This window comes from Acinetobacter sp. CS-2 (assembly GCF_016599715.1).
Lineage (GTDB): Bacteria > Pseudomonadota > Gammaproteobacteria > Pseudomonadales > Moraxellaceae > Acinetobacter.
Genome location: NZ_CP067021.1, coordinates 57672 through 115048, shown reverse-complemented (window position 1 = coordinate 115048; position 57377 = coordinate 57672). Strand labels below are relative to the sequence as shown.

Below are 57377 nucleotides of genomic sequence, written 5' to 3'. Positions count from 1 at the left end.
TCAGTCTGATAATGAAAAAATCAACGATTAAGAATCGAAAGCCATTATCAGCCTGATAATGAAAAAACCACGCTTAGGAATCTAAAGCTGATACCAGTCTGATAATGAAAAAATCAACGATTAGGAATCGAAAGCTGTTATCAGACTGATAATGAAAAAAACCACGCTAAGGAATCTAAAGCTGTTATCAGCCTGATAATGAAAAAAACCACGCTAAGGAATCTAAAGCTGTTATCAGCCTGATAATGAAAAAAACCACGCTAAGGAATCTAAAGCTGTTATCAGTCTGATAATGAAAAAAACCACGCTAAGGAATCTAAAGCTGTTATCAGTCTGATAATGAAAAAATCAACGATTAAGAATCGAAAGCCGTTATCAGTCTGATAATGAAAAAACCACGCTAAGGAATCTAAAGCTGTTATCAGCCTGATAATGAAAAAAACCACGCTTAGGAATCTAAAGCTGTTATCAGTCTGATAATGAAAAAAACCACGCTTAGGAATCTAAAGCTGTTATCAGTCTGATAATGAAAAACACATAAGATATGGACACATGTTAGGCATATAGATTGAAAAAGTTAAAATATATTAAAAATAAAGTGAAAAAGTATTTTAAATATTTTTCAAATATTGTATTGTTTGACTTTACTTGAAAGGTGATTGAAAAATGCAAAAGAACTCAGGAAAAACTTATATTTGTACAAGCATCCATTTTAAAGGTGGTGTGGGCAAAACAACATCTACAGTGAATTGTGCTGCTAAGCTTGGAAAATTAGGTTATACGGTTTTAGTAATCGACTTAGATAGCCAACGTAATGCAACAAAACATATTTCAAATGTTCCAGATATTGACGATATAGATGGCACTCTAAAAGATATTTTTGAAAACTATAAAACAATTAACATCCACGATGTTATACAAGGTCCAGATAAAACCAACTTTGAAAATGTATCTTTGATTCCTTGTGCTAAAAACATTCGTGATGTTGAGATCAATATTCAACGTTCTAGTCCAGTTCCTAATGAAATTATTAGAAGTGTATTAAGAAAGATAAAAGGGGATTTCGACTTTATTTTGTTAGATTGTCCACCGCGAATGGAAACTTTAACTTTTAATGCTTTGTTAGCATCAAACAGTTTATTAATTCCATTACAGGGTGAATACAGTATTCAGGGTTTGGAAGATATACTTAACTCTATGGATGATTTAGAGACAAGCAATCCAGATTTAAAAATTCTATCGCCAGTACTAAACTTTTATAACAAGCGTAATACAGTGGATCTTACCTTGGCTGAAGATATTCGCAATGAATATGCTCAACCAAAATTACAAGAAAAACTGGTAAATAAGGAATTAATCTGTATTCCAAATGCTACGGTTTTTAGTCAAGCATCATATGTTAAGTGTTCCGTATTTGATCTGGATGCTGGAAAAGAAACACCAGCAAAACAAGCAATTAATCAACTTGTAGATCTAATGGTTTCTGAATACAAAAAATTATAAGGTGCTGATATGAACTTTAAAGACAAAGTAAAAAGCATGAAAAAAACACCTGTTGCTAATGCAACAGGGAGTGACGCTCAAGTTACTGATGTAAAAGAAAATACAGCGACTCCAGCCATAGAAGAGGGGAGTCTTAACCCACTAGCTAAGCGAGAAACAAAAAATATTGTTAGCGGATCTCATTTAGAATCAATCGACATTGATTTAATTGATCCATCACCTTATCAACCACGTATCATGAATAAACGTGTATATGAGAAGTTGCCAATTTTGGCTGCTGATATAGAAATTAATGGACAAATTAACCCAATTACTGTTCGACAGAAGGGTAATCGTTACGAGTTAATTGCTGGTGAGAGACGTTTTAGAGCAATTAAAGAGATTTTAAAGCTAAAGAGAATTACTGCTTTAGTTAAAACATCTATGAATGATGATAAAGCTGCTATAACAGCTTTATTGGATAATACTGCTAGACATAATCTTACAGATTTTGAAAGCATATTAAAAATCAAGCAATTATGTGAAGAGTTCGGTTATCCTTTTGAAAGTTATGAATTTGTTACTGAAAAATTTGCGATTGATAAGTCGAAGTATTTCCGTCTCAAATATATTCTAGACTTACCTGAGTTCATTTTGGACTCTTTGAACGAAGATCCTGAGCTAATTTCTGGATATATTGCTCAAGAAGTGAATACCGCAATAAATAAAGCTTTAGAAACTAAAACCGAAAAAGCAATTTTCGACTTGTTAAGACCAGAATGGGATAAATACGTTGAAGAATTTAAATCCACGGGCAAGCGTCATAAAGGATTTATAGCTATTTTGAGTGAAGAAGAAAAAGCAAATAAGGCGACTAAGCCTGAAAAAACTGAAGAAGCTACTACTGAAGAACAATCGAGTAAGAATAAATTCGATTTTAAAACAGATAAGGGCGTTAAATTTGGTTCTATGAGTTCTGAATGTGGTACCAAAGGTAAGAGTGTACTTAAGTTGCGAGTAGCCTTGGATGCCGATATTACAGAAGAGAAAGCTAGAAAAATTGAAGAGTTTTTTAAGAGCTTGAATGATTGAAGTTTCAAAACTTTGAATGAAAAAAACCGGCATTGCCGGTTTTTTTATAATAGATCTGGATTAAAAGTCTTGTTAAGCCAATCCGAATTACTTGGATTGGTTACTGGTTTTGATTCAGATACGTTTTGACTTGGTTTAGCATTGTTAATTTCGGATGTTTCGGTATTTTGAGATGTTTCAACGGTAGGGGAGTGGTCCTGAATGTTTTTATGTTCAGTATGTTTAGCTTCCTTTATCTTAACTGCTTTTTGAACAGGAACCTCCTTGCTCTTGATAGAATCAGTTACGGGCTTTTTAGGTGATTGTTCACTTTTCTCCTTACTACTTTCTGGTATTTGTATGGTGATATGATCAAGATACTTTTTTTCAAGATATTCAATATCATACACATAGTAAGCAGTATTAAACTTGGAGTATGTTTCAACACAAGTACTTAAACCAAACCTTAATAGGAAAGAATTGACAGAATATAGGCTTGCCATATCCTCATTAACTTCATACAACTTATAAAGGTATGAAAGCTCAATTAGAACCGCTATACCAGCATGTAAAACAGCAGTTATGTAATTTCTACGAAGCTTTCCTTGAGGATGTTTTTTAATTGAATTAAATAGTTTTTGATTTGCATTTTTATCTATTTTCATTCGTACAGGCTGTGCAAACATCTCGTCTATTTCATTTTGCACTGGCGCATTTAGAAAAATCTTCTGCTTGTCAGTACAAAAGATAAATCCCAAATACAGCAGACTTAAACTAAAAGCGTTTAAGTCTAGACCTGGTAGATTTCTATTAACACTACTAATCACATCAAGATCTTCTCTTGTTAAGTGAATTAATTGATAGGATAGTTGTATGTAGTTTGAATCTGTCATTTGATTTCTGCGTACATTTTATACATGTATTTAGCTAACTTATATAAACCTTTAGCATTGGCGTACTCTGGTGATTCTGCGATTCTTACGTTCGGTAAGTCGTACTTTTCTTTAATCTCTTTTTCAAGAAAAGCTGCACCGCCTCCACAAAATAATACTAATGCTAAATCATCTCCTCCACCGATCTGTTTAGAGATAAAGTTATTTAATTCGATCATGAATTCGTTTTTAGCTTGCTGAATTAAACCTCTAATATCTTTGGCTTGAGATCCTATACCATAATTTCCAGATTTTAGTGCGAAATCTAGCCAGTTAGCGTTAACCGTTTTATAGCCAGATTCAAGAATTAAGCTAGTGATTCGTTCATAGATGGTAAGAATACCAAGGTTACGTGATGTAGAACGATGGCCATCAAGCATGTTTCCTCCATCTAATGTGACTACAATATCAGTGGTTTTACCGCCAATATCGATTACAGCACATTCAGAACTTATTAAAAGATCACTATCTTCTGACCCGTTTCCGTGTACATCAATAATCTCATTAAAATAAGCTGTTTGAGCTTCACATTTAACAATATGTCTTTTAATGATATTAAGCGGTTTACCAGCTTTATGATCTTTTAAGTTGTAGCAAACATCACCATTGAGTAGAAAATTAGTTTTCATATCAATAAGTGGCATGTTTTTGGTTTTTTCAGGTGTGTAATAGCGACTAACAGGAAGTGAAGTAGCGATTGCAAACGCTCTACCATCATATGTTCCGATATGGTCAATATAGGCCTTAATTGCCTGGTGTATTAGTGCCTTGTTATATTCAGATGTCGGGTATTCATCTGTTCTGGTATCTAGAGGAACACTACTATTGATCTTCTTACCAACTGTATAAAGGTTTTCATTAACTTTAACCACATAATAGTCAGTAGATTCCTCTTCGCCAGTGAGGACTTTTCCTGAATAAGCAATACTAGGAATAGTCAGTTTGATTTCATTTCCATCTGGATCTAGACCAGCATAAAGCTTTGTACCGCCATGTCCATCATCAATACCTAGAACAATATAACGTTCTTCAATCGCTGGTTTTTCATTTTGAGTATTTTTCATAAGTTTACCTTTCAATTTTTCAAGATTTACAACGAGTAACGTCTTCTACCGCGTCTAGTGTATTTATTGCCCCCAAAAACTAAGCGTCTAAGAGCAGAGGGGATATAGCTGTATTTGTATTTAAATACTTTTTCAATAACCAATGTTGCTACTATCAAGCCGATGAAAAGCATAAGTTTGAATAAGGAAAACTTAATAACAACAGCTAGAAAAGGTATAAACAAATATCCGTTTAAACCGCCCCATAGGATTAGATTTAATCTAAATTGCGACCAGTGTGCATATTGATCATCCATATTCGCCTCTTAATAAATCAGTTTGTAATAGTAGTCTTCATGCAAACGACCAGCTTTGAGTAGATCGTCAGCTTGTTTCCTGAAACTCTTACTGATGTTTGGATCTGAACCATCAGAATTAATCATTAACTCTCGAATAAACTTCTGTTGAGCATGAATATCATCAATTAAAAGCAATTGTTCTTTAAGTTGAGGTGATAAAATTAAGTGTTCCCTTACAGCAAATACCTTGCCGTTCACATCTTTAACAAGACGTTGAGCAATCAATGTATAAACTGAACCAATAATGTCAGCTGCAGCCTGAAGATGTTCTTCATGCTTAAAGCGCTTCAACATACGTGGAATAATTTTGTCTACTGTGGTTGCGTGAACCGTTGCAAAAACAGGGTGGCCAGTTAAAGAAAGTTCTAGAGCTGCAGAAATTGTTTCTTTATCTCGCAATTCACCGATTTCAACTGCAGCAGGACGTCTACGCATCGCCTCTCTATTTGCATCCGCAAAAGTCTCGAAGTTATTGGGGATTTCACTTTGACTAACAATACTGTGTGTGCTTTCAATTGCGTCATACTCGTATTCGATAGGCTCATTGTGAGTTAAAATATTTCCACGAATATGAGTATTATTTTCCAACACATAGCGAATATTTGAAGCTAGTGTTGTACTTTTACCAGAACCAGTGATACCGCCGATGATGTAGCAACCATTGTGAGGTAGCGATCTATTGATGAAATCTTCATCTAAACCCACTTTTGAAAAGTGAGGGGGGATGCCAGAAATTGTACGTAACGTTATCTGAAAAGAATCTCCAGATCCACGATACGAAGTTCGAGATACGTTCACACGAAAGTTATAACGAGTTTCCTTACCTGAAGCGTCTTTCTGCAGAATACGATATGCCTTATTAATAAACTTATTATTAATAAGGACTAAGTAGGCATTTTCATCAGCAATCGTTCTTAGGATGTGTAAAGCTTCATCACGATTGATAATACGGTGTGTTAACGAATATAAGTCCAAGTCTTTCATCATTGTGATGGGGCGATCTGGACTAATGAAAATATCTGAAGCACCATGAGCTAATGCTTCATATAGAAGACTTTCAAATTCATCGCGACTTTTAAACCCTTGTTTCGGATCTTTGTATGTCGTTATGGCTGTTAATGTAGCCAAACCAAAACCACGACTAGAATCGTAGTCTTTGCGAATGTCTTTGGTAGCTGTCAGAATCTTATTTTCAGATCCTTTAATCTTGTTAACATCAAATAATGCAGATTTTGCTTTTAATGTCGAAACCTTCATTTGCATTTAAAACTTCCAATTGAGTTAGCGAACTTAAGGTTCGCTAACAAGGTTAATTTTTGGAATTTGATAGCTAGGTGCAATTTGTTCAGGTTGGAGAATTGGTTTCCAAGTTTCAATATTTGAATTGAACTGCGGTAATTGTTGGATTTGAAGCAATTTCATATCAAGAGCAATAGTGTCTTGTGTAGAAGTAACAGCCAGTGATTGACTGCTAATTGCTGGCATTGATAACTTGCCCTCTAAAACAAACTTATGGAAAGTAACCATCCCCAAATAATCTCGTTTAAGACGATCTACTGCATCTTCAACAATATTTCGGCCCTCAACTAAACCCATTTCATAAGACTTAGCAGCAGTCTCTTTCCATATTTTTCGTTCTTGTTCGTTAGCTGGTAACATTTCTTTCGGAATGAAAGTCACGTAATCAACATTGCTATCAAGTGTAGGGAAAACAAGGTACTGACGCCAATCAGGTGCACGAGTACTGAAACGAGCTTGTTTCAAGATTTTATAAGTCTGCTTAGTCGTCTTGTACGACATGGCATTAGGTGTCTCAGTTACATCTTTTGATTCAATAATAACCGGGGGAACAACAACACCTTTGATCATGTAAGGTTTAAAGTTAAAGATTGTATCAAGGTTACGCTCTTGGCTTTTGATGACCTCACGAGAGTTGCTTAAATACGTATTGATCCCTAACTTAATACCTTTTTGCTTAACCAATTCAAGCATGGCTTCATAACGAGCTTGCTGTTCAACATTACTAACATGAACTTCTAAAGAAGACTGGTTAGATGGGTTTAGTAGCTCTTGTAATGAAGCATTATTAGAGTAGTCCATAAAAACTCCAGATATTTATAAAAGGATTTAAAGGGTGTTAGTTATAAGTCAATAAAATACTTTTATTTTGATGATCTAGAGTTATCGAAGCAGTATTTAAATATGCAGAAATATTGCGTAAAGCTTCTACACCCGTAACACGCTTTTTATTAAAATTAACAATTGGAAGCTCATGGGTAGGACCAGCTTCTACAAAACGGTATCCGTATTGGCTAGAAATACTTTTAATTAAAGGTATTGGATCGCCTATGTAGTCGATATTTAAAAGGTCATGGTTGATGCTACCTTGTTTCTTCTGAGCAGTTTGCATTTGAATTGCAGTAGAGTTCTTTAAATTCTGTTGTGCAATTAAAGCCTCTTGAGATGCTTCAGATATAATAGATAAAGGGCTTGCTACGTTTAATTGCGTTACATCACGACTAGCACATCCAGACATCATTAAACCAATTGCAAGAACGCTTAAAAGCTTTTTATTGTGCTTCATTTTTACTCCGGATTAAGTGGGTATAAAGACAAAATGATTTTAGTCTAAAAACTTTTAAAATGCACTTTATTAATTATAAAAAACCCCTTAAAAGGTATAAAGCCGACTTTTAGACACTCGCTTAAACCTAATTTATAAGCTTTAACGTATATCTAAGGCCGTTCTTTAGGCAGTCGTACCTGGCCTAAACAAGACAAATCTGTAAAAAATACTCTTTTTAGGTGCATTGTCTGTCCAAAACAATGCTTTTTTTTAGTAGTACTTATCTGAAATAGAAATACAACGTACTTTTTTCAATCAATTGTAGAGAGTAAATGAGCTCTTATAGTTTGCTAGACGTCTTTTATAATCCTTTATAGTCTTATTCTTTCTTTTTATTATCTTTATTGTTCTTTTTTTAGAATAAATTTTATACAGAAAATAACAAACTAGATTTAGTTTATTTTTTACTTAAAATATTGTTAATACTGTAATTTATATTTTACAATATAGAAGTACATTAATAAAGATGTTTATATACTTTTTTAATTAACAATAAAAATATTAATGTGGATAATGCAATTTATTTATAAGTCAGCTTCTTTAATATTAAATAAATTGATAAAAACTGTTTGAAGAAAAAATGCATCTTGGTATATACCATTACTAATTTAAAACTTTAAAGACATTACAACTGCTACTTATAAAAACCTACCCTATGGTTTAGTGCTGTGCATCTTAAATATAAAGTTTTACACCTTAAACACCAATTAAACTGCAATAATGATGTGCTTAGAGTCGTATTTATCCCTAAAAATTTAAGGCATCAGCACTGGCAAAAGACTATTGAAACTACGCATATCAAGCACTTCACTGTAAAAAAGGCCCACTGTGTTTTTATGATTTCTCAACTTCATTTTTTTGATTTTTCCACTGTACTAACAAGAGAGGAGTCAAAAAAGACATTTGCATTTATTGGGCTTAAAAGTGAAAAACATTTTGCTTAAAGTGAAAAACGTTTTAACGAGTACTTTTAGAAAGGTGTTTAACGTTGTAGTATGTGCTCATGTTTTGCATGTGGATTAAGGGTGGTAGTGGTGAGCAGTTTTGAGAATCCTAATAGCTATCCAAAGACATTAAAAGAATATACAAGTCGTATAGAAGATTTTCCGTATTCTACTAAGACTAAATATGATATTGAGCTTAAGCAAAAGATTGATAAACATTTAGATAGTTCAGAGCTAGATTTAAAAATGTTATATGAAAACATATATTCTGAATTTAAAACTAAATCTGAAAATGGATATTATGCGGAATCTACATTTAGAACTTATCGTGCATATTTAGTATATGGAATCGGTCTAAAGCTTAATGAGCTAAATAATGGCTCTATTAATGATGAAGATATAGATGCTGGTTTTGATGAATATTTTTTAGAAGAACTATATTTAAGAATCATTAACACAAAATATACAGCTAACAAGGACAAACCTAAGCGTACTTCTGAGCTGAAAACAAAGTACTTTGAACGCACGTTTTACAACTACTTGGTAAGAGAATTCGAACATAAGAACGAGAGTAACACTAGGGTTAGTGAGTTTGATCGGATGATGGTTGCTTTTGTTGATGCCAATCTTGTTGTTGGATTGCGTCCTGTTGAGTGGTTTTCCGTTTCATTCTGTTGTGCAGTAAAAGGACCAAAACTGATCATGATTGTGGAAAATGGCAAGGCTACACATGGTCGGGCTAATGGACTTAAAAGGTATTTAATACTTGATGACCTTAAACATGAAGATCAAGAAAAGATATACCTTTACTGGAACTTGCTAAATAGGTATGTGAGAAAGGTAACTAGTTTAAATAAAAGTAGTGGCTATACCTTTGGATGGGATGAAAAACAGACTTTTATTAAAATACTGCAAGAGCGTTTACGTTTAAGTTATATCAATTACTTTAAACTTAGAGGCAAGGTTTTAACTAATGAAGATCAACGACCTACTTTATACAGTACAAGGCATCAATGTATTGCAAATGCTAAGGTAAAGGGTATTGATAAGTTTGTGATAGCTGGTGCTTTTGGACATGCTGGTAAAGATACTGCTTCTAACTTTTATGGGCGAAAGTGGAGAGGCCATAGTGGTTTTAGTATAAAGCCTACTTTAGATTCTATTGAAAACGTTAATGGTAGCCATGAATTTGTTAAAACACTTTTAGCTAATAACCTAGATACCTTTTATTATTTTGATCTTAATATAGCAAATGAGTTTAATACCGACTATTATAAGGACGAATTAAAGTCGGGTTTAGTGATTGACTAAATGGATAACTCTAAAACTAATTTGACTACTTCAACATGGGGCTCTCCTTACGCTGAAGTATCAATAATAGGTAAAAGAAAATACGCAAGGCTTTTAAGAGTGTTGGTTGGTACGTTTGCCTCATTGTGCATTTTAACCGTTTTAACAACGCTTAGTTTTGTGGCTTTTAAACTCACCACAACAGATTTCGAATCTATGGTTTTTGATGACGGCACACCAGTTAAGTGTGTGCTTAGCTCTAAATCAGATCGTCCAATTCCATCTGTTATATATCAGCCAGCGAAATAGGAGTGCTGTTGTGTCTAAAGACAAATCTAATGAAAACGCTGAAATAGGTTCTTGTGATCCTAGTCTTTGGCTAAGAAAACAGGTGGATGAAAAAGATAAGGAGATTGCAAAGTTAAGACGATGGCTTGTTTTCGTGTTTTTCGCTTTTATCGTGAGTGCTGTTCTTGCGATGATTATTTTTGCTGCCTTTAATGCATACCCTAAAGTTAAAGCTGTTCAAACAGTAGATAACTCGGTTATCTGTCCAATCGAAGCATCAAAAAACCCTCGCGTTACTGACGTTGTTATTTCTGAATTCGGTAAGAGTGCAATACTTTCTGTCTACAACTTTGATTTCTTGAACTGGCGTGACGTTATTAACAATGCTGGTTCAATGTATTTCACTGAGGGCGGTAAAGATTCATTGATGAAGCAAATCGCTCAATCACAAACAGTTGGCACAATCGTACAAAACAACCTAACGATGCGAACTACTGCTACTGATGTTCCACAAATCGAAAACCGTGATTTACATGCTGCAGAACCTAGTTGGACTGTTCGTGTTCCTATCACTACTCAATTCTTTTTAGGTGACAAACAACCTAAAGAGACTCACCGCTTCATTGCGACAGTTACTATTGTTGAGCATCCACGTTCTTATCTGAACTACAACGGTATTGCTGTTAAGACAATTACGTTAACTCCAGCGCGTTAATTGGATGAAACTTATGAAATTGAAAAAATTATCTTTGGCTCTTTTTGCTTCTACTGCATTAACTACAATAGTTAATGCTGCTGATATGCCCCCGAATACTTTTGCGGATGCTCAATCTCCTTTGGTTGCACCTGAGGTAGTTGATACAGCATCGGAAATTGACAGACAGGTTCACAACCTTGTTGGTTTGCAGTTCACACCTGAGCAAACAAAAATAGTTAAAGGACTTTTGTTGCAACAAAAACGAAGCCTTTCTAGTCCTTATGTAAATACGCCACAAGCGAAAACCCGTAGTTTGGGTATTTCATTAAACCCTGGTGAGGAACCGCCAGTAATTCGTTTAAGCGCTGGCATGCTATCTACTATTGTCTTTACCGATTCTTCAGGCAATCCATGGAACATTGAAAAGATTTCTTTGGACCGTGGACGTTTCTCAGATGGTTTGGGTGAGCAAAACGAAAAAGAGCCAGACGAAATCCCTGAAACTAACATCCTTTCAATCGAACCATTAGATCCAGCTGCTTTCGGAAACGTAACGGTCACATTAAAGGGATTGGGTGCTCCAGTAATTTTGATGTTAGCTACTGGCCAACGTGATTTAGATGTTCGTGTAGACGCACGTATACCTGGTCGAAGCCCAACAGCCAAAGCTATGTATTCAACAGGCAATCAAACATCGATTATTCCAGATGGTGTGAGTTTGCAATTTATGGATGGCTTGGCGCCTGAAGGTGCTGTCGAAATGCGAACCGATACTCCTAATGTCCGTGCTTGGAAGTTTGGTGGCTATATATATGTGCGTAGTAACTTTGGTGTTATTCAACCAGCCTTTTTGAGTTCTTTCCGCGCTAACAACGGTATGAAGATTTTCCGTTATGAAGATTCTGAAGATCTGAAATACATCACATTTTCAACGACTGGCGGTACACCTAAAACTGTTTACCTCGAAGACGCATTTTAAGTCATTAAGTGAGAAGTAAAAATGGATTCAACGAACCAACAAAATAACCCGAATGACATTGAAGAGAATTCTAGTCGTAGCACTGAAGTAGGTACTACCGATGAAACTATTATTTCTGCAAACCAAGTTCATTCAGAAGAAGACCAACCTAAAAAACTGAAAAATACAAGTATTAAAACTGCTAACAAAAAACGTGTTTTTGCAGATACGCGCTTTCGCGTTGTTGCAATTATTGGTTTGGTAGTAGTTGGTGGTTTAGGCTTTTTTATGTTTAACCCAATGGGGAAAAGTGACCAACTAGCTTTAGATAATCAGGTTGCTATTGCTACACCAGGAATCCAAGGACAGGGTACAAATGTTATCCCTCCTGAATACGTAGAATATGAACGTCAAAAACAAGCTGAAGAAGCTGCTCAAGCTGGCAAAAATGGTGAAAGCTATTTACCCGAATTTAAAACAGTTGCAACACAAGATCCAAACGGCGATCTGAACGATCAGAATTTTATTACAGGTCCAAATGGGCAACCTGTAAACGGTTCTGCAAAAGGTGGTACACCAAACATTACGCTTGAACTTGACCAGATGGCCAGAGCTAATATGGCAAATCAAGGTGGTGCTTATGGTGGCGCATTACCTCAACCAACTAGCGGTGGTCTACCACAACAACCACAAGCACAAAACGGTGCTAATCAAAACGCACCGATTTATCAAACTAACTACGCGCAACAATATGAACATGCTTCATCTGCTGCTAATGATGTTGCTAATGTATATGGCCAACAAGCAGCTGCTAATGCAGAACGTAATGTTGCAACGCGTGAATTAAGTCAAACTGCTTTTGTTGATCAACTTGCTGCGTTTTCTAATACAAAGAACAAGGTCAACGGATATTCAACATATAAATATTCACACAACACTAAAGCATCGGAAGGGCAACAAAACCTTGGAAGCTTGAACGTTGCGAAAACGACTAGCGAATCTACTAAAGGACTAGCAATCATTAAAGCTGGTACAACAATGAAAGCGCGTTTAGATACAGGTGTGAATACTGATAAAGGTAAAAACCTATTTGCTACTGTTATTGGCGGTAAATTTAACGGCGCAAAACTTATTGGTACTGTTGGTCTGAATACTGCGGATATTGAATTTAACTTTACCCGTATGTTGTTTAAGGGCGAAGAGTATGCAATCCAAGTACGAGCTTTAACTCTTGGAACAAAACAATCGGGTATGGCTGATAAAGTCCAAAAACACACTTTGCAAAAGCTTGGCGGTATGGTTACTGCTGGAATCTTTGAGGGGTACGGACAAGCCTATCAAAACATGGGTACAACCCAAATCACAAATACTGGCAATGTTGTAAGCACGAAGGAAGAGCCAAACGATAAAGAAATTGCCGGGAACATCATTGGTAACGTTGGTACGGAAATGGCGAACATGGCACGTACATCAACAGTTCGACCAACTACGTATATCGTTAACAGCGGAAAAGTATTTGAAGTCTTTTTTGATGCTGACGTAACAACACCGAAAAGTAAGGGGTAAGCGATATGTCTGATAATCAAATGACTGCTGAACAGGCAAAGAAAAATTTAAAAGATGCTGAAGGCAAACCCCAAAAAGGCGAAGGTGGTGCGAAGGGTGGTATTCCTCCAAAACTTCTTATTGTTATTGGTGTTATTGCCTTAATTATGATTGGTACTTTTTTTTGGATACAAATGAGTAAACCAAAAGACGTCAGCACGGCAGTTGCTCCAGAACAAACACCGGAATCCATTGATACTGTTGGTCAAGGCATTCAACAAACACAAGCAACATACAACCAAAATCAACAACCTTTACAGGACAATAGTATTGCTGATGATACGGCGTTCATTGTTGATGAAAATATTGTGTTTAAAGATCCTACCACTGGTCAATACATGATTATGTACAAATCCATGTCGTATCCGATTGATTCTGATCTAGGAAAAGAGGCAATTAGCTTCTATCAAAGTCAGGGTACGAATGCACTTGTTTTATTACAACGTTTGCAAGAAAAAGAGCAAGCGCAAGGGCAAGTACAAAACGGCGAACAAACTGCAGTTGCTCAATCAGAAACCAAAATCAAAAATGAACAACTGAAAGCTGAAAATGACGATCTTAAAAACCTTGTTGAATTGCAAGAACAGGCAATTAAGGAGTTAAAGACTAGTTTAATAACAATAGCTAAAGACCAGGCCAAGCAAAAGGCTTTAAGTACATCGGGATCTAAAACCTTATCAATTCCAAAAGGTGCAAAACGTTTGGATGCTTTTGCGGTTGTAGGCGATCGTGCTTGGATGACAGATTCTCAAAACCATACATATACAGTCTATGTAGGTCAGAAGATGCCAGACAATCGCACGGTCTATGCTGTTGACGAAAACGAACAAGCCATTTGGGTGAAATAAGGAAAATAGCGTGGATGCATTAGATATAGTTAAAGCGATATTAAACATATACGGTCCACTACTAAGCTTTATACGCATTTGCTTTGTTGTAACGGGGTTGGTGATTACTGGCACGGCGCTTTTTGACTTAGTGCAAGCATCATCACCTCAACAAAAGTTCTTTGGTCATGGAATGAAAGAGCCTACCACTGGTGGGGCATTGTTGAAGATTCTTATCGGTGGTGCTTTTGCATCACTTGGATATGACGGATATATCATTGGTGCACTAGGTTCTTCATTGTTTGGTGGTAATGGCATAGAACTTGTAACGGTACAAAGTTACTTGCCTGATGCTGGTGCTAATGATTTAGGTGCATATATCGTTACGGCGGTTGTAGGTTTTACGCAACTGGTAGGGATTATAGCGGTAGCTCGTGGCTTATATGGTTTTGTAGAGAAAATTGATGCTCAAGGCAATGCGACATACCGCAAAGCATGGGTTTTAATTATAACAGGTGTATTATGCGTATACGTTCAGGACGTACACAATGTCTTTGTTAATACCTTTGGAACACAAATAGGAGGAACCTTTTTTACAATATTTTAAACAATCTTCTTAAAATAGGGTGAGAGTTTCTTAAAAACATTGTATAAGATATTGAAGATATTTAACGAGAAGTTTAAAATTAAGCAACTTAAAGCAATAGGGTTTTAAGAATGTTTAATTACAGTGCGGAGATTAGCTCCCGTATATTAAATAAAAGGAAAATGCCAATGGTATCATTAGTAAAACACTCAGTTCGCACTGTAAAAGCGACTGCATTCCGCGCAAAAGTAATGTTTTTAGCCTTTGTTTCTGCATTAATGGGTCAAGTTGCATATGCAAACACTGGCACATGGAACCCAGGTAGTACAACTTATGGTAAACACAATGCTGGTTCTGATGCGAATGAAATCTTAGGTCGTGGTGAAACATTAGGTCAAAACGTTTATAAATTCTTAATCGTAGTGTTCATGGTGCTTGGTTTAGGCTTAGTTGGTACTGGTTTGTATATGATGTATACATCAGAAGAAGATCAACAAAAGAAAAAGAAAACTGCTTGGATCTGTATTGGTGTAGGTGGTGCGTTATCAATCGTAGGCTTCATCATGTTCTCTGCTGCGAACACTATTACGGGTAGTAAGTAATATAATAATAAATAAGTTTAAAAGCGTGGCTTAGGCTGCGCTTTTTTTATTTTAAAAATAGTATATACATGTTTTAATTAGACCTTACTTAATAGTATTAAGGGGTTTAAGTGAAACATATAAACCGTAAGTTTGGTATTTTAAGACCTATTAACGGCGTAAACGACAAGCAAGAGATACGTCAAGATAAAACTATCCATGATGGTTTTAAAACCAATGAGACAATAAAGCAAATAATGTCTTCACAACCAGCTAAATGCTATTTTTGTGATTTCTATGACGAATACTTTTTAGAGCCACATCACTTAGACGGCGATCATAGCAATCATACGGCTGAGAACATTGTAGCGGTCTGTACGCTATGCCATGCACAAAACCACATCTTTGCACTATCACTGGAAAAGAAAGCTGAAATATGCGTATTGAGTACGAACATACCTCAAGAGATCTTTAATCAATATCAACGTTCATTACTGGTGTTATCGCATAAGTCTGACAACCAAGATCCTGAGCTTGCTAAGTTCGCACGGCGACATCGCCAAAGCTTGCTTGTAGAGCCGTTAAAGCGCCATCAACGCCCTAATCCTACAAAGATGTCTGAAGCAGAATACGCACGTAATATGTTTGAGGATATACAGGCGTTTAATGCGATTAAGACACGAGCCCAAAGCATTGATACCCAACTGTACTTCACGGACATTAAGTTCAACACAATGGCTGAATATGAAGAAGCCAAGCAAGAAGATATGTTGGTAGCGAACGTTGATTACGTAGACCAGCTCCGCAAGTACAAAGAGTGGTATTTGAATGCCATCAAAGAGAACAAAAACTTTTCTTTGTATCAACTCGCAAAAGCTTTGGAAAAGGTATCAGACGAAGCATACGAGAGCTTTAATCTGCCAAACCACTACATAGTATTTTCCCCGAATATCTTTACTGACGAGCAGTATGAGTACTACCAAACACTAGATGTATTTAAGGGTTTGGGTGATAAGTGAGCTCACAAAAATGACAGAATGCTTAGCAGATACCGAATACATAGATATGAGCTTAGAAGAGGTTATATCGGGCATAGTGTTACAGCCATTTAAGCCTGACATAGTGAATGATATAGCGGTATTGGATAGCGTATTTGAGACGGACATATTGAATGATGATGAATACTCATTTATTGGTCCATACATCTACAAACATTGGGAACTTGGGATAGATGCACTACCAAAGGAAACGCACGATCAGCTATCGATATTTCGCTTATGCGTTATAGGTACTGAGGCTTTCAACTTCCTGAACGATTTGTATATACCAACGACACGGGACACTGGCCATACATCTAACACGCTATTGCTACTCCATGTTGTACATATAGCGATAGGGAATCAGACAACAACTGGTGAAGACACAACGGGGCATTTTCAAGATCCACTGATTAAAGCGCTATTGTTGATGAATATCCCCGTTAACAGCGATTGTTTGCTGTTGGATGACACTTTGGTACACCTAAACAAAATAACGGCGCTGAGTGGCTTAGACGTTGAAATACAGGTTAAGCAAAGTGTGAGTGTGAAGCATAAGAAATTACTGAGCACCAACTTTGGATTTGACAATCCATTATCAATTATAAGCGTTTTGGAACAAAAGAAACTGTCTGAAGAACTGACACGCTACTTTCCGATGATACACCTACCAACGTCCGTAGAAGATGCGACAAACCAGATAGATACGGGCAACTTAAAAATGAGTTCGCTGCAAACTTATTGTATATACCAAAACTTAAAGCTATCGGTGTCTAAAGTTTTCCACGAACAGGGCTTATACCAGAACAAAGAGATCTACATAGAGCTTGATAAGGTTCACTTCCAACTTAAAAATACAGGTTCCTTAAACTTCAAGGTGGGTACTTTAGGGGAAAGCCAAGAGGTTTTAGAAACGGTGTTTTGGCAACTGCTTAATAAGGGTTTAGTGTTTGACCTAAATAGTTTTAAGAAGTATGTCGAATTAAAAGAGGACGAAACCGTTAAAACTGATGTATTTACTAATTCAAAAAATGATAATATCCATTTTAACAGTACCTACTATGAACTTTTATTAAGGTTGGTTTTAGATACAAGCTTAAAACCCTCTGTTAAAAGTCTTGAAGACGCAATTCAAAATAAGGATTTCGACAGTGCGATTAACGTTTTAAGAGAATTACCGTTTTTTAGTGCTTAATGCTTAAAGGCATGTCTAATCAAAGATAGACGTAGAAAGGTGAATTAATAAAGGTGTTTAAATGAGTAAGAAGAAAGCTGAGAAGTCTGGTTATAATAAGACTGGTTACTCCAAGATTGAAATTATATTGATGTTATTCCTACAAAGCATGAAAGCTGACGTAGAGGATTATTGCGATTTAGAAACAGTATCGGACGAACATACGTTTGTCACAAAAACTGGTGCAATGATTACGATCATCGAATATAAGGGGATTAAGAGTTTAATTAGTGGTGATGCATTCAGCCGTCAAATTGGTTTGATGACGAGCAACATGCGTAACTACTTCAAAGACCGTGGACATACGATTCATCTAGCGTTCAAAGTAGACCATGAGACGCCATACGCGATTCATGACTTGAACACCATGCAAAAGGCGACCACGGCGCGTTGTGCGATGAATCTAGACATCATCATTGATGAAATGACAGAAACCATTTCAGGCGGTGTATTTAACGAAAGCTGTTATATCGCTTTAATCTCTGAGCCAACCTTACTATCGCCAATCGATAAAGCTCAAGACTCAAAAAACCGTAAAAAGCTACTGTCGCAAATTACAATGCCAAGTACGGTCAATGCTCAAGACATGCTTAAATCATCGGACAGCTTATACGTACACCATGAGTCTTTTGTCTCACAATTCTTAAACTCACTCTCAACTGAAGAATTTCCAGCAATCTATGAAGTATTGAATGTTGTTGAAGCTGGTCTAACGATTAAAAAACAAATTGCCTCACATTCAACTTCAGATGACTTCACCTTGTCTGTGCCGATGTTGAATACACGCTTACCGATGCGTTGGAAAGAAATACCATCAGAACATGATGCGTCACACGTTTTGTATCAACCGATCTCAGAACAACTCATGACGAATGCGATCTTACCTGGTACAAGTCAAGGTTCATTCTATCCAGTGGGAAGTGTTATCACTGACGGCGTAGTATATGCGCCATTGATGGTAGATATATATCCAGCTAAGACGAATACGTTTGAAACGCTATTCCGCTTACTACACCAGGCCAAAACGCACGACACTAACGGTAACATCCGTTCTATCCCATATGCGGTGAGTTACTGTATTACTGGTGATGGTATGGCTGGAACCATGATGAAACGCACGTTATCAAGCGTTATTCACTTTATGACGGCACAAAACAAAGCCATTCGTAATGCTGGTAACATTTTGATGGCCACTAAAAATGACCTAGATCAAGTAGACACTGTTGCTGGTCTGCAAATGACCATGATGACATGGGCACCGAATACCGAAGATGGTGTAAACATTCTTGTAGGACGGCGCCAAAAGCTTTGGAAGAGTTTTGAAGCGTGGGGCGGTGCAAAAGTCATGGAACAGGCTGGCGATCCTATTTTGACTTGGGCATCACATATACCGGGCTTGATGGTACGTAATCACGCACCTATTTCACCAGCACCGTTGTTTGATGTGTTCTACATGTTACCGCTGACACGTATTAACTCACCATTCCATAAAGGGCATCAGCTCAACAAAACCTTAGACGGTAAACTGATTATTCTTGATTCGTTCTCAAATGAAGTGACTGTATGGACGACTATTAACATTGGTAAACCGGGTACGGGTAAATCGGTCACAATGAACAAAGGCATGCTTGAGGACATCATGATGCCTGGTAACGAACGTATCCCGTTGACCTATATTGTCGATGTGGGTGAGTCAAGCCGTGGGTTAGTAGAAACAGTGCAAGATTCATTGCCTGAAGAGCTACGTCACTATGCCATCTATAAGCGTATTAAAAACTCAAAAGAAGAAGCGATTAATCCGCTTGAATTCAGTATGGGCTTACGCTACCCGTTGAACTACGAAATGCGTCAAATGACAGCGTTTTTAAGTTCATTGGTAACACCGCCTGAATTGAAAGGGCAACCAGCCAAAAACACTTCTGACGTTATTGGTGCGGTCCTACGCCGTACATTCTATTTTGCTGATGATACGAATGCTGATCATAAAGCACGTAAGTACATGCGCTTTGCAGATCCAGAACTAGATCGCATCATGGAAAAACACGGACTGATTGAGCCACATTCTGAACAAGGTAAGGATATTTCTTATTACGCTCTACGTGATCTTTTCCATTCAATGAATGAGATCCGTGGACGCACGTTGGCTCACCGTTACGCAATGCCGACTATTGGCGATATGATTGAAACACTTTCTGATTCATCAATTTTAGATGTTTGGAGTGATGTTCATATTGATAATGAACGAGCACTGGACTTTTTGGCGCATCAGATTATGGCTGCACAAAATACCTATCCAGCATTCTTCTATCACACCAACTTTGACATTGGTAACGCTCGTGTAGCTTCTATCGACTTAAACGAAGTTGCGACATCATCAGATCCTAAAACTACATCGCTATTCTTCCAGATTGTACGGATGTTCATTAAACGTAAGTTCGCCGTGAGCCGTGACGATATTCCAAAATTCCCACAAGCTTATCGTGAATATGCAACCCAACTGATTAATGAGCTTCTTGAAGACCGCAAAATTATGTCTTATGACGAATTGCACGTTGCGAAAGGCGATCCAATCCTATTAGAAGAATTGGCTGAAGACGCACGTACATTGCGTAAATGGGGTGCTCGTCTTAACTTGGCATCTCACAAAGTAGAAGACTTTAAAGACTTGGTGGGCTTTGCTACGGCGTATGTGATTGTCGATCCTGGTACACGCGAATCTCGTGAAGCTATTCGTGACAGCATCGGTCTAACTCAACTAGAAATGGATGCGCTTGGTTCAGGTAACGTAGGTTTCTCAGATCAAGGCTTAACGTACTTCAGTAAAATTAAACTCGAAAAAATGGAATGTTCGGGCTTATATACCGTTTCACTTGGTCCAATCCTTTTATGGTCACTCAGTACACATCCCGATGAACGTGCGCTCCGTAACTACACGTATGACCTTATCGGTGAACGTGGTAAGGCGTTGAAGGTCCTTGCACAATTCTATCCAAAAGGTGCGAAGAACCAGATTAAGACACGGCGTACCATGATTGAGAAAAATGCCAAAAATAAAGGCACGGACTTTGACGAAAACAAAGCAACTGCTTCAGTGATTTCTACCATGGCACAAGAGATGGTTGTTGAATATCAACGCTATGAACTTGAGCAAAACATGAAGAAAAAATTACTGAACCAACGTAAGTCTGAAGTTGTTTCTTCTTAACTCCAATCAGCTATATAGATTTGCGTTAATTGGTATATACATTGAAGTGCTTGGATATGGGTAAGGTCGTTAAACAACGACTTTGCCTATTATCCTGAAGATAAAAGAGTAGGTCGCAAAGTATGGCTTCTACACAAAAATACGGCACACAAACAAAGTTCAGACCTAGTTCGCTTAAGCGTGATACACGATCAGGCTTAGAGAAAATCCATTTAAAACTTACAGCGCCAGACGGCGCTAATTATTTGGTTGGCGTTCTTGGTGCTATTGCAGTTATTTTGTTTGTTGTTCCGTTTGGCGGTGAGATATTTATAGGGATCGCGTATTACCTATTAAAACGCTACACACATCCGAATGATTACTTTTTTGAGTGGCCATTCCGTGCGCCGTTGCATTCAAACTCACTGGATGCGTCAACTGACATTACATCACGCGTAAAAGATGACGTACTGGACAATCCAAAAGCCTTTTTGGAATACGCACGTACCAATCGCGATAAGCTACAAGGTGAGGGTGTGACTTACCTTGGTCGTTGCCGTGAAACTGGTCTACCTGTTTATGCATCCAACTCCGATGACCGTACACATCAAATTGTGTTAGGTACTACGGGTTCGGGTAAAACAGAATACATGCTAGGTAACTGTGCCAACCAGTACGTACAAAACTCAGGTTATATCTTTGTAGACGCAAAAGGTGATACCAAGGCTCAACAAGACCACTATCGTTTATGTAACCGCTTTGGGCGTAATGAGGATCTATTAACGATCAACTTCATTACCTCAGGTCGTAACATGCTACGTGCACAAACCGACAAGATGACCAACTCAATGAACCAAATGAGCAACACCAGCTCAGGGATGTTGATTGAATTCTTGATCAACTTGCTTGATGACTCAGGCGGTGGCGGTGGTGACATGTGGAAAGGTCGTGCGATGGCCTTTATCGCTGCACTTACACGAGTTTTGGTCTATCTACGTGACAATGGCTTCATTCAGCTTTCACCAAAAGTATTCACGCAATACATGGAACTTGAAGCACTTGAAGAATTGGTATTTTGTCATAACGATAAATACGGGATTGACTTTGAACGTGTGGCTGAACAGCTTCAAGGCTACCTCGTTTCATTACCTGGTTATTCAAGCAACCCTAAAAAGTTAAAGAAACAAGAAACCAAAACCCGTGAGCAACACGGTTATATCACCATGCAGTTAACCAAGGCGATTAACGACTTGACGTTTAACTATGGTCACATCTTTGGTGTAGAGCATGGCGGTGATATTGATATTTTTGACGTTGTACTTAACCGCCGTATCTTAACTGTGCCATTACCAGCTCTTGAGCGTTCACCAGACTCACTCAAAATGCTCGGAAAATTAATCATTGGCTCAATTAAACAAATGATGGCTGGTTCCCTTGGTAACAAAATGGAAGGTTTACGCCGTGCCATTATTGACGCACGACCAACCAACGCCTCTACTTCATTTAAGCTATTTTTGGACGAATGGGGCTACATCGTTATTGTCGGTGCTTCGGTTTTACCAGCTCAGGCACGTTCGCTTAACTTCTCTATTACGTTCGGTGCTCAAACATTTGAAGATATTGAACGTGGATCTAAAGAGGAAGCAGCTGCTACATGGGGTAACACGACCGTTAAAGCCATTGGACGTACTACTTCGGGTGCTGAAAGTACAACATACAAATTGGTTGATGGTTTTGCTGGTGAAGAGTGGCAAGGTAAAGTTAACTCAATCAATATGTATCAAGGTCTAGTATTCAACCGTTCGGTACCACAAACAGAAGTCCAGTTCGCCAAAGAAAAACGTGTGACAATTGAACAAATTGCCGGACAGCACAACGGCGAATTTACCTTGCTCATATCAACTAAAGGGGAAGGTGGTAAAACTTCAGACGTTAAAATCGTATCAATGTTGGCGTTCTATGTGGCTGGTGATCAACCCAAGTACTTACGCTTAAATGACCTTTGCCCAATCTTCAATATCCAAAAATCTGAAATCTACGATCCTACTTTAAAAATTGAAGACTTCATTCATGAGATTGAGGAAAAACACACGCTACTGACAGACAACAATTCATCTGCCAATGTCACGGCGCTTGGTGATTTTGAGATCTGCAGAAAGCTCAATAACACCTTGTACGAAAACAACAACACGGTAAAAGACTTTACTCAAGATTTTGTACATCAGATTCTTGAAGCAAGACGTCTTGAATCCATCACACCTGAAGGGATGGCACCTGGTCAAAGAACAGTAATGTCTTCGTCCACGGCGAAAGGTGAAATCTCCAAAGAACAAAAACACCGTGAAAGTATTGTTTCAGCACAAAAAGAAGCAAGTGATAAAGACCAGACTATTGAGAACCGAAAACAGTTGCAGTACTTCGGTAGGGGTTCTGATATTTCACCTCAAGTAGAAGCTGGTGCTTACAACAATGCGGATCTTGATGCTGAATTTAATATCTATGGTGAACGTATAAGCGAACCTGAACAGGCTCAACAGGAAAGTGATGCTGAAACTGTGACTCGCGCCGTTATCACACCAATGAACTTGGACAGCTACTATGATGAATTGAAAGAGATCCTAATGGGATATGAGGATTTAACAGTAGCTCCAATTACTGAATATCAGCTTGTTCAGATACCACGCCATGTAAAACCTGAAGATCAGACACAATACATTGCGGAAAACAAAGCCAGTCTTGATCAAGCCATCTCACATAGCACTCAAAATGAAATGGAATTCGTAGAACAACAGTATGCAGCTAAGTTTGAAAAAGCTTTGATGAAAAACCCGTTCTCGCACGAATGCGTTACTTTTGAAAAATTGTTGGTGATACTTGGTTCAAAAGGTTCTTCAGCTTCATTACGATCAGGCATTACAATCAAAAAAAAGGATGACTAAACGCATCCATGTAGAAGACATAAGGCTGGTTATCCAGCCTTTAGTTTTTTTTGGTGAGCTGTTTGTACTTAATACGCCTTAATTCATCACTCGGCATGTATTGGGCTATTTCATATTCGCTCTTATACGGCGTTTCATTGAATATGGCCAATAACAACAATTGCGACAGCGGAATGGCTTCAGGCACCATCATTTCGATTAAGCGAAACTTTTCAGACGCATTCACATCAAATGCAACCAATAGCGCCGTATATGGAATGTGGCGATCTGCAAGTGATAAATCGGGGTAAATAGGTTGGTCCTAGTGCTAACGTTTGAAAGTCATACATATTCAAGCAAGAGATAGCTTTAGGTACATTGGATAGGTTCACGGCGTAAGATTCAATGTTTGAACACATATTGGCATCCAGTTTGGTTTTAACCCTAGTTTAGATGCATTTTAATATAATAACTTAGTTTTAACGTGCGTATTCTTAAACATAACTAAACCACTTCTTAAAACCTTGTTTTGTTTTAGGCTTAATCGGTATATACCATTTCATAAAAAGTTTAATGAACTGTGTTTTACCCTTTACAATTCTTAATACATCAATTAAATTGCCCTTAAATCACATCCAATATACAGGATATAGGCAATGACTAAAGAACAGCTAGACGACTTACAAACACTTGGAATGACTGACTATAAAACACGTTTACACGTTAAAGGTGTGCGAATTGTTGAAGTGCAACAGTACTCAAAGTCTGTCGATAACAACGCCGTACAACCACTTGCAACTAATACCACTCAACCGCAATTCTTAAATTAATTTTCCAAAAAAATACTTATAAGCACTTTCTGTATTAATATATCTTTATTAGTTTTAATAAAGCATTAATCAATGGAGTGCTTAAAATGTTAGACACTTTACTTTCGGTATTTTCACCAAAACATAAGCTTTATAAGAATCTCAAGCTAAAACCCTTTATTGATACCCGTTTAGTCAATTCTGACAGCATCGCCACGACCGATGTTTTCCCTTTTCATCAAATCAAAGATTCTCTTTGTATGACTGGTATATCTCCTACTAATTTTGTACCAGGCAAAAACATTGTTTTGAATCCACATGCCAAAGATAACGATTCCATCAGCTACCTTGGTCAAGATACGCAAAATCATAAGCCGATTTACATCTCTCCCTTTGCTGAAGAATTGGCTGAAGTATTTAACCCGATTTTTTCAGAAACCATTCATCTTGAAACACCATGCTTACTTGACCTATCTGAAATTGGGGGCTTCTCAAATTCCAAGTCGGATTTAAGCCAGTACCGTAGCATTGATGATTTTGTAAAAAACGCATGCCCTGATTACATTAGTGATGTGAGTATGGAAAATTTAGAACGAATGTTGTTATGGCCAGAAATCCGTTTATTGAACTCTCCAGATACAACCACTGATCATTTTTTTATCTATGGCTGGAGTCCTAAGATTTTTGTTCAAAATTCTGGTGGATCACATCACATGGCTGCTGCACATTACTTGGCTAAGAAACTGAGCCAATGTGTGCCGATTCAAGGCAAAGTAAGTTTGAATCTAATCTCAAATAAAGCACTTCAAAACTTTGATTCAAAATACGCTGCGTTCGCCGTGCCAGATGATGCATTGATTGATATGGGGAATGATTTATCAGAATCAGGGCTTGAATATCAGCTGGTGTTTTTCCGTGAACGTGAAGTTAATTTTATCTTCTTCAAAAAGAATGATCAGAATGCCCGTGTTATTTCGCTATTCAACAATCTGCATGCTTCATTGAATGGTGCATTAAAGACGGCGGTTCAAGCGCAATTCAAAAATGAAGCACTACTCACCATCATGAGTGCTAACCTCTCTGATACATCAAAAGATCAATTTTTTAGCACACGCCCTCACTTGGCTGAGATCTACAATCACGTTCAAAACGAAATTTGTTTGAGTGGTCCTAAACCGACTAGCCCGACAATCTAAGGGGTAGGGAATATGGATCACCAATCATCAACTACACCACATGCACTCATTCTCGGTCTGACACTTGAACAGGCCATTTCTGTTTTAGCAAAGAAACCCGTTGATGCTACCCACTACAACTATCTTGAAGATGACGAGTACAACACCTACGTCATGATGAAACCTGAGTGGACTAGTCTCAACAAACATGCCTACCTACATGTAGATGGCTTAACCCATGAGCGTAAATGGATGTTTATGCCGAATGCTTCAGGTGAGTACAACTTGCTAGAGGGCTGTATTGACCTATTTGAACTTAACCAGGCCATCGAACAGCAATATCTTGTGTTTGAACAATTCCTGAATAGCCACGGCGCACCGTTCCGCAAAGTTGGTGAGAAGTTTTCTTTTGTCACTCAACTTCTCTTTGATGCATGGGTGATAGATCCAGAACGTGCGATTCAAAAACTTCATGAGATGAAGGAAACAAAAATCTCATTACAAGTGCCTTGGCTTCATGGGGATAGTCAGCATGATTGATACGCAAAATACTAATGAAAACATTGCTTCAGAAATTGAAGCTCGTAGCGCTTTTGAAAATAGATACGGCGTGGTCGGTAGTCTGTTGGCCAGTGGCAACTATTCTTCTTGGGTGCATCAGGCGAAATGGGAAGCTTTTCGTGATGGTTGGATGCAAAGTGAAGTAGAAACTAAAAAATCTATCTATCAAATGCAAACACCAGCCATCAGCGATGACCAATTGGAAGTGGAAAAATTACTGCAGTTGCTCGATGACTTTTGGAATAAGAAATGGGGCGATTGGAAATCATCTGCAGATATGGTGGCGCAAGGGGAGGCAAATGCCTATGAACATGCGAGAGGATTGCTTGAAACGGCGATAAAACAAGATGAAGCCACATGCCAGTGGTTACGCAATCAATTGGCAACGATTCAAACTGAATTGGATGCTTTTATCACATTCGTTAATGAACACCTTGTTTACCATGAAAGTGATGGTCCAGATTTAATGTCGAAGATCCAGAAGCTCAAACATTTGATAAAGGTTAAACCATGATTACGGTTCAAATAGAGATGTGTGGCTTTGGGATTAAACGGCGTTGGGAGTTTGGAGATCCGCGCCGTGCGCCAATTACAGTTTTAGAAATGGGCTTCATTAAGGTTTGTAAAATGCGTGGTGATAGCAAACTGGTTGAGTTCATGAGGGGTTATGCAGACGACAAAGAATTCAACTGGCATCCCAAAGTTCGCATTGCACGTAGAAAAGCAGAACGTAAAGCCTATTCGTACTATGACAACCACTACAAACAGCAGATTAGAGAACTTTTCGATCGCCAAAATGTAGACCGCCAAAAACAATATGAATTGGAACGCCAAAACAAAGCGTTATTGGCTGTTATTGAACTTAAAAAAGAACAATCGTAGGTATATACCATGACGGGAATTGAATATTTTCAGAAGTATGGCTGGAGTCACGCCGTCCAGTCCGTTAGTCGAATTCCAAGTGAATACAACGAATATTCACCAGATCTCAAAACTGTTGTTGTAAACGGCAACTTTCGTTATGCGATGGCTGCGGAAATCAGCAAAAAGAAAACTGAAGTCTATGTTACTGAGCTCAAACAAATCATTGAGAGTGAAAAGCTACTAGAAGACTTCTTTAACTTGAATCTGGTTGGTATAGAAAAAGGCTTAAGTAATGCTAAGCGTGAAATGCAAGACATGGAAGAACAGGGGATTGTTGAATTCAACCATCGTTTTGATGACGACCTGACTTGCACCACGGAACGCATGAAACTTACCATCGCTCAAATAGACCATCTTTATCAAAACAACATTACAAAAAGTGAGTAATGCCCATGTTAGAAATGTTCCAAAATCAAACCATGCGATATATCTCTATTGCCATTGGCGTGATTAGTATCTTTATATTCCTATACCTACTTAAACTCGGTGAGGGGCTTGTCATTAGCCTTATGGTTGCTGTGTTCATATGTGGTTTGAGTTTATTCAAACTGAAAAACTACTATGAAAAAAATAACCCATACATCAATGCAGAACACCTTGCTTGGCTGTATGGTGAATTGCAAGAATATGACCAGGATCTATTCACAACTGTCAGCAATCTGACCAAGAGTACTGGACGTTTAGAATTGAGCCAGCTTAAATCAATCCGTAACCGCTATGCTTCTTCCATGAACGAAACTCAACTACAAGCATTGGCCAGTGAACATACTGAAGAAAGCAAATATCGCTTAGACCAGTACAACTACTCAATTTATGTGATGGATGAAATCATTAATCAATATTAATGGCTGTAATCTAATGGTGAGAAATATGAGTCAGCAAAAACAAATTAAGCAAAAAGTGAAGCTTTTAGATATATCCCCTCTATCCGCTTTTTTTGGATTTTAATGTCTGAACTCTCAGTCGTTTATGCGTTTTATTCGCCCTTATATGATGAATTATCGGGTGCCAACCTGATCATCATTCTTCATGCAATCTCTATTAACATCGCCGTGTTATATATCTGCTATACGCGGTATCAAATGTATAAAGAGCTACAAAACTATTGAAAGGTTTATAAAATGAACACAACTCTACCTATTCTTATTCATAGCGTTATTGGTGGTATTGGTGAACATCCAGATGCTAAAAAACGAAGCTTAGGATACGGCGCTATCATGCTGTATATACCGATTGAACATATGGTCGGTTCAGGTGTACTTAAGCTGATGATTGATGTGAATACACTGTCGATCTATGCGTCTGAAAATCCTAATTACCTAAAACAACCACATACCATCAATGAAGCTTCTCACTTGTGGAATGCATTGCGCTTTGACAGTGCTTCTAAAGCCAGTCGGAAGGTCATTCATGATAATGGGTATGTTGAGTGTTTGTTTTCCATTCCTATGAAGGTTCTTGAGCCATTTATGGATGCTGAATTGATTCAAAACGAATTAGGACTTCCATACATGGCCATCGATCAAACTGACAAGTCGAAATGCATGCCGATTTGGTATGATGATGTCAGTAAATCTACCAATCAATTTATTGATGGCAACTACAACGATTATCCTGGTGTGCAGGCATCTTAAATTTTTAAGAAAAGTTTTTAGCTTTGATGGTTTATTAATATATTTATATCGACCACATTGGCGATGATGAAGAGAACAGACTCAATATGGCCCGTTTAATGGGCCACATTTATTTTTATAGATTAGGGATGCCAACGGCGTGAAAACAAAAATCATTTTAAACATCATTTTGTGGACCTTAACCGTCCTAACTTGTTTTGCGTGGATTGCCTTTACGTTTATTCAACCAGTTGGCTACACCATGACTTTTCTTGTTATTTTAATCTTGATGACAGTAGTGCTCAGCTGGTGCTTGGCAACACCTTATATTAAGACCAAAGACCGAACCAAGCGACTAGACGAAAACTTTATGCTACTTATGCTCTCTGTTGCTGTTGTTCCATTCCTAATGTTTCTACTGTCATATGGTTTTATATGGTGTTTCAAAACGCTAGAAAAGAAACAGTTCAACCATGACCATATTGCTGCGATGCTACCGGGTAGCAACTTCAATCAACTACAAAAGTTTGCCAAGGAAAACTACAACGCGCCACTTGTGTTAGGTGACTTTAACGAAAGTTGGGCTTTAACTTCCTTGGATATACCGCAAGCTTCTCCAGCTTCATTAAGATCTAGTACAGGATATTGCCTGGTGAATATGTCTAAAACCAGCATGAACACCATGTATAAAGCAGCAAAAACCGATGTAAGCTACAACGATTGGGAAATGCTGATATTAGCGCACGAGTTATCTCACTGTTTAGATCGTGCGACCGATGTGCCTGGTGAACTTGGCCAGCCACTTAAAGCATTAAATTCAATTGCGCCGTCTGATCGGTCCAAAGTAAAGATGGATGATGTATCTACCTTTGTAACGGCTGAAAGTAGCGGTAAAACTCAACTATGGCGAGAATCTTATGCGGATCTGTTTGCGGTAGGTTTTATGTCACTTGATCCAAAATACGATACTGCAGCGTTAAGAGAAAGCCTGATTAAATTACGTGAAAAACGTAAGGCACAAGATCCAACCCATAATTCGGTGTGTTGGTTGCAGTATTCTAAGAGTCAGCCTTTCCCACAAAAAGGTTCGGATGTTTTTTCTTGGGCAAATAACATCAGAATTAAAGCGCCGTGCGAGTTGAAATAACTTGTCTTCAGACAAATTAAAAGCCCGAATTTCGGGCTACTTTTATACCAGCTAATTAACAATAAAAGCCAGGGCTTATAGTTGGTGCAGACATATCATCATAGATGCAATCTATACTGACTGCAGGTTTATCAATGTGGCTAAATAAGCTTGGATTGACCAATTGATTTGTTAGCTTAGATTTTTCTATACTAAAGCCAACCAGTTCAACTTCACAATCACACACGTAATGGAATTTTGCCTTACCGTGCAACACAAATACATTAGGTGACTTCTCATACATCTTGAAGTACTCGGCTTGAGTTTGTGACAATGGAACCTCCAGCACCACAAAGCCATTTGGTACGACAAAAACTGCAGATCCATCATTTACTGAGTAAACGATGGCTTGAACATCAGAAGCACGTTCAAAACCCACACTTTTTTTTATCATTTAGATTACCTTTTTATATTGTAGCGAATGAACGTTGTAAAACAGATTGTAGATCTGCTTCATTTGTAATATTCGCCTCGAGCGCAGCGTTTCGTACATCAGCTAGGTTTAACCAATGGCGGTGCTCAGCTTTAGTTTTTTCAATTTTGTGTGGTGTTCTTGGGTATTCCCAACTCCAGTAATGCTTTTTATAAATCTCCTTATCTTTCACAAGATACGCCTGTATAGATTGACTATCCTCATTAGTTGCATAGCCAACGCCAAAGTAAATATCTAAACCTTGCTTTAGTGCAGTTTGATAATCGGCTTCAAATTGAATAACAAGGGATTCAATCCTAGCTTCATGAGAAAAGATACTAGATAGTTTTAACATCACACGGCTCCAAGTTTAAGGCAATATGCCTCGAGATAAAACCATTATAACGGTCAAAATCCACTAAATTAGTTTATTTAAAAAAAACTTCATTAAAGTTAAACCCTTGAAGATTAAAACATACGGCGAAAAACTTAGGTTTATTATTCAATATTAATCAGACTTACTCAAATTTAGTCTAGATGAACTGATATTTTTAAAATTAAGGCTGCTTCGCGTTCCCATTTGTGAACAGATTCTCATTTTTGAGAATGAATTATATTTCATTTTTTGACTGACACTGGAACAATTAGCCATAGACGAGTAGGGGGTGGGTAAAGCCATATACCACATTTAAGAAATAACGCCGTAGTGGTGTTAATTCATTGTTAATTGAATATGGTTTGAATTAAGGCTTGATGGAAATGCATTAGTAGAATTATGGGTGCTGAATTATCAAAATTAAGTTTTGGATTATTTTAATCAACTAAAAAAACATCGTTTGCGTTTATAAAGCCAGCAGTTGATCAATTAGCTGATCAACGCAAGGGTATTAACCTTTTTTATGGTTTAAATACTTTTGAGTACGTTCTAATAATTTCGGGATGGTTTTTTCTGCTTCTTCTTGGGTGAGATGCAAACCATAAAATTTATTAGTTGTTCCGTAGCTTTCATTAAGTGCTGAATAGGGAATATATAAGGTGTACATGTCTTGTTCTACTGAGTACAACGTGATGAAGTCAGTCGTATATGAAAACTTGCCATTTTCGCTCTCTAGCTTGATTTGTTGGTGTTTAACGAGCTTGAGTGGTGAAATGCAGTCACCGCCATAGATCGCAACTGTGCCACGCTCTTTGTACAGCTTAATGAGTTTTTTGGCGCACTTTAACGGCTTGCCGTGTTTGTCCAATTTTGGTTGGTTGCGAACAAAGATGTTATAGCGAAGATTCGAGTCACCAAGCATTCCTCTTGTTGTTTCACTGATGGTCAATTGGCGTTTAGACTTCTTATAAAACTCTAATAAACGTTGCTGTAAATTGAACCGTGAAACACCACTTTCGATGTCAAAATTTAGACCTTTAAAAACGTTTTTATTACTGTTGTTTCCAAAGTAACAAACTGCATCGTTAAACATTTGCGTTAAGTTTGCAAAAATTAAGAGAAAGTCGTTTTGTGGGTACGGACGTTTTTGATACATGCACCCAAACTCACTGTCTGACAACTTATAAAAATAGGTGCGAACGCCAGTATAACTGCAAAGTGAATCATAAATGCGTGTGCCTTTAATTTGAATCTGAGTAACATAGCTAGATGAAAATTCAGGGGTAGCCCAAAGCATAGGGCTGAACAGGATGTCCTTCACTAATCCATTGTCGTATGCACGGTCGCCAACGCGACTTTTTTGGTTAATGCGGTCGTTTTGGGTGTAAACATGGATGTTCTTCAGCTCCAACGTTTCACGTTTGAACACGGTCTTTTCAGCGGTAGCAGTAGCGGTCGTCATGGTGAAGTTCCTTATCGGCTTAAATACGTGTGTGCAAAAATTGCTTGCATGGTTTTAAAAATTTGGTCTGTTTCAAAGTAGTCAGAAATTTGCTCTTGGAATGGGCTTTGATGGTTGCGAACCAACGTGCGAATCGCAGAACTATTTAAGGTGTCTGAGTTGGTAAAACCATTTTTTAGTACTTTGATCTCAAAATATGGGCTAGTGGATGCAATCACACTGACAATAATGTTGCCGTCTTGGTCTGTCTTAACTGACAAATCAGCAATTGGGCTTAGCTCATGGCGTAAAAAATACATATTGTCGGGGTTATAGATTGCTTTAAATCTGATTCCGTCTTGGCATATAGCGCAAAACAGTTCATTCACCGACTCAGCAGTAAAGATCGCCCCAAACGTCACAACAACAGGCCCGACATTTTTTTGCTGTTTTTCATCATGTTTGATGGTTAGCTCGCAATGCGCTGTAATTAGGTTTTGCATGGTTTATATCCTCAAATGTGATTCAGTGGCATACGCACGTTATCCGTGCGTATGGGTGAATTGAATTAAGAAAGTTCGCGTGACCAACAATCTTCTATACGGTCGTATGCGTAGCCGTTTTGAGCCATTAACGTGCAAATGTCTTCAAGGTTTTTGCCAAAGATATTTACTGAGGTAACTTGGTCGAGTACTGATGTATGACCAAAGTTTTCTTTTAATGTTGCAACATAGATTTCAACGTCCATGAAGAAGAAATTTGTTTTATCAGCCAATGTCGGCATGTGCTGTTGAAATTGAAGTTGAGCATAGTCACTATCCGCTTGAAGATCCGCAAGGGTTAAATCACAGTTGTTGTCGATGTAATCTGAGATTTCATCAAACAATGTTTCCATGTGAGCACCGCTAAAAGTTTTAGGGAAACCGATGTATAAAGTGCCTTGTAACTGTACTGATTGAGCGTTTAAATTTGACATGCTGTTCACTCCAAGTTTTAAGCTTTCTGCTTTTGATAGTTTCATTTTATGGGAAAACACAACCTGGCAAACCTTTCTCGAAAAATAAGATTTTCAATCTTTTTTTAATCAATTAAAAAACATCGCTTGCGTACTAATATGATTTTTCTATTAGCCGTATCGCCGTAATGCATTAAGAATAATTTAACGAGCAATTAGTTAATTAATTAAGTTTAATTAAATTGTTAAGTTTTAAAACATATGAAGATGAACCAGCTCAAGACCGTCTTGTGCTTGAAAACATCACCATTGCTGAAGCGATGAAGTTAGCTGAAAACAACGGATTCTTTAAAGCAAAGTACCAGGTGCTTAAAGTGATTCAATATTTTGATGTTGAATTGGTACTCACGGCGTCTGATGTTGAGTACTGTGCTGAATTACACCAGTTTAGCGGTGGCTATAACGTGACGGTGCTTGCTGATACACCTGAACAAGATCTTATTGCAATTCTCAATTCATTGGGGATATTGAATTAGAGCCATCTCGTGATAAGAGAATGCAGCTCCGAAAAATGGAGTCTAAATTTAAATCTGCCTTTAAGGGATATGATTTATCCCAAGTATCCATAGTGATATGGTCAGTGTATGTTCACCAGTGGCACGATCGCAAAATTAGTACCGTATATATCTAAAAAAAACCACAATAACAATTGATGGTTTTTTAATGAGCTTTATAAAATGGGTTCATCATACGCACGGCGTTTGTGTTTTACATTTGGATCTATGCCAATTTGATTCGGATATAACAGGTTTAATACCTGGTTAATGCGATCAACTACGCATTGATTAAACAAGATATGACAGTTACCGTTTTCGTAGATCTTAATGCGTAATAAATTATCATCAATGCTATGCCAGATACCACGATCTAACCTGAGTTTATCTAATCTAGTGTGGTCTAAAGGCTTGCCAAATAACTGCCTTGCTATAAAGCGTACTTCTTCCACTAAATTATCTCGTCTGCAATAAGAATGGTAGCTATTGTGATGAATGATCACGCACGGGTTAATACCAGCACCAAGATTGGTTTTGTATTTGCTTGATAATTGGCAAAACAATGAATCAACTTTACGAGCATATGCCATGTGGCGCGTAGACCAGATAGATTCTAAAAATACATTCACGTTATCCATCGTGAAATCTTCAATTTCATGACGAGCAATTTTATCTGACAACGCATCATATTCTTTTTCAGATATAAAGTTTCTAAGATTGATGATCTCAGTTAACTTCCTCCAGAAGCATGACGATATTTGTTTTAAAGCAGATTCTTCAGTATTGAATGATGATGAATATGATTTTCGGGTGATTGCACTCACAATCTGGTAAGCATCAAGTTCAATATCTTTGATGCTTTCATAAATAACCTTTATTGACGATTTTGCTTTTTCGCATTGCAAAATTAGCTTTTCGACTTCAATAAAGTCTAATTCAGATGCTTGCACTTCTCTTTTTATATTTACCAACATATTCATAATTGCCCACCTAATTAGCTTAATTGTCTATATAGATATTTTAATAAAAACCATGGTCATTAATTTTTTTTTAAAATTTATAAGCTAACTTTTTCACTATAATTAAATTAAATAAGCACAACGCTTAAAACTTGGTGTAGTGGAATATGGCTCAACCTTTAAAATTCCTTTTAATACCACTGGCTATGTTAGCCAGTGTTGTTGTTTTGGCTATTGCATTAAGCTTGGTTAAAAAACCTAATGGGTTGAAGAATCCAAAACCTTTTTAATCAATTAAAAAACACCGTTTACGGCCATAAATCTATGGCCATAAAAAAGAGAGGGCAAACCTCTCTTTTTTATGGATCTGATTAGAACAAATCTCTTTTAAGGTAATTGGTTACTTTTTGCTTCACCTTGCTGGCCATAAAGTGTGTGCTGTGAAGTCCGTTGTATTCGGTCACGCATTCAAAGCTTTCAAGCAATAGGCTTTCAGGTGAGATCCCATTCCATGCGTTGAACTTCTCCAGACCGTCTTCTGAGAGCAAATCATATTCAATCATTTCCTCAATTGCCTTGCGTTGTAGATTGATTGCTACATCCAGCACTTCACCCTCAATAAGTGCTCTAGCTTCACTTGGATTGAACATTCCAATACGGTGAGCTTCGGCAACAGGCTCAACCTGTAACGGTGCACTCACTTCAATTTCGTATACTTCGCCATCTTTGGGATGAAACAATACAACCTCAACAAAAATCACTTCAATAAAGTTGGGAACAGTCTTTTTTGCTTGCCCAATGATATTGATCACACATGATGGAACGCCACTATATGTAGCACTCTCGGTTTTCAAAAGGTGGCGAACTGTATCGGTACCAGGATTCAAATTGTGTAGTTGCATTGTCGTATCTCCAAGTTTTAAGCCATGAGCTTGATTAGTTTTGTTTAAAGTGTTCTGTGAACTCTGACCATGTTTCAGGGCGATCAAGAAGATCTGCCAGCTTCCCTAGTGTGCAATTGGTTAAGTAAACTTCCTTTCCTAATGCAGACTTTACCAATGGTTTTAAGCTGTTTGAAAAACGTCTTAGGCATAACACATGCTCTTTACCAGCATTATTGAGTATTGCCTCTTGTATGAGCTGTATTGCCGTATATACGGCTTTATCTGTGCCTACGCCTGAGTAGATCAACTCAGATCCAACCTCTAAACCATCTGTGACGATAAACGGTTCATTACATGACTTTGGTACTGGCATGTTATGGTCACGAGCAAATTGAATTGCCTTATTTAGATAGTTTTGAGCTTGTTCAACGGTCAATAGACAGTTGTAGACTTCACCAGTAGCGGTGAGTTTTGGTGCCGTGAATAATGGTTTAGTTGCTACTGTTGCTTCGTATTTTTGCTCTGGTGCTTCGTAGTAGTACCACAAGTCAAAATCAGTGCTGAAATCATTGTAGACTTCTAAATCAATCGCTTTTAAAAAGTCTTGGATAGGCTGAAAAAAAGCTACTGGTTCATCCATCCATACATCCTGGTAGGCATTGACCATTTCAGACAATTCAGCAAATTGCTGTCTACTTACCATATCGGGTATTTGACCAGATTTAAGCTGATTCAACTGTGAAAATAAAACTTCTCCGTCAGTAATACGCCCTGACTCAATGGCAAGTACAAGCTTATTCATGCGTCCAGTTCCTTAGTTCAATTCACGTTCAATAATGATGTGTCTAACGGTTTCGATCGCCGTCTCATATTGCGATGTAATCATTTCAGCCAAGCTATTCACTGATTCATATTCAAGGTGACTTAATGGTGTGAAATCCTCACCAAACTCTCTTAAAAACAGCGATTCAAAGTCTTCTGCTTCGGTATCCGCAATCGCAATAAAATCAAAAACCGTGCTTAACTGAAGGGTGCAGTTAGCATCAAAACTAAGGTGGTTATTCACCGCATCAGCTTTGACAAGTCCTATTGCCCAATCACTTAAAGGATTCGATGCAAAATGTTTTACTGATTTAGCGTCAACTGGTAATGAGTGCATAGGGGATCGCCTATCTATTGGAATAGATACATAGTATCAATCCTTAAAAGGTTTTAACTTTTCTCTAAAAATTAAAAAGTGAATTTTATTTTAATCAATTAAAATCAGCGTATGCGTTTTTAAGAAAGCTTAAAGTGGTTTTATAAGTCCTTTTAAATATTTTAAGAAAAGAATAATTGTTTTTAGAAAAAAAGTTTTAAGGGTTTTATTTTCTATAATTAAAAGCGAAAGGTGAATTTATTTAAGGAAAACCAAAATGATTTTAGGTGATATTTTAGCTCTTGCGATGGTTGGTACTTGGTTGCTTGCTCTTGATGAATACAAAGCAAAGCTTCTTGCATGGGGTCGCACGACATTTACGTTGCTAGCGATTACTGGTGTTGCAACCATCATTATTTCTTATGTATTTTATTCTACGGCGCAAATCGCATCTAAAGACTATGGCCAAGTAGTCGGCTGGTATGAAACCGTGCGTATTGCTGAGATCAGTGAACCATCGGAAAAAAAGGAACAAGAGATTCGTAAGTTTTATACGATCATGGCTCAAAACCCTAAAGAGCTATCTCACCGTGAGTTCTACAAGCTCCAAACACAATATAAGAATGTGATTTATACAAAGTAATCATTTTCCAGGCCTGGTTACAGGCCTTTCGTCTATTCAATCGTAGGATGTATTCAAATGTTGATTCAAGAAAAAGAACTCGCTGCGGTTATCAATGAGCTTGCTACGCTTAAAGATGAAGTTGATCACTCAGATTCAAAGCTATTGTGCAACTAATCTGTATGTGTCTACTTCACAAAAGGACCTGATAAAAAAGCGTAATGACCTACTGAATTACATGCAATCAGGTGAAGTTACACTGACCTGTATAGAAAGCGAAATGGCAATAGAGTTTTTTTTTGGGAGTTAGCCACTTATGAAAAGGGCAGAAATAGATAAAATACTAAACGAGTTGTTTTTTGAATTTAATGATAAAGCTACGGCGCTACTTGATGCTAGAAAAGTATTTGTAAACTTTGATCCAGAAGTTCAATTAAGCATATTACAGCTTAACCAGCATTCAGATCTTAATGCTGTACTTCCAGAACTACAAAAAGAGACTGATAAAGATCCTTTGTATTTAACACTATGCAATATCTATTGGATCAAGGTTTATAATCAGATTGTCAGTAAGAGTAACAATCGTTTAGAGGTCAAAACAATGTTCTATACGAAGTACTGCACACAAAACGGCAAAGTGTTTGGGCTTAATGCTGCACGTAAGGCACTATCTGTTATGAATGATCTTTCAAATAATTCATCACTGATTGATGTGCTTGCTAATCAAGTCGGTATATACGATACGATATGGAGTTTTAAGTTTGTTGAGAAATCACCTAAAACACGTATTCATGGTACTGGTATCAATAAGAAAAGAAAAATAGACCAATGTTTCAATATGGTTCGTACTTTTGAACAAATAGCTAAAACAATTAATTTAAGCATCAGTGCTGATGAGTCATTGTTAGACATTGATGAAAAAAATTTTGATAAGGCTATCGAGGAATTAACAACAAATCTAAATATGAATAAAGGGTATTACATTCGTATTAACGAACATCTTGAAATTCAATTAGCGAAAACGGCAATCACTATTTACGTAAAGTTTAGTGAAATAGCATCAGGCAAACTTAATAAGTTATATGGGCGATAGGTGAAGGCATGATTTTAAGTGGTCCAAGCAAAGATTTTTTTAAACGTAGATTCTTCCAAAATCACAAGGTTTTGAAAGTAATGCTATACATTTTTTTCATGGCTATTTTTCCAATACTACTTAGTGTAATGGGATTTTTTATTTCAACCAATATTGGTACCATTTTTAGCTTTGGTGTAGTCGAACATTTTTTTCTTTCTGTTCCTTTGACATTGGGGTTCTTCATCTTCGGACTGTGTTTCTTCCTTTGGCTAACTAAAGACTAGTAGGTATTTACTATGACTAATTCATGCGCCATTAATAAAGAATACTACTTTGCTGTTCGTTATTCCTGGTTGCATCAACCAGTAATGGGCAGAGTAAAACTTGAAGTGCGACATAAACCACCTAATTAATTTAAAGGGTTTATGGAGTATATAAAATTGTCATACCATCATCTTAACTTTGAAGATCGTACTGCATTAATGCTTGAGTCAAGAAAAGAAGGCTTTTCAGCCAGAAAATTTGCTGAACTCATTAAAAGACATCCTAGTACGATCTATCGTGAGCTTAAAAGAAATAGCATCAATGACGTTTATCAAGCTCAATATGCTTCTGATAACACCTTCGCTAGACGTAGACGTGGTCACAGAAAACTCAAAATCGATTCAATCCTCTGGAAATTTATTGTTGAAGCGATCCGTTGTTTATGGTCTCCTCAGCAAATAGCAAAACGTTTAAAGACATTTCCTGATTTGGATCAAACAATGAATGTAAGCCATACAACGATTTATTCAACGATACGAGCATTACCAAAGGGTGAGTTGAAAAAAGACTTATTATCCTGTCTGCGTCATGAAAATAAAAAGCGAAAAGCTAACGGTGAACCTAAAAAAGATTCTATATTACAGGATATTAAAACTATTCATGAGCGCCCAGCCGAAGTTCAAGAAAGAAAAATACCGGGTCATTGGGAAGCTGATTTAATTAAAGGTAAAGACAATAAAAGTTCGATAGCAACACTTATTGAACGAAATACACGGCTCTGTATCTTGGCAACATTACCTGATGCAAAGGCAGAATCAGTGCGCAAGGCTTTAACTGAAGCTCTGAAATATTTACCTGCAGAACTGCGTAAAACGTTGACCTATGACCGTGGACGCGAGATGGCAGAACATAAAATACTTGAAGAAGATTTAGGCATAGATGTATATTTCTGTGACCCACATTCACCCTGGCAAAAAGGCACATGCGAAAATATGAATGGTTTAATTAGGCAATATTTACCTAAAGGGATTGATTTAAATCAGGCAGATCAGCATTATTTAAATCAAGTTGCCATGTCACTGAATACTCGTCCTAGAAAAGCGTTAGATTGGCTTACACCATTAGAGAAATTTGCTCAGCTTGTTGATTATCATATGGCTTTTGAAACTGTCGCACCTCATGTTTGAATTCGCCATGTAACCACTAGCATTAGAGTTATGTGAGGGTATTAATAAAATATAAATCTTATTTTCGCTAATAATAAAAGGCTGATCATTTCAGCCTTTTCTATTTCATATTATTTTTTTTAAAAAAGTTTTATTAGAAAAACTGACTCTACAATTAAGTAATCAAGCTCATTGCTTAAAACTTGGAGTCGGTCGTGGATTTAGTAAAAACGCAAAACAACAATGAACAATTGCAACTTTTCAATAAGCTTTTATTGGATGCAAGAAGTAGTTTTATTGATGCTGAGTTTAAGATTTCAAACATCTTTGATGCACCGCATAAGAATGAAGTTGTTCGCTTAAATAAGAAATCACAAGCATATGTAGAAGCTAATGGCTGGATGTCCAGATCTTCCGCATTAGAACGTTTAGAACAATGGAAAAACGTTGCGTTTAACCAATATCTAGATCCAACGATCCGCACCCAAAACAACCAAAAAATTGTCCTTTCTCTTTTTGATTTGTCTGGCACATGGTCACAACCATGGGTTGATGCTGGCTATCAAGTATTTCGGTTTGATATACAGGCAGATCCTTATTTTGGCGATATTAATAACTTCAGCGTGGAATTCTTTAACGAGCTTTTTGCATGCTTTGATGGTTTGGACGTTCATGCGATTTTAGCTGCATGCCCATGTACAGACTTTGCTGTTTCTGGTGCAAGACATTTTACTGCCAAAGATGCTGATGGTCGCACGTTAAGCAGTATTGAGCTGGTGTACCAAACTTTAAGAACAATTGAATTTTTTAAACCGAATATTTGGGCAATTGAGAATCCAGTAGGGCGTATTGCGAGCTTAACCGGGTTGTCGCCGTGGCGTCTGTCGTTTGATCCGTTTCATTTTGGTGATACATACACAAAGAAAACATTATTGTGGGGCCGTTTCAATGCCGACCTACCAATTGCACCTGTTGAACCTGTTGAGGGCTCTAAAATGCACCGCCTATACGGTGGCAATAGTATTGCGACTAAGAATGCTAGAAGCGTAACGCCTGAAGGTTTTGCATACTCATTTTTCACGGCAAACAACGCACATAGCAATTCGTTAATGACGATTTGCAACAAGTATGATCGTTTAGATCCTGAGCTTTTGAGTCGCTGTTTAAATAGCGGTTTGAGTGACTACGACATCTCTAATTTGATCGATGACGATTATTACGACTGTGATGATTATTCAGCACATCAAACATTAGAAAGTGCCGTTGAAAGCATGGGGGTGGCTGTATGAATCTGAGCAAGGTTATTCATGCTTATAGGTATCTGTCTCCAGAAGATGTACCGCATGAATTAAGAGATCTAAGCCATAAAGGGGCATTTGTAAGAGGGAATTTCTATGTATAACTTGCTTCCACATGAATTAATCGTTGATAACTTTGCTGGCGGTGGCGGTACATCAACTGGTTTAGAACGTGCGTTCGGTAGACCGATTGATATTGCAATTAATCATGATCCGAAAGCCTTGGCCATGCATCGCATCAATCATCCAAAAACAAAGCACTACTGCGAGAGTGTTTGGGATGTTAACCCTGTAAAGATTACGGGCAATCAACCTGTTGGCTTGGTTTGGCTTAGTCCAGACTGTAAACATCATAGCCGTGCGAAAGGTGGCAAGCCGTTAAACAAGAAGATCCGCGGTTTAGCTTGGATTGCTTTAAGGTGGGCTGCAACAGTTCGACCACGAATCATCATGCTTGAAAACGTGGTTGAGTTTGTTGAATGGGGTGATTTGGATAAGAACGGTAAACCGATTTTAAAGCGGAAAGGGCGAACGTTTAACTGTTTCGTGAATGCGCTCAGGTACCAAGGGTACACGGTCGAATATCGTGAACTACGAGCATGCGACTATGGTGCACCGACATTGAGAAATAGATTTTTCTTAATTGCTCGGCGTGACAATTTACCGATCGTCTGGCCAGAACCCACACATGCTGAATTTGACTTTTTTGCACCTCAAAAAACGAAAAAACAACCATGGAAGACAGCTGCTCAATGTGTGGACCTTAATTATGAATGTTTAAGCATATTCAAGCGTAAAAAACCTTTAGCACCAGCTACATTAGAGCGAATTGTGAGGGGGATTTTAAAATATATCGTTCACAACCCAAAACCTTACATCGTGGACAATGTGGCGCCAATTCTTACTGAGTGTGCCAATGGTTCAAGTCGTAGATCCATGCCAATAAATGAGCCATTACGTACAATTACAGCAGAAACAAAAGGCGGTACACATGCGCTATACGTGTGTCACCTATCTAAAATGAAAAAGGGGTGCACTGGCCAAGAGCTATCAGAACCATTTCACACGTTAACGACCGTGAATCAGTTTGCGGAAGTACGTGCGCTACTTTTGAAATTTACCGGGCAATTCAACTTTAAGAATGACTTGTTTGAACGTTTCGGCTTAATCGAAATCAATAATGAACATTATTATATTGAAGACATTGGTTTTAGGATGATTCAACCATTTGAGTTGTATAAGGCTCAGGGCTTTCCAAGCAATTACATCTTTACTCATGGTGTAGATGAAAATAACCAAAAAATTAAGCTGACGAAAACTGAGCAATACAGAATGGTAGGTAACTCAGTACCTCCAGATCTATCCCATGCACTTGTCAAAGCAAACTTTAAACATGAAATGGAATATCAAATTGCATCGTAAAAAAAACCTAGCATTGATTGGTCAATGCTAGGTGGGTATAAGACTTTTCAGGGGCTCTTATATTGCAAATGCTAACTGTGCTACTGGTGGCTTTAACATGCCCATTGATGTTAATACATCAGTGTATGTACGTACAGACCAGGTATTCGTTGATATATCAAAATAGATACAACTAAAAATAGTTTTGTACTCAGCGTACAGGGTAATCAAGTCAAAGCTATCGATATTGGCATTTTCAACCCGTTCGCTATATGTTGTACTGTAAGAGACACGCGTTAGATCTTCAGGTGCAAAATAGACAATACGTGCTTTGTCGCCGTGTCGTTCGTGGTTGTATTTGATCGTATTACACTTTGATAATCTCTCAATGTAACGGTCAAAAGATGCAGAATTTTGAACCTCTTTGTAGAGTATTTCCGCTGCATGGTAAATAAAGCAGTTGCTTAACCCAATGCCGTGCGAACTAAGGACTTTTTCTCCATCTGTTTTAAACATCGTGTAGCGTAGATACATCTTGAATACTCCAGGTTTTAAGCAATGAGCTTGATGTATTCATTTTAAAGACTGTTTGGGCTTTAAAATTTTTTCAAAAAAAAACCTAGCTAGGCTAGGTCAAAAGGGTAGAAGTTAATTAAATAACCTGAAGATCCAAAGTCCTAATGCTAAAAATGCTTCTTCCAGCACTTCAATCTTGGTTGTGTATTCAAGTGAATATAGATGTCCAACATATCACTTGAGTTTTTCTAAGATCTAAGTCAATTTTGAACTTCCAATACGACCAGTAGGCAAGTGGCATGCCTACTGGTTTTTATTTTTTGATTGATCATCAGACATGCAAGAAATAGAATTGGTATATATATTCTTTCACCGGTCTTGAGATGTCAGAAAAATCAGAAATACCGCTTAAAGCTGGTGATTTAGTTGAAATTGAAGCTCTTGCTCCTGGTGCACCTAAACGCATTCCAGTGGCGTTAGAGCTGCTGTCGGCTGGATTTGCATCACCAGCACAAGATTTTATTGAAAAGTCGGTCGATCTCAACGAAATGCTGATCACCAATGAGTACTCTACGTTTATTGGTAAAGTAGGCTCTCGTTCCATGCTAAATGCCGGTATAGATATTAACGATAAGCTCATAATCGATAGAAGCTTAGACGCCAAGCATCTAGATATTATTGTTGCTCAGCTAGAAACAGACTTTACCGTTAAGCGGTTGATGATCACCAAGCAAATGTCAGCTGGTGAAATTAATGAAATTTTTGGTCCAGATGCAAAATCTATCCCTCCAGTTTGGCTTAAAGCAGAAAACCAAGAGCACTCACATATTTTTCTAAAACCTGAACAGGAATTGATTGTGTGGGGCGTAGTGACTTACATCATTAAAGACGCACGAAAATGACAAACCGGGTATTTATTCATGTTGATATAAATTCGGCATATTGTTCGATGGAAGCATTTTGGAACCCTAAGTTAAAGGGTAAACCATGCGTTGTCTTAAGCTCTAATGATGGAACAATCATCGCGAGAAGCGCTGAAGCTAAACTCTTAAAAATCCCGATGGGTGCGCCACTCTTTAAGGTCCAAGACATCATCAATAAACATAACGTTCATGTGCTATCGAGCAATTTTGCGCTATATGGCGAAATGTCACGCCGTTTTCATGGAATATTATCTGGTTTTGTAGATCCAAGCTGTTACAGCATTTACAGCATTGATGAAGGCTTTATAGAATTTACTCAATTTACTAAAAACTTTGATGCTACTGAAATGGCACGGGAGATTCGGCATCAAGTATATAAGTTTATTGGCTTAACAACGTGCGTGGGTGTTGGTAGAACACTGACTGAAAGTAAAATGGCCAACAACCTTGCCAAAAAGAATCCAGAATTAAATGGAATCTGTAATTTAGTGACAATGAGCCTGGTAGATGTCGAAAGCTACTATCAAAGCATGCCAGTTGATGAAATATGGGGTGTAGGGCGAAAGTACGCTAAAAAGCTTAATGACATGGGGATTTTAAGTGTGCTGGATCTTGCAACATCCAACCCGAATCGAATGCGTGAACTCTTCAATGTGAATATGCAAAGTACGATTTTAGAATTGCTTGGCCAGCCATGCTTTGAATTTGAAAGTTCACCTAAGGCGAAACAACAGATTGTCTCGAGCAAATCTTTCGGCCAGAAAATTACTGAGCTCTCAATTCTTCAAGAAGCCGTCAGCAAATATACCCATAATGCATTCAATCGGCTTGTTGCTGAACACCAGCTATGCGGATCTCTGATTGTTTTCTTGCAATCCAACCCATTTGACCAGTCAAAACCGTATTACAGCAAGTCGTTAACATACACGTTTACCCAACCTACAAACAATTTGATGCAACTGGTTAAAGCTGCCACATCACTGATTGATAAATTGTACAAAGAGGGGATAGAGTTTAAGAAATGTGGCGTGATGTTGTGTGAATTGATAAAAGAAGAACATCGCACGATCGGCCTACTAACTGACGTAGAGCAGCTTGAAAAAGAGCAAGCGTTAATGACGGCGTTTCAAAACATTCAAAGTAAGTTTGGCAAGGCTAAAATTGCTGCTGGATCATGTAATCTGAAAAATAGAGATTGGGAACCTAAGTCAGAACGTCAAAGCCGTAACTATTTTAGTGAGGCTGGTATGATTGTCTTCAATTGATTCATTTGAGGGAATTTGTTGGCAATGACGGGGATGGTCAGACTCGAACTGGCATTCAAGGAATCAAACCTTTGCCTTAAAGAGATTGATCAAATCTCAAAATCAATTGGCTACACCCTCGGAAATATAAGAAATTAAGATTGCTGATAGCTTCTTGGTGATTCAGCTGGTGTACCATCATCATATCGCCAAAATAAGAAGCTTCCACTCCATTCGACTTCACCTGAAGCATAGTCACGGATCTTATCGCTCCAGCGGATAGGTTTAATTTCATGGTCTAAGAATTCATCCCACACAATAAACGCCGTGCCATCTTTGTTTGGGATTTGGTCCTCTATGAAGAACCAGGGTGACTTCACATCAACAGAACAGCGTTTTGTCATTTTGTCTCTCTCACTCTTTTGAGTCGTATGCATATTCATATAAGCCTCAAATCAATTGAAAAGATCCTGGAAACTGTTTTGAACGTCAGATCGTGCGATCGGCGCTGTTTCTTGTTGCACAACTTCATCAATCAAATAAGCAACAGGACTTACAGATTGGCTTTTTGTGAAAGTCGGTGCACCAGCTTCAGCGATAAACTTCTCGCTAATCGGTTTTTTGATTTCTAAGCGATACACACGGCGCAGCTTGTTTAAGCAATCAGACATTGAGCCATCGCCAATACCGTGACGGGCTTTCTTGTTATCACGAGTCTTAAACGTGAAGTATGGAAAATGTTTGGCCATGACTGCAGTAATGTCTTTACCAACCAAGTAAATGTGGCTGTGTGTTTCGTAGAAGTGGGTAAATGACGTCTCTACGTGATAAGCAGCCAACAAGCTTTTTGCTTGAGGGTCAGTGATAACCGATTTAACTTGGTTAATCATTTTTTTGGCAATTGTTTTGTTATTCATGATGAACACCCTATAAATTTGATTAATTAGATTGAGTTAATGCAAGTTGCGTAAAAATACGTTTTAGGCACACTTTACATGTAACAAGGTGCGGTACCGTGTCCACGGTAACTTCACCTACTTTCATTTTGAATTCTTTCTTTGCTTCATCTGCAGGGAATAAGCCTCCAGCTGAGCACAAGTACTGGTTTTTCTCACGAACCAATTTAGATCCTGAGTAGTCTTCATCAAAAACCAAGTGAGTCACTGTATTTGATTTTTCACCATCGCCCCATGATCCAGCTGACAAGCCTGACATTACAATTTTTACACCAGTGAACCATTTGAACGGTAAAGCACTGAAGTTTTTCTTCTGATCGATAGCATCAAAGATCGGTTTAGCTTGTTGCAGCGCATTGAATAATTCAAACAATGCAGTAATTTTTTTCTTAGCATCCTGTTCAGCCTGGTTCCACTTGGTTTGCGCCTCATACTCAGCACGGGTATACCAGACCACTTGCCCATTTTTTGCATATAGCCAAAGTTTTTTACCAGTCATGAGATGGTTCACCATCGCATCGGGCATATCAAACATGAGGTTGTTAAATGACATAACTTTGTCATTCAGGTTGATAAAAGACTTTTTATCTTCAGGTAGTAGCACCGGCACTAACGTAGAGCGTACTAATGCTTCGTAGTTGTCAGTAGACATGCTAGAACGTGGGAAACTATGACCTGTAAACACTGGCTTAAGATAAGGGTTGTATGGCAACTCAGTTGCTAAAACCTTGGTGGACCATTCTTCCCACAAATTGAACTTTTTAGCTTGTTCAACCATATGGTGCAGATCTGCAGTAGAAATTCTAACTGATGGCATTGAAGGGTTATTTATTGATTCTGGCGCACGAGTTACACGAACAAGTTCTATAACTTCATGCGCTTCAATTGGACCATATTTGCGATCAAGGTTTTTGCTAAGTAATTCATTAATAGTAACCATTTCAACTCCAAGTTTTAAGCTTTCTGCTTCAATATGTTTATTTTAAGATAGAACCTAAACCAAAAACTTTTTTAAAATTATTTATTTTTATTATTGTTTTACTGATCCTTGCTGCGACTTTTAACAGATAGCAGCTAAAAATGGTAATGAGGATGCTATTAAAATGATGGAAGCAATTAAGGAACCATAAAAATAAGCATTGATCCTGGTGCGCCAGATCTAGCGCTGGCCACAACCAAATTTCTAAACCTTTTTTTAATCAACTAAAAAAACATCGAATGCGGTTTTCAACTGCCAAGAAGTGAAGCAATAGACATGCTTCACTAGTTGTTGTTCTTAAACTTCAGTCAATTCATTAATATCTAGGATATGAACGCCGTTTGATGTCAGTAGCCAACATGGGAGGGTATGTGCTTCAGTGACTTGAAGTATGAGGCTGTTAAGAGTGTCACTAGATTTTTTGCAGTAAAGGCAATCAGGCTCAGGATTGCTACCATCATCATCAATCAATGGCGTGTCAGCAATTAAGCGGTATGAAGCATACTTAATGATGTCAATATCATCGGCATTGATTGGCTCTTTTGAGCTTAGGAGTACTTGCTCTAAGCTGAATGCTTCAGGTTCAATCCATTTAACCTTGCTGGTGTTTTCAATCTGGTAACTTAACTGAGTGCCATCAGCAAAAAACACGACAAATTGACCATCTTCAATGTGCTGTACTTTAAAATTGCATGGAATGGTGAATGTGTTGTAGTAATTCATGGGGTTTCTCCAAGTTGTAGGCGTTGAGCCTAAGTTGATTAATCGTTTAAAACAGATTCGATAAAAGAGAGTATTTCAGCTTTAAGAGATGCTGAAATGGTTGCAGTATTTAACTGGCTTAAATACATATCAGCTTTGTCTTTTATTTCTTTTGACGTTGCAGTTTTACGAATTAAAACTAATGTATTCCACATATTAAAACCTTTAAGGATAGTGATTAAATCTATATTCATTATACAAAGCGCAATAGCTGTTTAATTTTTCTTAAAATTTAAAAATTCAAAACCTTTTTAATCAATTAAAAAACATCGAATGCGCTTTAAAAAATGCCCAAAAGAAAAGGGATAAGGTTTTACGCTTATCCCTGTTTGGGTTTTAGATATGGCAATCAACAATCGTGATTATATAGTCGCTTGGAAAGCTCTTGAGCAAGGCTTGGTTTTTGTTTTCCCAATCTTCTTCCTTGCGAATATCCTGTCCAAACATGCCACACTCTGAACCTGTCCAGTCGCCTATTTCATCACCACTGGTCGCATCTAAGAAACAGTATGTACCGAATGGGTTTGCTGATTTTTTAGCTACGAATTCTTCACGGCTCACCAAAAATTCATCAAAATCATAGCCACTCAAGCCATAAAACTTATCAGTGTCATTGGCTCTAATTGTTTTGATTGAATCTTGGTTATGATAAATATCACGCTTTTCATTGACTGTTTCGATTGATTCATCAGCCCACAATTCACTTAATGGACGCCAAGTACGTGAAGCATCACCGATACATTTTTCAAAGTAGTCATAAACACGGTTGGCTTCGGTTTTTAAACGGTTGATTTCGGATTCAAAATCAAGCTCACCAATCGGGCAACTATTCACATTACGTCCATCAAGACGCAACAGCATGTTTTTCCAACGTCCTCCGATTTCATACCAATCGTATTTCGGATTCGGGTTGGTGGTGGTGAAGTAATCGACCACTTTGCCATCAGCATCAAGCTCTATCCATTCTGTCCAACTTTCATCAGGTTTTTCACCTGTCAAAACAGTTGGCGTAACTTCTTCGTTATACCAATTAATGAACTGTTGAAGCTCAAACACTTCAGTACATGGCACATCTTTTTGATGCCATTGAATGAACATGCCTAAATCACGAATGCGACTTGAGTACGTACCATCATCGTTTTTGACCTGTACCACTGATAAATGCTCACCGCCGTTCGGGAAGTCAGCAAAAATATCACCTTTGTTGTTTTTGATGGCATCAAGCTCTAAGTCTGTTGCATCACGCACGAAACGAGGGTCGTCAAGAAACGCATAGCGCTCTTCACCATCATCTAAGATAGGCTTTGAGTTTTTCATCAAAGTGATTTCTGTCGATTCGTATTGGTCTTTAATTTCGTCCAATGATGATTCTGAAATGCAATATTTGTTTTTAATGCCTGAGCATTCAAATTCGTAAAATGGTTCTAGGGCATCTACAACATCACCATCAGGGGTGGTAACTACTGCAACTGTGAAATGTGACATTTTAAAATCTCCAAGTTTTGAGCCGTGTGCTCTACATCTGAGATTCCAAAATAGCTATTAAGTGGCGTTTATAACTTTTTCTTAAAATATGAATGAAGCTGAATATAACAACGGTAGTGGTTCAGCAATGAAAATATTTTAATCAATTAAAATCACCGTATACGTTGAATAAAAGTAATATCAATTATTTCTATTTAATGAAATAAAATAAGGCTCACATATTAAAATAACCTGATTACATAGATCTATATCAAAAAAAGCAATGTGGCATAAATGGTGCGATATATTTAACTTTTCTGATAACCACTTATAGCCTAATCTTCTTGCTTGGTTTTTTGTTAGGTTCGGGTGTGTAATTAACTTTCTTTGCCATAAGTTATCAAAAAAATAATGTGCTTTTTTTCTGCAAGCTCTAAGTTCTTCATCTGCAATATATCCTAATGGTCTACCATCGCTATTAATTCCAACATACTTTGAACAAATAGGGCATATATAAGATTTATTTACTAATTCTAACTGAACTTCGCATTCAAGACATTTATATGATGGTAGGTGAATATTATTATGCCAGCCAAACTTAGACTCTATGCTATCTAGTGGTGCGGATATTTTATTTAATGGGCAATTTAAATAAACAGATAATTCTTTTAGAACACCAACATTGTTGCAACTATTAGCCCACCACAATAAAAAGTTATATTTCTGCTTTAAAATAACAATATTTTGAGTCTGGTTTTTCCAATACTGAAAAAGTACATTTATGTGTCTACCTTTAATCTCATTTGATCTAAGCCTGAACGTGTTATATCCGAATGATTTTAATATTGCATCACATTCTTTTATTAAGTAAAAGTTGTAATGCATCAGGTGATCTTCATTTGTATTTTTACTTTTATTCTGTTTTTTATTTAGTTCATTAAGCTGATAACTTAAAGTCATAAGGAATCCTATATTTAGGGTTTATAATTTATATGTTAAAGAAAATAAATAAAAGATGGCAATAATTAATAGTTGCCATCTTTTTGAGTTCTAGTTAATGATTAAATATATTCTTCAACCGTACTGGTCATAAGTTTTTTCATCTTGTAAGGTTTGTAATGAGGAACATAACAAGGCTTGCAAACTGATTCATAGGTTTTGGTATCAGAATGATAATAAAAACGATCCAGTGGTTCATAACCGTTGCAATGATGGCAATAACGCTCAAAACCCAATGAAGTGAAGATCATCTTCTCCATAAATGCTTGTTTTTTATGTTTTGCTTTAAGTGTGGGTGAGTTTTTGACTTCACAAGAACAGATGTAATCTTGGTAATTATCTAACTCTGGTGATTCTTGGTATATACAAACAAACCGACTTAAGACATTCGGATCAAAAATATTCCATTGCTGGTCATGTTCTGAAAATAGGAAATATCCATCTGCACCTGATGGCATTTCTTTACTGTATTTCGAGTAATGGATAACATGTTTTTCCGTTGGCTCAAAGTCATTCAGGAACATTCTCAAGGTATTGATGTTCGGGAATTGCACTTTCATTAACTGTGCTTGAGTCACCAGATTGGATCTTGATTCGTAGTTCACCAGAACCATAATTTTACGGCTTTTGTCGATTCTGCCGATGATGTAATTATAGATATGATCAGACATTGTATTTTCTCCTATTCCATAGAGATCCATGTTAAGAACATGGATCATTCCCAAAAAATGCAATGAGATCGTTGCTCTGGTAGCTAAACTGCAATTCGGTGTAGTCCATTTTCAGTGTGCTATCTAAGTACGGTGTAATGTCGAGTTGCACGAATGAATCAATAAATTCATTTTCTGCGCCATACGCATCTATTGAGCCTTTGAACAGCTCCAGTACATTGCATGTTACATAGTCGCCAATTTCTGATTTATGTGTCTTACATGATGGTAGTAGTGCCAAGTCATTCAGGATCACTTGAACATGAGTGCCATCATATGAGCCTTGATATAGGCTGTAATGTTTTTCAGGATTCAAGATACATTCAAGAACTAAATCAAAGTTGTTGCTGTAAGAGTTACGCGTAGCGACATATACACTTTCTGCTACTGGCTTTTCAACTTTGGTGAGTGTGATTGAGTCTGAATGCTCATAAGCGAACAAAATAGGGTCGTCTACGTCTTGTTCTTCATCTGGCTCAATGTCCATTAACGCCAAGCGTCTATCTTTGGTTTCTTGGTCGAGAATTTCCCAACCATCGATAGATAAAGTACCGCCGTCAGCAAGTTGAATGAGAACAGGGGTTTCTTTGTCCTGATCCGTATTGTCCAGAATGGTGAAGATCCCTAGTAATCGAACCCATGAAGTGATTAACTGGCAAATGGGTAGGTTTTCATTAATTTCATGGCGATTCTTGCAAGACTCGCTAAACATCGCCAGATTTTCAGGGTGATTAATATCAATATAGACATTGTGCAAAACAGCATCAGCACTGGTGTTGTTTGGTGCTTCGTAGCTCAATTCAATCAATAAGTATTTTTTAGACATGATCAATATTCCTTAGTACAAAACTTCAGTGCCAACAACGCAATCCAAAAACTTACCTTGCAGATCAAATACTAAAAATTGTTGCAGTTCTTTTTGTGTCGAGTGGATGTTAAAAACAGGCACAATCAAGCTGTCTTTTTCAAATAGGTTATGGTTGTTAATGACGAAATCATGAGCTGAATAGCAATGACCTTGCAGATATACACCGCAACGCATCAGCTTATCTAAATCAAAAGATTGAGAGATGTAGTGAACATCTTCTGGTGCATATTCACTGGCAATATCTCGGCTATATGCAAGATTGACTTGCTTGACCAAGCTTTGTTGAAAAAAGTCGCTGTCATGCACTTCTGAACGTGCGATGTCAGTAACAACTAAAATGGGTTGTGTTTCCCAAAAAATGCTGAGCAATTGATTAAAATCAAGATGCTCAGGGAATTGAACTTTTGAAGTAATAACGCCCCAATCATCAAGGGTTAAAGATAGAAAGTTTCCGTAATGATCAAGCGGAATAACCGTTAATACATTAAGGTCTTGATGCAATTCTTCGTTATACGAAAAATCAGCAAGGGAATGACCTGTATTTAATTCAGGATTCACAATAATGTTTAATGTTTTAGAACGGTTTGTAAAAAAATCAAGTAGGCTTTTCATATCTTCAACTCCAAGTTATAAGCAATTGCTTAGGTATGAATTAATTATATTTGTGAAATATCCCTTAAAAACTTTTCTCAAATTACTTATGGAACTGGCAATGAAAAATTCCAATATTTTTTTAATCAATTAAAAAACATCGTATACGTCATAAAATCTAAAGGCATAAAAAAAGAGGGTAGACCTTTATTGGATCTCCCTCTATTTGTTTAATGGTTTCTTATGACAGGTTGTTTTTAAAGTACTCAATCAGTCTTAAATAAACAGTGTTCGCCATAAAATGTGAGCTATGCAGCGCATTAAAATCTGCGACATCTTCAAAACATTCAGTCAGTAATGCACTGGCGAAACCTTTATTCCATGTATTGAACTTTTCCAGTTCTGCATCTGACAGCAAATCATATTGAATCATGTCATTAATGGCTTGGTGTTGTAAATTTATCGCCACATCCATGACTTCGCCCTCAATCAATGCATGAGAATCATCAGGACTGAATCTAAATGATTCGTGAGCGTCTGCGATGGCTTGAACCTGTAACGGTGCATTGACTTCAATGCAGTAGGCTTGTGACTTATGTTGGTGAAATAAAACGACATCCAGTTCAATGTTAAAAATAAACTGCGGATCTGCTTTGGTTGCTACGCCAATCACATTGATGACGCAACTTGGTAAACCGTCATACGCTTGGGTGAAGCTTTGTAGCAAGTGGCGCACATTAGCAGTACCAGTATTAAATTTTTGTAGTTGCATTGTCGTATCTCCAAGTTTTAAGCAATGAGCTTTGATGTATTCATTATATCGGTGCATGTGGCCTGTATAACTTTTCAGTAAAAGTATTTCGGCTGATAGGCTCATGATTTCAAGTTATTTTTAATCAATTAAAAACACCGTTTACGGCCATCATCTTATGAAAGGAATAAGCTATGGGTGCTTATTCCTGGTGGGTGTGATTAGTGCGGTTCTACGTCATACGTGTTTTCATTTTCTTTAAGTCTGGCTTTTTCACGCTTCAGTCTTAAACGCTCTTGATGTTCCCTGTACAGGTTGGTGAGTTGACCGACTGGCAAATGTAGAAACTTTAGATCAATGTTTCTTACCCAGCTATCAACAGCAAACTTTTTGCTTTTTTTAACGTCTGGTATTTCGTAACGATTACCCTTGATTGCGCCTTTTACGGCATTTAACACGAGATCCGCGGTAGCTTCATTCCAGCACTTGAATAATTTAATGCCTTTAAACGCCTTATATTTAGCTGGTACTTTTTCACTGTACTTAAACAGCTCTCCAGTAGATGTCACTGCGATAAACCAGTCACAACGGACAAGCTTCATCGTTTCTATACGTTTTAATTCGTTTTTTTCTCTTTGTTGTTCTATTTCTTGCATATTTGCAAAGCCGAATAAGTCAGGGTTGTCAATTTTCATAGTCGCCATTTGAATTTTTTATACCTCTCAATGAACGTTCGGATCTCAAAAAAACCTAGCATTGGTTGGTCAATGCTAGGTGTTGTGTTTATTGGTCTTCAGGCATCATAAAAGTAATGATAGGCTCACCATTCACACCAGGCCCAACCGTAGCAATATTGGTGATTAAGGTGTCAGAAAAGGTATGCGGTGTATCTTGTAGAGCATATTTAAACTTAACGCTTTGGTCATTAAGTGCAACTGAACCACGAACGCTCATGTTCAACATATCAAAGATGGTATATCCCATTAAATCATTGATTTTTTCTGCATCAGCTTCCGTACCATTCGGAAAAATTGCTTTTGCAGCTGTCAGGTGCTTGTTATACAAGTTGCTTGTAATATAAACAGGGAACTTATAGAACTGTTTGCAATCTTTGGCATGTTCTTCTTTATCGCTAAGGCAAATAATCACGCCCTCTTCTAAAGCGTCTTGTAAAGAAAAAACAGTGATGACTTCAGCACCAGCGAAAAAATTATTCATAATAGCTACTCCATGTTTTAAGCAATTGCTTTTGATGTTTTAATTATAATAAATCCATAAACCTTAAAACTTTTTTTTAAAAAAAGATAGTATTTATTTAGGTTTAACAAATATAATTAATATAGCTTTTAATATATATGGGGTTTTAGGTGGTACTAACAGGAACAATTAAAAAATATAATAATGAGCGTGGTTTTGGTTTTATATCTACGAGTAATTTTGGTGATGTATTTTTCCATATTAAGGATTTTCAGAAAGGCGAACAGCCAATAGTAGGTCGAGAGGTCTATTTCGAGGTAGTTAAAAAAGAAAATAAAAATAGGGCAATCCATGTTTACTATTCCGACCATGAACAAACGCATGACAAGCAAAAATCATTGCCACTATATCTATGGATAATTTTTATTAGCATAGCTATTGGGGTGGCATATCTAGGTAGCATTCAATTAAAGAAATATCTATATAAAGATAATCAAACTACAAATGTTATATATCAAAAGCCAGTAGCCTATAAGTGCGATGGTCGTAAGCATTGCTCTCAAATGCGATCTAAAGAAGAAGCTGATTGGTTTGTGAAAAACTGCCCAGATACCATGATGGATGGTGACGGCGATGGCGATGCTTGTGAAAATGATTCAAGGTGGTAGTTGTATAGTTTCAGACAATAAAAAATGAGCTATTAATACTTAATTAATAACTCATTCCTTAGGTTGATTTTAGATTTCTGCCAGTGTTTTACCGTCTTGTAATTCATTAATCTGCGCCAGTGTGACAGCTTGAGCGTCATATTCTTCTGTCACATACGATAAAATTTCTTCTATTGAGCATTCACCAACTACACCCCAAAGCACAAAATTGGTATGGGTTTTTTCATTCCAGACCTGCTCAACTTGTTCTAGATCCAGATGCCCAATACTCACCAAAAGGTCATAAGCCAATGCCCAATTTTCGTAACGGCTGACAGATTCATCAATGATAGGATCATCAGACATTAAATAGGTCATCATTGCCTTAGCTTTACAGAACTTTTGCATTGTTTCGTTTAAAGTTGTCATAAACATCATCTCATATTGATTGGTTTAAAATCATTTTATGCTGACAGGTGGTGTCAAAAACTTATTCAAAAACAAAATTATTCCAAACCATTTTTAATCAATTAAAAAACATCGCTTGCGGTTTTCATCCTAAAAAGGTGCCAAATGGCACCCTAATTTACAGCGATCCACAACCCTCCTTGTTGAATGCGCCTGGTGGAACCGTCCAGTTATCCGTGAACACTGGTAGGTAATAACTTTCAATTTTGGACTGTACCAGTGCTTCCATATCCTGAATGTCGAATGGCTCAATGCCATTGCTCAGACTGACGACATCGATCTTTGAGCGACTGATCGTACAATCAAACTTTTGTTCATAACCAGCGATCAGCTGAGCGCGTTCCGGGTAGTAGGTGCTGATGGTTGACCAGATTTTAGGACTGTTGAAGATACAGGTCATGCATGAGCTACGGCCCCAACCTAAGCGATATGGCACTGGTGGCGTAACCTTGTACTTCTCCAGTAACGCCCATACTTGCTCTTCAGTGAAGTGAAGCACGTTCTTCCACCAGTCAACGCGTCTTGCTTTCTTACCGCTTCTACGGTCGCATGGGTGCGGTTCTAGCTGGTTGTACTTACTGCGGTTTGGCGACTCTTCACGGCGTTCACCAGTGATAAAACAAATGTTCTTGCCGTCAAAGCGTTCTTGGTTGTTCAATGCTCTGCGTCCGACATCGATCTTTAACGCTGAAGAACACCAGCGCGTCATGAGGCTGGCTGCTTGTTGTGGGAACTTCAAGCGTGTGCCTGGTTTACTGCGGTTGTTGTCGCGTTCAAGCTTAATTAAGCCCTCTGGTGTTTCTACGAAGTGGGGTTTTGAGTAGCTGTTTTCTTTGAGCATTTCGCCAAGGAAACCGCCCTCGAGCCAACTGAAGTACAATGGTGTGTCGAATGCCTGAGCGAATGCTTTGGTATAGTTTTCCATGAACACCCAATCCATGAACGGCTGGTTTTCTTCATCAATTTTGTGGTGCCAAAGCTCAATTTTGCTTTTATCTACTCCAGCCTCCAGTAAGCGCAAATACGCTGCAATCGAATCCTTACCGCCACTTAAGCAGACAATAAAAATGTCATAGATACTTAGATCGATGTCTGGTGCTTCATGAAAAACATGCTCAGCCAGTTCTTTGTTTAGATCGGTACCAGACAGCAACTCCAGTTGCCCGGCTATTGTTGGGATGATGACTTGATCATCGTACTTATGCGCTGTATTCATTCGACTTACTCCAGATTTAAGGCTTTGTGCCTTGCTTGCTATGGATTAAGTATAGAGGGGTGTACCAGGGGAAAAACTTTTCTCAAAATTTAAAATTATTGAAAATATTTTAACCAATTAAAATCATCGTAAGCGGTTATAACGTCTAGCAAAACGGCATTGCGCCGTTTCGGTGGTTACTTATATTTTTGGATGATGCGTTCAATAAATCGAATCATTGTGTCCTTATCAATTTTGGCCTGGTCGTAATTGTCATAGCTAAACATCACCAAAGCATCTTCCTGAGTGATGCCAAAAAACTCACGTACTGCTTTCCACTGGTAAACGACTGGTACAGTGACAACAGGCGCATCTTTTAGCTCTTCATTGCTGAGTATTTTTTCATACATGAAGATTGGCCCAACAGAACCATGAAAATTGAAACCTAGATTTTGGAAATACTCGACAGACGTAGCCCAACCAATCAGGCATCCTACAATATTTTTATCTAACAATTCTTCAGTGGTGAAACCTGAAAAGAAATCGGTGTGTTGTTCTGTATGGCTTGCGTCATAATCACGCCAAATGTCGAAATCAAAGCTTTCATCAGGAATGACCTCGATCACTAGCTC

The 57377-nt window shown here is 37.6% G+C and carries 66 protein-coding genes (1 of these 66 only partly in view); 33 read left to right on the top strand and 33 right to left on the bottom strand.

Annotation, left to right across the window (positions count from 1 at the left end; all coding sequences use genetic code 11):
* Nucleotides 1-666: 666 nt before the first annotated feature.
* Both JFY49_RS16740 and JFY49_RS16735 read left to right on the top strand, forming a co-directional pair.
* Nucleotides 667-1503, top strand: coding sequence for a ParA family protein (locus JFY49_RS16740; RefSeq protein WP_032055048.1), 837 nt, complete (start codon nt 667-669; stop codon nt 1501-1503).
* A gap of 9 nt (nt 1504-1512) precedes the next feature.
* On the top strand, nt 1513-2574 hold the full coding sequence (locus JFY49_RS16735; protein WP_005005876.1) for a ParB/RepB/Spo0J family partition protein: 1062 nt from the start codon (nt 1513-1515) through the stop codon (nt 2572-2574).
* A 44-nt stretch (nt 2575-2618) separates the two neighbouring features.
* Here the strand turns inward: JFY49_RS16735 and JFY49_RS16730 are convergent, their stop codons facing one another.
* The 6 genes from JFY49_RS16730 to JFY49_RS16705 are packed head-to-tail and all read right to left on the bottom strand — an operon-like array spanning nt 2619 to nt 7471.
* Nucleotides 2619-3446 carry a hypothetical protein gene (locus JFY49_RS16730; RefSeq protein ID WP_166135305.1) on the bottom strand — a complete coding sequence of 276 codons (828 nt, stop codon included), beginning with the start codon at nt 3444-3446 and terminating at the stop codon, nt 2619-2621.
* Entirely contained in the window at nt 3443-4549 is a 1107-nt protein-coding gene (locus JFY49_RS16725) for a ParM/StbA family protein (protein WP_180081129.1), read from the bottom strand. The genes JFY49_RS16730 and JFY49_RS16725 overlap by 4 nt, the downstream gene beginning before the upstream one ends.
* 26 nt (nt 4550-4575) lie before the next feature.
* Complete coding sequence (locus JFY49_RS16720; RefSeq protein WP_005005884.1) at nt 4576-4845, bottom strand: hypothetical protein; 270 nt, start codon at nt 4843-4845, stop codon at nt 4576-4578.
* 9 nt (nt 4846-4854) lie between these two features.
* On the bottom strand, nt 4855-6150 hold the full coding sequence (locus tag JFY49_RS16715; protein ID WP_005005886.1) for an ATPase, T2SS/T4P/T4SS family: 1296 nt from the start codon (nt 6148-6150) through the stop codon (nt 4855-4857).
* Nucleotides 6151-6177: 27 nt separating this feature from the next.
* Nucleotides 6178-6987, bottom strand: a complete 810-nt coding sequence (locus JFY49_RS16710) for a type IV secretory system conjugative DNA transfer family protein (protein ID WP_005005889.1) — start codon at nt 6985-6987, stop codon at nt 6178-6180.
* A gap of 37 nt (nt 6988-7024) precedes the next feature.
* On the bottom strand, nt 7025-7471 hold the full coding sequence (locus JFY49_RS16705) for a DotD/TraH family lipoprotein (RefSeq protein ID WP_005028631.1): 447 nt from the start codon (nt 7469-7471) through the stop codon (nt 7025-7027).
* A 1076-nt stretch (nt 7472-8547) separates the two neighbouring features.
* Here JFY49_RS16705 and JFY49_RS16700 point away from each other — a divergent pair.
* The 12 genes from JFY49_RS16700 to JFY49_RS16645 all read left to right on the top strand — a co-directional run bounded on the left by JFY49_RS16700 (nt 8548) and on the right by JFY49_RS16645 (nt 23683).
* Nucleotides 8548-9768: a hypothetical protein gene (locus tag JFY49_RS16700; protein WP_227609685.1), complete on the top strand. Its 1221-nt coding sequence runs from the start codon at nt 8548-8550 to the stop codon at nt 9766-9768.
* Complete coding sequence (locus JFY49_RS16695; protein WP_032055042.1) at nt 9769-10056, top strand: hypothetical protein; 288 nt, start codon at nt 9769-9771, stop codon at nt 10054-10056.
* Nucleotides 10057-10066: 10 nt separating this feature from the next.
* Nucleotides 10067-10750, top strand: coding sequence for a DotI/IcmL family type IV secretion protein (locus tag JFY49_RS16690; RefSeq protein ID WP_005005897.1), 684 nt, complete (start codon nt 10067-10069; stop codon nt 10748-10750).
* A gap of 13 nt (nt 10751-10763) precedes the next feature.
* Nucleotides 10764-11711, top strand: a complete 948-nt coding sequence (locus tag JFY49_RS16685; protein ID WP_200224951.1) for a DotH/IcmK family type IV secretion protein — start codon at nt 10764-10766, stop codon at nt 11709-11711.
* Nucleotides 11712-11732: 21 nt separating this feature from the next.
* Nucleotides 11733-13256, top strand: a complete 1524-nt coding sequence (locus JFY49_RS16680; RefSeq protein ID WP_200224950.1) for a DotG/IcmE/VirB10 family protein — start codon at nt 11733-11735, stop codon at nt 13254-13256.
* A gap of 5 nt (nt 13257-13261) precedes the next feature.
* The gene (locus JFY49_RS16675) at nt 13262-14143 is read left to right on the top strand and encodes a hypothetical protein (RefSeq protein ID WP_005005907.1); all 882 of its coding nucleotides are present in this window, start codon (nt 13262-13264) and stop codon (nt 14141-14143) included.
* A gap of 10 nt (nt 14144-14153) precedes the next feature.
* On the top strand, nt 14154-14729 hold the full coding sequence (locus JFY49_RS16670; protein WP_200224949.1) for a hypothetical protein: 576 nt from the start codon (nt 14154-14156) through the stop codon (nt 14727-14729).
* Between the two features lie 167 nt (nt 14730-14896).
* Nucleotides 14897-15310 (top strand): hypothetical protein, encoded by a 414-nt coding sequence (locus JFY49_RS16665; protein ID WP_200224947.1) that lies wholly within the window; start codon nt 14897-14899, stop codon nt 15308-15310.
* 110 nt (nt 15311-15420) lie between these two features.
* Entirely contained in the window at nt 15421-16308 is an 888-nt protein-coding gene (locus tag JFY49_RS16660; RefSeq protein ID WP_005005914.1) for an HNH endonuclease, read from the top strand.
* Nucleotides 16309-16354: 46 nt separating this feature from the next.
* Entirely contained in the window at nt 16355-17521 is a 1167-nt protein-coding gene (locus JFY49_RS16655) for a hypothetical protein (protein WP_227609683.1), read from the top strand.
* Nucleotides 17522-17582: 61 nt separating this feature from the next.
* Nucleotides 17583-20765, top strand: a complete 3183-nt coding sequence (locus JFY49_RS16650) for a hypothetical protein (protein WP_200224946.1) — start codon at nt 17583-17585, stop codon at nt 20763-20765.
* A gap of 122 nt (nt 20766-20887) precedes the next feature.
* Nucleotides 20888-23683, top strand: coding sequence for a type IV secretion protein DotL (locus JFY49_RS16645; RefSeq protein WP_200224945.1), 2796 nt, complete (start codon nt 20888-20890; stop codon nt 23681-23683).
* 40 nt (nt 23684-23723) lie between these two features.
* Here JFY49_RS16645 and JFY49_RS16640 read toward each other — a convergent pair whose 3' ends face one another.
* Nucleotides 23724-23924: a hypothetical protein gene (locus JFY49_RS16640; protein WP_200224944.1), complete on the bottom strand. Its 201-nt coding sequence runs from the start codon at nt 23922-23924 to the stop codon at nt 23724-23726.
* Between the two features lie 394 nt (nt 23925-24318).
* Between JFY49_RS16640 and JFY49_RS16635 the strand changes: the two genes are divergently transcribed.
* The 9 genes from JFY49_RS16635 to JFY49_RS16595 all read left to right on the top strand — a co-directional run bounded on the left by JFY49_RS16635 (nt 24319) and on the right by JFY49_RS16595 (nt 29891).
* A complete protein-coding gene (locus tag JFY49_RS16635; RefSeq protein WP_162900306.1) occupies nt 24319-24492 on the top strand; it encodes a hypothetical protein in 174 nt (57 codons plus the stop codon).
* An 86-nt stretch (nt 24493-24578) separates the two neighbouring features.
* Nucleotides 24579-25667 carry a DUF6685 family protein gene (locus JFY49_RS16630; protein WP_200224943.1) on the top strand — a complete coding sequence of 363 codons (1089 nt, stop codon included), beginning with the start codon at nt 24579-24581 and terminating at the stop codon, nt 25665-25667.
* 12 nt (nt 25668-25679) lie between these two features.
* A complete protein-coding gene (locus JFY49_RS16625; protein ID WP_200224942.1) occupies nt 25680-26186 on the top strand; it encodes a hypothetical protein in 507 nt (168 codons plus the stop codon).
* A complete protein-coding gene (locus tag JFY49_RS16620; protein ID WP_005005928.1) occupies nt 26179-26721 on the top strand; it encodes a hypothetical protein in 543 nt (180 codons plus the stop codon). Before JFY49_RS16625 ends, JFY49_RS16620 begins: the two co-directional genes overlap by 8 nt.
* Entirely contained in the window at nt 26718-27089 is a 372-nt protein-coding gene (locus tag JFY49_RS16615) for a hypothetical protein (RefSeq protein WP_005005929.1), read from the top strand. Before JFY49_RS16620 ends, JFY49_RS16615 begins: the two co-directional genes overlap by 4 nt.
* A 9-nt stretch (nt 27090-27098) precedes the next feature.
* Nucleotides 27099-27518, top strand: coding sequence for a hypothetical protein (locus tag JFY49_RS16610; RefSeq protein WP_200224940.1), 420 nt, complete (start codon nt 27099-27101; stop codon nt 27516-27518).
* A gap of 32 nt (nt 27519-27550) precedes the next feature.
* Nucleotides 27551-27976 (top strand): hypothetical protein, encoded by a 426-nt coding sequence (locus tag JFY49_RS16605; protein WP_227557112.1) that lies wholly within the window; start codon nt 27551-27553, stop codon nt 27974-27976.
* 276 nt (nt 27977-28252) lie between these two features.
* Nucleotides 28253-28765, top strand: a complete 513-nt coding sequence (locus tag JFY49_RS16600) for a hypothetical protein (protein WP_043041524.1) — start codon at nt 28253-28255, stop codon at nt 28763-28765.
* Nucleotides 28766-29006: 241 nt separating this feature from the next.
* Nucleotides 29007-29891 (top strand): hypothetical protein, encoded by an 885-nt coding sequence (locus JFY49_RS16595; protein ID WP_227609681.1) that lies wholly within the window; start codon nt 29007-29009, stop codon nt 29889-29891.
* A 55-nt stretch (nt 29892-29946) separates the two neighbouring features.
* On the opposite strand, the gene JFY49_RS16590 is transcribed toward JFY49_RS16595, so the two are convergent.
* The 5 genes from JFY49_RS16590 to JFY49_RS16570 all read right to left on the bottom strand — a co-directional run bounded on the left by JFY49_RS16590 (nt 29947) and on the right by JFY49_RS16570 (nt 33135).
* Nucleotides 29947-30324 carry a hypothetical protein gene (locus JFY49_RS16590; protein ID WP_005005978.1) on the bottom strand — a complete coding sequence of 126 codons (378 nt, stop codon included), beginning with the start codon at nt 30322-30324 and terminating at the stop codon, nt 29947-29949.
* Between the two features lie 13 nt (nt 30325-30337).
* On the bottom strand, nt 30338-30697 hold the full coding sequence (locus JFY49_RS16585) for a hypothetical protein (protein WP_005005980.1): 360 nt from the start codon (nt 30695-30697) through the stop codon (nt 30338-30340).
* A 532-nt stretch (nt 30698-31229) separates the two neighbouring features.
* Nucleotides 31230-32180 (bottom strand): hypothetical protein, encoded by a 951-nt coding sequence (locus JFY49_RS16580; RefSeq protein ID WP_200224938.1) that lies wholly within the window; start codon nt 32178-32180, stop codon nt 31230-31232.
* Nucleotides 32181-32191: 11 nt separating this feature from the next.
* Entirely contained in the window at nt 32192-32662 is a 471-nt protein-coding gene (locus JFY49_RS16575; protein WP_005005983.1) for a hypothetical protein, read from the bottom strand.
* A 65-nt stretch (nt 32663-32727) separates the two neighbouring features.
* Nucleotides 32728-33135, bottom strand: coding sequence for a hypothetical protein (locus JFY49_RS16570; RefSeq protein WP_005005986.1), 408 nt, complete (start codon nt 33133-33135; stop codon nt 32728-32730).
* Nucleotides 33136-33356: 221 nt separating this feature from the next.
* Between JFY49_RS16570 and JFY49_RS16565 the strand changes: the two genes are divergently transcribed.
* Entirely contained in the window at nt 33357-33650 is a 294-nt protein-coding gene (locus JFY49_RS16565; protein WP_005005987.1) for a hypothetical protein, read from the top strand.
* Nucleotides 33651-33844: 194 nt separating this feature from the next.
* On the opposite strand, the gene JFY49_RS16560 is transcribed toward JFY49_RS16565, so the two are convergent.
* Entirely contained in the window at nt 33845-34648 is an 804-nt protein-coding gene (locus JFY49_RS16560; RefSeq protein ID WP_005005990.1) for a DUF4942 domain-containing protein, read from the bottom strand.
* Between the two features lie 146 nt (nt 34649-34794).
* Between JFY49_RS16560 and JFY49_RS17675 the strand changes: the two genes are divergently transcribed.
* Nucleotides 34795-34917: a hypothetical protein gene (locus JFY49_RS17675; RefSeq protein WP_265092683.1), complete on the top strand. Its 123-nt coding sequence runs from the start codon at nt 34795-34797 to the stop codon at nt 34915-34917.
* Between the two features lie 81 nt (nt 34918-34998).
* On the opposite strand, the gene JFY49_RS16555 is transcribed toward JFY49_RS17675, so the two are convergent.
* The 3 genes from JFY49_RS16555 to JFY49_RS16545 are packed head-to-tail and all read right to left on the bottom strand — an operon-like array spanning nt 34999 to nt 36670.
* On the bottom strand, nt 34999-35529 hold the full coding sequence (locus tag JFY49_RS16555; RefSeq protein WP_063454715.1) for a hypothetical protein: 531 nt from the start codon (nt 35527-35529) through the stop codon (nt 34999-35001).
* 34 nt (nt 35530-35563) lie between these two features.
* A complete protein-coding gene (locus JFY49_RS17590; protein ID WP_024160922.1) occupies nt 35564-36313 on the bottom strand; it encodes a hypothetical protein in 750 nt (249 codons plus the stop codon).
* Nucleotides 36314-36325: 12 nt separating this feature from the next.
* Nucleotides 36326-36670 carry a hypothetical protein gene (locus tag JFY49_RS16545; RefSeq protein ID WP_024160923.1) on the bottom strand — a complete coding sequence of 115 codons (345 nt, stop codon included), beginning with the start codon at nt 36668-36670 and terminating at the stop codon, nt 36326-36328.
* A gap of 256 nt (nt 36671-36926) precedes the next feature.
* Here JFY49_RS16545 and JFY49_RS16540 point away from each other — a divergent pair, with 256 nt between their 5' ends.
* The 5 genes from JFY49_RS16540 (at nt 36927) to JFY49_RS16520 (ending at nt 42496) form a co-directional block, all read left to right on the top strand.
* On the top strand, nt 36927-37292 hold the full coding sequence (locus JFY49_RS16540) for a hypothetical protein (protein WP_024160924.1): 366 nt from the start codon (nt 36927-36929) through the stop codon (nt 37290-37292).
* Between the two features lie 295 nt (nt 37293-37587).
* Complete coding sequence (locus JFY49_RS16535; RefSeq protein WP_200224937.1) at nt 37588-38364, top strand: hypothetical protein; 777 nt, start codon at nt 37588-37590, stop codon at nt 38362-38364.
* A 464-nt stretch (nt 38365-38828) separates the two neighbouring features.
* Nucleotides 38829-39797 (top strand): IS30 family transposase, encoded by a 969-nt coding sequence (locus JFY49_RS16530; RefSeq protein ID WP_235712942.1) that lies wholly within the window; start codon nt 38829-38831, stop codon nt 39795-39797.
* Between the two features lie 194 nt (nt 39798-39991).
* Nucleotides 39992-41065 carry a DNA cytosine methyltransferase gene (locus JFY49_RS16525; protein ID WP_200224936.1) on the top strand — a complete coding sequence of 358 codons (1074 nt, stop codon included), beginning with the start codon at nt 39992-39994 and terminating at the stop codon, nt 41063-41065.
* A gap of 105 nt (nt 41066-41170) precedes the next feature.
* Entirely contained in the window at nt 41171-42496 is a 1326-nt protein-coding gene (locus tag JFY49_RS16520; RefSeq protein ID WP_043041742.1) for a DNA cytosine methyltransferase, read from the top strand.
* Nucleotides 42497-42553: 57 nt separating this feature from the next.
* Here JFY49_RS16520 and JFY49_RS16515 read toward each other — a convergent pair whose 3' ends face one another.
* Entirely contained in the window at nt 42554-42991 is a 438-nt protein-coding gene (locus JFY49_RS16515) for a hypothetical protein (protein ID WP_038350010.1), read from the bottom strand.
* A gap of 383 nt (nt 42992-43374) precedes the next feature.
* Here JFY49_RS16515 and umuD point away from each other — a divergent pair, with 383 nt between their 5' ends.
* Nucleotides 43375-43893: a translesion error-prone DNA polymerase V autoproteolytic subunit gene (gene umuD, locus JFY49_RS16510; RefSeq protein ID WP_033917549.1), complete on the top strand. Its 519-nt coding sequence runs from the start codon at nt 43375-43377 to the stop codon at nt 43891-43893.
* Nucleotides 43894-43940: 47 nt separating this feature from the next.
* On the top strand, nt 43941-45179 hold the full coding sequence (locus JFY49_RS16505) for a Y-family DNA polymerase (protein WP_236754007.1): 1239 nt from the start codon (nt 43941-43943) through the stop codon (nt 45177-45179).
* Between the two features lie 134 nt (nt 45180-45313).
* On the opposite strand, the gene JFY49_RS16500 is transcribed toward JFY49_RS16505, so the two are convergent.
* The 13 genes from JFY49_RS16500 to JFY49_RS16440 all read right to left on the bottom strand — a co-directional run bounded on the left by JFY49_RS16500 (nt 45314) and on the right by JFY49_RS16440 (nt 54456).
* Nucleotides 45314-45562, bottom strand: a complete 249-nt coding sequence (locus tag JFY49_RS16500; RefSeq protein WP_033917550.1) for a hypothetical protein — start codon at nt 45560-45562, stop codon at nt 45314-45316.
* Between the two features lie 51 nt (nt 45563-45613).
* Nucleotides 45614-46075: a hypothetical protein gene (locus tag JFY49_RS16495; protein WP_046127872.1), complete on the bottom strand. Its 462-nt coding sequence runs from the start codon at nt 46073-46075 to the stop codon at nt 45614-45616.
* Between the two features lie 22 nt (nt 46076-46097).
* The gene (locus JFY49_RS17585) at nt 46098-47054 is read right to left on the bottom strand and encodes a hypothetical protein (protein ID WP_227504909.1); all 957 of its coding nucleotides are present in this window, start codon (nt 47052-47054) and stop codon (nt 46098-46100) included.
* Nucleotides 47055-47390: 336 nt separating this feature from the next.
* Nucleotides 47391-47816, bottom strand: a complete 426-nt coding sequence (locus JFY49_RS16485) for a hypothetical protein (RefSeq protein ID WP_005006029.1) — start codon at nt 47814-47816, stop codon at nt 47391-47393.
* 38 nt (nt 47817-47854) lie between these two features.
* Nucleotides 47855-48049: a hypothetical protein gene (locus JFY49_RS16480; RefSeq protein WP_005028569.1), complete on the bottom strand. Its 195-nt coding sequence runs from the start codon at nt 48047-48049 to the stop codon at nt 47855-47857.
* 142 nt (nt 48050-48191) lie between these two features.
* The gene (locus JFY49_RS16475) at nt 48192-49340 is read right to left on the bottom strand and encodes a hypothetical protein (RefSeq protein ID WP_005006031.1); all 1149 of its coding nucleotides are present in this window, start codon (nt 49338-49340) and stop codon (nt 48192-48194) included.
* A gap of 180 nt (nt 49341-49520) precedes the next feature.
* Entirely contained in the window at nt 49521-50279 is a 759-nt protein-coding gene (locus tag JFY49_RS16470) for a zinc-finger-containing protein (RefSeq protein WP_200224935.1), read from the bottom strand.
* A 101-nt stretch (nt 50280-50380) separates the two neighbouring features.
* Nucleotides 50381-50989, bottom strand: coding sequence for a hypothetical protein (locus tag JFY49_RS16465; protein WP_005006032.1), 609 nt, complete (start codon nt 50987-50989; stop codon nt 50381-50383).
* Nucleotides 50990-51020: 31 nt separating this feature from the next.
* The gene (locus JFY49_RS16460) at nt 51021-51854 is read right to left on the bottom strand and encodes a hypothetical protein (RefSeq protein ID WP_033917499.1); all 834 of its coding nucleotides are present in this window, start codon (nt 51852-51854) and stop codon (nt 51021-51023) included.
* A gap of 12 nt (nt 51855-51866) precedes the next feature.
* Nucleotides 51867-52454 carry a hypothetical protein gene (locus JFY49_RS16455; RefSeq protein ID WP_227609679.1) on the bottom strand — a complete coding sequence of 196 codons (588 nt, stop codon included), beginning with the start codon at nt 52452-52454 and terminating at the stop codon, nt 51867-51869.
* A gap of 274 nt (nt 52455-52728) precedes the next feature.
* Entirely contained in the window at nt 52729-53259 is a 531-nt protein-coding gene (locus JFY49_RS16450) for a hypothetical protein (RefSeq protein ID WP_005006040.1), read from the bottom strand.
* 200 nt (nt 53260-53459) lie between these two features.
* Nucleotides 53460-53942 carry a hypothetical protein gene (locus JFY49_RS16445; RefSeq protein ID WP_227609677.1) on the bottom strand — a complete coding sequence of 161 codons (483 nt, stop codon included), beginning with the start codon at nt 53940-53942 and terminating at the stop codon, nt 53460-53462.
* Nucleotides 53943-54021: 79 nt separating this feature from the next.
* Complete coding sequence (locus JFY49_RS16440; RefSeq protein WP_038350030.1) at nt 54022-54456, bottom strand: DUF6573 family protein; 435 nt, start codon at nt 54454-54456, stop codon at nt 54022-54024.
* A gap of 149 nt (nt 54457-54605) precedes the next feature.
* Between JFY49_RS16440 and JFY49_RS16435 the strand changes: the two genes are divergently transcribed.
* A complete protein-coding gene (locus JFY49_RS16435; RefSeq protein ID WP_038350031.1) occupies nt 54606-55103 on the top strand; it encodes a cold shock domain-containing protein in 498 nt (165 codons plus the stop codon).
* A gap of 69 nt (nt 55104-55172) precedes the next feature.
* Here JFY49_RS16435 and JFY49_RS16430 read toward each other — a convergent pair whose 3' ends face one another.
* The 3 genes from JFY49_RS16430 to JFY49_RS16420 form a co-directional block, all read right to left on the bottom strand.
* On the bottom strand, nt 55173-55511 hold the full coding sequence (locus JFY49_RS16430; RefSeq protein ID WP_042892733.1) for a hypothetical protein: 339 nt from the start codon (nt 55509-55511) through the stop codon (nt 55173-55175).
* A 157-nt stretch (nt 55512-55668) separates the two neighbouring features.
* Nucleotides 55669-56766, bottom strand: a complete 1098-nt coding sequence (locus JFY49_RS16425; RefSeq protein WP_042892735.1) for a phosphohydrolase — start codon at nt 56764-56766, stop codon at nt 55669-55671.
* 176 nt (nt 56767-56942) lie between these two features.
* Nucleotides 56943-57377: the 3' portion of a hypothetical protein gene (locus JFY49_RS16420; protein WP_005006052.1), read on the bottom strand. The gene runs 42 nt beyond the window's last position; only the last 435 of its 477 coding nucleotides appear in the window; the start codon falls outside the window, past its right edge; the stop codon is at nt 56943-56945.

What these genes read in the sequence shown, in the direction of transcription:
- JFY49_RS16740 (WP_032055048.1), top strand. Translation starts at nt 667, where the DNA reads ATGCAAAAGAACTCAGGAAAAACTTATATTTGTACAAGCATCCATTTT.
- JFY49_RS16735 (WP_005005876.1), top strand. Translation starts at nt 1,513, where the DNA reads ATGAACTTTAAAGACAAAGTAAAAAGCATGAAAAAAACACCTGTTGCT.
- JFY49_RS16730 (WP_166135305.1), bottom strand. Translation starts at nt 3,446, where the DNA reads ATGACAGATTCAAACTACATACAACTATCCTATCAATTAATTCACTTA.
- JFY49_RS16725 (WP_180081129.1), bottom strand. Translation starts at nt 4,549, where the DNA reads ATGAAAAATACTCAAAATGAAAAACCAGCGATTGAAGAACGTTATATT.
- JFY49_RS16720 (WP_005005884.1), bottom strand. Translation starts at nt 4,845, where the DNA reads ATGGATGATCAATATGCACACTGGTCGCAATTTAGATTAAATCTAATC.
- JFY49_RS16715 (WP_005005886.1), bottom strand. Translation starts at nt 6,150, where the DNA reads ATGCAAATGAAGGTTTCGACATTAAAAGCAAAATCTGCATTATTTGAT.
- JFY49_RS16710 (WP_005005889.1), bottom strand. Translation starts at nt 6,987, where the DNA reads ATGGACTACTCTAATAATGCTTCATTACAAGAGCTACTAAACCCATCT.
- JFY49_RS16705 (WP_005028631.1), bottom strand. Translation starts at nt 7,471, where the DNA reads ATGAAGCACAATAAAAAGCTTTTAAGCGTTCTTGCAATTGGTTTAATG.
- JFY49_RS16695 (WP_032055042.1), top strand. Translation starts at nt 9,769, where the DNA reads ATGGATAACTCTAAAACTAATTTGACTACTTCAACATGGGGCTCTCCT.
- JFY49_RS16685 (WP_200224951.1), top strand. Translation starts at nt 10,764, where the DNA reads ATGAAATTGAAAAAATTATCTTTGGCTCTTTTTGCTTCTACTGCATTA.
- JFY49_RS16680 (WP_200224950.1), top strand. Translation starts at nt 11,733, where the DNA reads ATGGATTCAACGAACCAACAAAATAACCCGAATGACATTGAAGAGAAT.
- JFY49_RS16675 (WP_005005907.1), top strand. Translation starts at nt 13,262, where the DNA reads ATGTCTGATAATCAAATGACTGCTGAACAGGCAAAGAAAAATTTAAAA.
- JFY49_RS16665 (WP_200224947.1), top strand. Translation starts at nt 14,897, where the DNA reads ATGGTATCATTAGTAAAACACTCAGTTCGCACTGTAAAAGCGACTGCA.
- JFY49_RS16655 (WP_227609683.1), top strand. Translation starts at nt 16,355, where the DNA reads ATGAGCTTAGAAGAGGTTATATCGGGCATAGTGTTACAGCCATTTAAG.
- JFY49_RS16650 (WP_200224946.1), top strand. Translation starts at nt 17,583, where the DNA reads ATGAGTAAGAAGAAAGCTGAGAAGTCTGGTTATAATAAGACTGGTTAC.
- JFY49_RS16645 (WP_200224945.1), top strand. Translation starts at nt 20,888, where the DNA reads ATGGCTTCTACACAAAAATACGGCACACAAACAAAGTTCAGACCTAGT.
- JFY49_RS16635 (WP_162900306.1), top strand. Translation starts at nt 24,319, where the DNA reads ATGACTAAAGAACAGCTAGACGACTTACAAACACTTGGAATGACTGAC.
- JFY49_RS16630 (WP_200224943.1), top strand. Translation starts at nt 24,579, where the DNA reads ATGTTAGACACTTTACTTTCGGTATTTTCACCAAAACATAAGCTTTAT.
- JFY49_RS16625 (WP_200224942.1), top strand. Translation starts at nt 25,680, where the DNA reads ATGGATCACCAATCATCAACTACACCACATGCACTCATTCTCGGTCTG.
- JFY49_RS16620 (WP_005005928.1), top strand. Translation starts at nt 26,179, where the DNA reads ATGATTGATACGCAAAATACTAATGAAAACATTGCTTCAGAAATTGAA.
- JFY49_RS16615 (WP_005005929.1), top strand. Translation starts at nt 26,718, where the DNA reads ATGATTACGGTTCAAATAGAGATGTGTGGCTTTGGGATTAAACGGCGT.
- JFY49_RS16610 (WP_200224940.1), top strand. Translation starts at nt 27,099, where the DNA reads ATGACGGGAATTGAATATTTTCAGAAGTATGGCTGGAGTCACGCCGTC.
- JFY49_RS16605 (WP_227557112.1), top strand. Translation starts at nt 27,551, where the DNA reads ATGCGATATATCTCTATTGCCATTGGCGTGATTAGTATCTTTATATTC.
- JFY49_RS16600 (WP_043041524.1), top strand. Translation starts at nt 28,253, where the DNA reads ATGAACACAACTCTACCTATTCTTATTCATAGCGTTATTGGTGGTATT.
- JFY49_RS16595 (WP_227609681.1), top strand. Translation starts at nt 29,007, where the DNA reads ATGACTTTTCTTGTTATTTTAATCTTGATGACAGTAGTGCTCAGCTGG.
- JFY49_RS16590 (WP_005005978.1), bottom strand. Translation starts at nt 30,324, where the DNA reads ATGATAAAAAAAAGTGTGGGTTTTGAACGTGCTTCTGATGTTCAAGCC.
- JFY49_RS16585 (WP_005005980.1), bottom strand. Translation starts at nt 30,697, where the DNA reads ATGTTAAAACTATCTAGTATCTTTTCTCATGAAGCTAGGATTGAATCC.
- JFY49_RS16580 (WP_200224938.1), bottom strand. Translation starts at nt 32,180, where the DNA reads ATGACGACCGCTACTGCTACCGCTGAAAAGACCGTGTTCAAACGTGAA.
- JFY49_RS16575 (WP_005005983.1), bottom strand. Translation starts at nt 32,662, where the DNA reads ATGCAAAACCTAATTACAGCGCATTGCGAGCTAACCATCAAACATGAT.
- JFY49_RS16570 (WP_005005986.1), bottom strand. Translation starts at nt 33,135, where the DNA reads ATGTCAAATTTAAACGCTCAATCAGTACAGTTACAAGGCACTTTATAC.
- JFY49_RS16560 (WP_005005990.1), bottom strand. Translation starts at nt 34,648, where the DNA reads ATGAATATGTTGGTAAATATAAAAAGAGAAGTGCAAGCATCTGAATTA.
- JFY49_RS17675 (WP_265092683.1), top strand. Translation starts at nt 34,795, where the DNA reads ATGGCTCAACCTTTAAAATTCCTTTTAATACCACTGGCTATGTTAGCC.
- JFY49_RS16555 (WP_063454715.1), bottom strand. Translation starts at nt 35,529, where the DNA reads ATGCAACTACACAATTTGAATCCTGGTACCGATACAGTTCGCCACCTT.
- JFY49_RS17590 (WP_024160922.1), bottom strand. Translation starts at nt 36,313, where the DNA reads ATGAATAAGCTTGTACTTGCCATTGAGTCAGGGCGTATTACTGACGGA.
- JFY49_RS16545 (WP_024160923.1), bottom strand. Translation starts at nt 36,670, where the DNA reads ATGCACTCATTACCAGTTGACGCTAAATCAGTAAAACATTTTGCATCG.
- JFY49_RS16540 (WP_024160924.1), top strand. Translation starts at nt 36,927, where the DNA reads ATGATTTTAGGTGATATTTTAGCTCTTGCGATGGTTGGTACTTGGTTG.
- JFY49_RS16535 (WP_200224937.1), top strand. Translation starts at nt 37,588, where the DNA reads ATGAAAAGGGCAGAAATAGATAAAATACTAAACGAGTTGTTTTTTGAA.
- JFY49_RS16530 (WP_235712942.1), top strand. Translation starts at nt 38,829, where the DNA reads ATGCTTGAGTCAAGAAAAGAAGGCTTTTCAGCCAGAAAATTTGCTGAA.
- JFY49_RS16520 (WP_043041742.1), top strand. Translation starts at nt 41,171, where the DNA reads ATGTATAACTTGCTTCCACATGAATTAATCGTTGATAACTTTGCTGGC.
- JFY49_RS16515 (WP_038350010.1), bottom strand. Translation starts at nt 42,991, where the DNA reads ATGTTTAAAACAGATGGAGAAAAAGTCCTTAGTTCGCACGGCATTGGG.
- umuD (WP_033917549.1), top strand. Translation starts at nt 43,375, where the DNA reads ATGTCAGAAAAATCAGAAATACCGCTTAAAGCTGGTGATTTAGTTGAA.
- JFY49_RS16505 (WP_236754007.1), top strand. Translation starts at nt 43,941, where the DNA reads ATGGAAGCATTTTGGAACCCTAAGTTAAAGGGTAAACCATGCGTTGTC.
- JFY49_RS16500 (WP_033917550.1), bottom strand. Translation starts at nt 45,562, where the DNA reads ATGACAAAACGCTGTTCTGTTGATGTGAAGTCACCCTGGTTCTTCATA.
- JFY49_RS16495 (WP_046127872.1), bottom strand. Translation starts at nt 46,075, where the DNA reads ATGAATAACAAAACAATTGCCAAAAAAATGATTAACCAAGTTAAATCG.
- JFY49_RS17585 (WP_227504909.1), bottom strand. Translation starts at nt 47,054, where the DNA reads ATGGTTACTATTAATGAATTACTTAGCAAAAACCTTGATCGCAAATAT.
- JFY49_RS16485 (WP_005006029.1), bottom strand. Translation starts at nt 47,816, where the DNA reads ATGAATTACTACAACACATTCACCATTCCATGCAATTTTAAAGTACAG.
- JFY49_RS16480 (WP_005028569.1), bottom strand. Translation starts at nt 48,049, where the DNA reads ATGAATATAGATTTAATCACTATCCTTAAAGGTTTTAATATGTGGAAT.
- JFY49_RS16475 (WP_005006031.1), bottom strand. Translation starts at nt 49,340, where the DNA reads ATGTCACATTTCACAGTTGCAGTAGTTACCACCCCTGATGGTGATGTT.
- JFY49_RS16470 (WP_200224935.1), bottom strand. Translation starts at nt 50,279, where the DNA reads ATGACTTTAAGTTATCAGCTTAATGAACTAAATAAAAAACAGAATAAA.
- JFY49_RS16465 (WP_005006032.1), bottom strand. Translation starts at nt 50,989, where the DNA reads ATGTCTGATCATATCTATAATTACATCATCGGCAGAATCGACAAAAGC.
- JFY49_RS16460 (WP_033917499.1), bottom strand. Translation starts at nt 51,854, where the DNA reads ATGTCTAAAAAATACTTATTGATTGAATTGAGCTACGAAGCACCAAAC.
- JFY49_RS16450 (WP_005006040.1), bottom strand. Translation starts at nt 53,259, where the DNA reads ATGCAACTACAAAAATTTAATACTGGTACTGCTAATGTGCGCCACTTG.
- JFY49_RS16445 (WP_227609677.1), bottom strand. Translation starts at nt 53,942, where the DNA reads ATGGCGACTATGAAAATTGACAACCCTGACTTATTCGGCTTTGCAAAT.
- JFY49_RS16440 (WP_038350030.1), bottom strand. Translation starts at nt 54,456, where the DNA reads ATGAATAATTTTTTCGCTGGTGCTGAAGTCATCACTGTTTTTTCTTTA.
- JFY49_RS16430 (WP_042892733.1), bottom strand. Translation starts at nt 55,511, where the DNA reads ATGACAACTTTAAACGAAACAATGCAAAAGTTCTGTAAAGCTAAGGCA.
- JFY49_RS16425 (WP_042892735.1), bottom strand. Translation starts at nt 56,766, where the DNA reads ATGAATACAGCGCATAAGTACGATGATCAAGTCATCATCCCAACAATA.